Origin of the sequence: Paenibacillus sp. 1011MAR3C5, assembly GCF_003591485.1 — a bacterium.
Lineage (GTDB): Bacteria > Bacillota > Bacilli > Paenibacillales > Paenibacillaceae > Pristimantibacillus.
This window is the reverse complement of sequence record NZ_QZCF01000002.1, coordinates 1-57,671: the sequence shown is the minus strand read 5'-3', so window position 1 is coordinate 57,671 and position 57,671 is coordinate 1. Positions and strand designations below refer to the sequence as shown.

General features: G+C 52.2%; 56 protein-coding genes (1 of these 56 running past the window's edge). 7 read left to right on the top strand and 49 right to left on the bottom strand.

Annotated elements, in window-relative coordinates; translation table 11 throughout:
• The 5 genes from D3P07_RS05170 to D3P07_RS05150 all read right to left on the bottom strand — a co-directional run.
• Positions 1-308, bottom strand: the 5' portion of a protein-coding gene (locus D3P07_RS05170) for a hypothetical protein (RefSeq protein WP_119799047.1). The gene continues 517 nt to the left of window position 1, outside the view; 308 of the gene's 825 nt are visible here — the first part of the coding sequence; its start codon is at positions 306-308; its stop codon lies beyond the left edge, outside the window.
• Between the two features lie 357 nt (positions 309-665).
• Positions 666-1,313: a FusB/FusC family EF-G-binding protein gene (locus tag D3P07_RS05165; RefSeq protein WP_119799046.1), complete on the bottom strand. Its 648-nt coding sequence runs from the start codon at positions 1,311-1,313 to the stop codon at positions 666-668.
• A gap of 265 nt (positions 1,314-1,578) precedes the next feature.
• A complete protein-coding gene (locus tag D3P07_RS05160; RefSeq protein WP_119799045.1) occupies positions 1,579-2,490 on the bottom strand; it encodes an NAD(P)-dependent alcohol dehydrogenase in 912 nt (303 codons plus the stop codon).
• A gap of 115 nt (positions 2,491-2,605) precedes the next feature.
• Positions 2,606-5,317 carry a winged helix-turn-helix domain-containing protein gene (locus tag D3P07_RS05155; protein WP_310732527.1) on the bottom strand — a complete coding sequence of 904 codons (2,712 nt, stop codon included), beginning with the start codon at positions 5,315-5,317 and terminating at the stop codon, positions 2,606-2,608.
• A gap of 58 nt (positions 5,318-5,375) precedes the next feature.
• On the bottom strand, positions 5,376-5,939 hold the full coding sequence (locus D3P07_RS05150; protein ID WP_220482014.1) for a DUF6022 family protein: 564 nt from the start codon (positions 5,937-5,939) through the stop codon (positions 5,376-5,378).
• 318 nt (positions 5,940-6,257) lie between these two features.
• On the opposite strand from D3P07_RS05150, the gene D3P07_RS05145 reads away from it, so the two are divergent.
• Complete coding sequence (locus D3P07_RS05145) at positions 6,258-6,569, top strand: YbjQ family protein (protein ID WP_119799043.1); 312 nt, start codon at positions 6,258-6,260, stop codon at positions 6,567-6,569.
• Between the two features lie 158 nt (positions 6,570-6,727).
• On the opposite strand, the gene D3P07_RS05140 is transcribed toward D3P07_RS05145, so the two are convergent.
• The 6 genes from D3P07_RS05140 to D3P07_RS05115 all read right to left on the bottom strand — a co-directional run bounded on the left by D3P07_RS05140 (position 6,728) and on the right by D3P07_RS05115 (position 11,944).
• Positions 6,728-7,108, bottom strand: coding sequence for a VOC family protein (locus tag D3P07_RS05140; RefSeq protein ID WP_119799042.1), 381 nt, complete (start codon positions 7,106-7,108; stop codon positions 6,728-6,730).
• A 5-nt stretch (positions 7,109-7,113) separates the two neighbouring features.
• Positions 7,114-7,713 (bottom strand): SRPBCC family protein, encoded by a 600-nt coding sequence (locus tag D3P07_RS05135; protein ID WP_119799041.1) that lies wholly within the window; start codon positions 7,711-7,713, stop codon positions 7,114-7,116.
• Between the two features lie 73 nt (positions 7,714-7,786).
• Positions 7,787-8,761: a helix-turn-helix transcriptional regulator gene (locus tag D3P07_RS05130; RefSeq protein WP_119799040.1), complete on the bottom strand. Its 975-nt coding sequence runs from the start codon at positions 8,759-8,761 to the stop codon at positions 7,787-7,789.
• Positions 8,762-8,868: 107 nt separating this feature from the next.
• Positions 8,869-9,906, bottom strand: a complete 1,038-nt coding sequence (locus tag D3P07_RS05125) for a FecCD family ABC transporter permease (protein WP_259391368.1) — start codon at positions 9,904-9,906, stop codon at positions 8,869-8,871.
• Entirely contained in the window at positions 9,893-10,915 is a 1,023-nt protein-coding gene (locus D3P07_RS05120; protein WP_259391367.1) for a FecCD family ABC transporter permease, read from the bottom strand. The genes D3P07_RS05125 and D3P07_RS05120 overlap by 14 nt, the downstream gene beginning before the upstream one ends.
• A gap of 30 nt (positions 10,916-10,945) precedes the next feature.
• On the bottom strand, positions 10,946-11,944 hold the full coding sequence (locus D3P07_RS05115) for an ABC transporter substrate-binding protein (protein ID WP_397334532.1): 999 nt from the start codon (positions 11,942-11,944) through the stop codon (positions 10,946-10,948).
• 157 nt (positions 11,945-12,101) lie between these two features.
• On the opposite strand from D3P07_RS05115, the gene D3P07_RS05110 reads away from it, so the two are divergent.
• Positions 12,102-12,710 (top strand): TetR/AcrR family transcriptional regulator, encoded by a 609-nt coding sequence (locus D3P07_RS05110; RefSeq protein WP_119799039.1) that lies wholly within the window; start codon positions 12,102-12,104, stop codon positions 12,708-12,710.
• Positions 12,711-12,731: 21 nt separating this feature from the next.
• Here D3P07_RS05110 and D3P07_RS05105 read toward each other — a convergent pair whose 3' ends face one another.
• From D3P07_RS05105 to D3P07_RS05095, 3 genes are all read right to left on the bottom strand, one after another.
• Positions 12,732-13,547: an ABC transporter permease gene (locus D3P07_RS05105; RefSeq protein ID WP_119799038.1), complete on the bottom strand. Its 816-nt coding sequence runs from the start codon at positions 13,545-13,547 to the stop codon at positions 12,732-12,734.
• Positions 13,544-14,551, bottom strand: a complete 1,008-nt coding sequence (locus D3P07_RS05100; protein WP_119799037.1) for an ATP-binding cassette domain-containing protein — start codon at positions 14,549-14,551, stop codon at positions 13,544-13,546. Before D3P07_RS05100 ends, D3P07_RS05105 begins: the two co-directional genes overlap by 4 nt.
• Positions 14,552-14,695: 144 nt before the next feature.
• Entirely contained in the window at positions 14,696-15,868 is a 1,173-nt protein-coding gene (locus D3P07_RS05095) for an MFS transporter (protein WP_119799036.1), read from the bottom strand.
• Positions 15,869-15,983: 115 nt separating this feature from the next.
• Here D3P07_RS05095 and D3P07_RS05090 point away from each other — a divergent pair, with 115 nt between their 5' ends.
• Positions 15,984-16,868 (top strand): LysR family transcriptional regulator, encoded by an 885-nt coding sequence (locus tag D3P07_RS05090; protein WP_119799035.1) that lies wholly within the window; start codon positions 15,984-15,986, stop codon positions 16,866-16,868.
• 114 nt (positions 16,869-16,982) lie between these two features.
• On the opposite strand, the gene D3P07_RS05085 is transcribed toward D3P07_RS05090, so the two are convergent.
• The 3 genes from D3P07_RS05085 to D3P07_RS05075 are packed head-to-tail and all read right to left on the bottom strand — an operon-like array spanning position 16,983 to position 19,484.
• Positions 16,983-18,017 carry a stalk domain-containing protein gene (locus D3P07_RS05085; protein ID WP_182914185.1) on the bottom strand — a complete coding sequence of 345 codons (1,035 nt, stop codon included), beginning with the start codon at positions 18,015-18,017 and terminating at the stop codon, positions 16,983-16,985.
• A gap of 14 nt (positions 18,018-18,031) precedes the next feature.
• Positions 18,032-18,994 (bottom strand): hypothetical protein, encoded by a 963-nt coding sequence (locus D3P07_RS05080; protein ID WP_119799033.1) that lies wholly within the window; start codon positions 18,992-18,994, stop codon positions 18,032-18,034.
• Positions 18,987-19,484 (bottom strand): RNA polymerase sigma factor, encoded by a 498-nt coding sequence (locus D3P07_RS05075; RefSeq protein ID WP_119799032.1) that lies wholly within the window; start codon positions 19,482-19,484, stop codon positions 18,987-18,989. The genes D3P07_RS05080 and D3P07_RS05075 overlap by 8 nt, the downstream gene beginning before the upstream one ends.
• A 258-nt stretch (positions 19,485-19,742) precedes the next feature.
• Here D3P07_RS05075 and D3P07_RS05070 point away from each other — a divergent pair, with 258 nt between their 5' ends.
• Positions 19,743-21,197 carry an MFS transporter gene (locus D3P07_RS05070; protein WP_119799031.1) on the top strand — a complete coding sequence of 485 codons (1,455 nt, stop codon included), beginning with the start codon at positions 19,743-19,745 and terminating at the stop codon, positions 21,195-21,197.
• A gap of 71 nt (positions 21,198-21,268) precedes the next feature.
• Here D3P07_RS05070 and D3P07_RS05065 read toward each other — a convergent pair whose 3' ends face one another.
• The 4 genes from D3P07_RS05065 to D3P07_RS05045 all read right to left on the bottom strand — a co-directional run bounded on the left by D3P07_RS05065 (position 21,269) and on the right by D3P07_RS05045 (position 28,239).
• Positions 21,269-22,375: a BTAD domain-containing putative transcriptional regulator gene (locus D3P07_RS05065; RefSeq protein ID WP_119799030.1), complete on the bottom strand. Its 1,107-nt coding sequence runs from the start codon at positions 22,373-22,375 to the stop codon at positions 21,269-21,271.
• Complete coding sequence (locus tag D3P07_RS05060) at positions 22,350-25,565, bottom strand: ATP-binding protein (RefSeq protein ID WP_147384482.1); 3,216 nt, start codon at positions 25,563-25,565, stop codon at positions 22,350-22,352. Before D3P07_RS05060 ends, D3P07_RS05065 begins: the two co-directional genes overlap by 26 nt.
• A 499-nt stretch (positions 25,566-26,064) precedes the next feature.
• On the bottom strand, positions 26,065-27,327 hold the full coding sequence (tyrS, locus tag D3P07_RS05050) for a tyrosine--tRNA ligase (RefSeq protein WP_119799027.1): 1,263 nt from the start codon (positions 27,325-27,327) through the stop codon (positions 26,065-26,067).
• A 381-nt stretch (positions 27,328-27,708) separates the two neighbouring features.
• Entirely contained in the window at positions 27,709-28,239 is a 531-nt protein-coding gene (locus D3P07_RS05045; protein ID WP_119799026.1) for a DinB family protein, read from the bottom strand.
• A 138-nt stretch (positions 28,240-28,377) separates the two neighbouring features.
• Between D3P07_RS05045 and D3P07_RS05040 the strand changes: the two genes are divergently transcribed.
• Positions 28,378-28,815 (top strand): SRPBCC family protein, encoded by a 438-nt coding sequence (locus tag D3P07_RS05040; RefSeq protein ID WP_259391366.1) that lies wholly within the window; start codon positions 28,378-28,380, stop codon positions 28,813-28,815.
• 72 nt (positions 28,816-28,887) lie between these two features.
• Here D3P07_RS05040 and ahpF read toward each other — a convergent pair whose 3' ends face one another.
• Positions 28,888-30,417 (bottom strand): alkyl hydroperoxide reductase subunit F, encoded by a 1,530-nt coding sequence (ahpF, locus tag D3P07_RS05035; RefSeq protein WP_119799025.1) that lies wholly within the window; start codon positions 30,415-30,417, stop codon positions 28,888-28,890.
• A gap of 12 nt (positions 30,418-30,429) precedes the next feature.
• Complete coding sequence (gene ahpC / locus D3P07_RS05030; protein ID WP_119799024.1) at positions 30,430-30,993, bottom strand: alkyl hydroperoxide reductase subunit C; 564 nt, start codon at positions 30,991-30,993, stop codon at positions 30,430-30,432.
• A gap of 351 nt (positions 30,994-31,344) precedes the next feature.
• Here ahpC and D3P07_RS05025 point away from each other — a divergent pair, with 351 nt between their 5' ends.
• A complete protein-coding gene (locus D3P07_RS05025; protein WP_182914184.1) occupies positions 31,345-31,707 on the top strand; it encodes a c-type cytochrome in 363 nt (120 codons plus the stop codon).
• A gap of 51 nt (positions 31,708-31,758) precedes the next feature.
• Here the strand turns inward: D3P07_RS05025 and D3P07_RS05020 are convergent, their stop codons facing one another.
• The 9 genes from D3P07_RS05020 to D3P07_RS04980 form a co-directional block, all read right to left on the bottom strand.
• Positions 31,759-32,388: a response regulator gene (locus D3P07_RS05020; RefSeq protein ID WP_119799022.1), complete on the bottom strand. Its 630-nt coding sequence runs from the start codon at positions 32,386-32,388 to the stop codon at positions 31,759-31,761.
• The gene (locus tag D3P07_RS05015) at positions 32,378-33,232 is read right to left on the bottom strand and encodes a sensor histidine kinase (protein ID WP_119799021.1); all 855 of its coding nucleotides are present in this window, start codon (positions 33,230-33,232) and stop codon (positions 32,378-32,380) included. Before D3P07_RS05015 ends, D3P07_RS05020 begins: the two co-directional genes overlap by 11 nt.
• 11 nt (positions 33,233-33,243) lie before the next feature.
• Complete coding sequence (locus tag D3P07_RS05010; protein WP_259391365.1) at positions 33,244-33,765, bottom strand: redoxin domain-containing protein; 522 nt, start codon at positions 33,763-33,765, stop codon at positions 33,244-33,246.
• A gap of 3 nt (positions 33,766-33,768) precedes the next feature.
• Positions 33,769-34,509 (bottom strand): ABC transporter ATP-binding protein, encoded by a 741-nt coding sequence (locus tag D3P07_RS05005; protein ID WP_259391364.1) that lies wholly within the window; start codon positions 34,507-34,509, stop codon positions 33,769-33,771.
• Positions 34,502-35,323: an ABC transporter permease gene (locus D3P07_RS05000; RefSeq protein WP_259391363.1), complete on the bottom strand. Its 822-nt coding sequence runs from the start codon at positions 35,321-35,323 to the stop codon at positions 34,502-34,504. Before D3P07_RS05000 ends, D3P07_RS05005 begins: the two co-directional genes overlap by 8 nt.
• On the bottom strand, positions 35,320-35,838 hold the full coding sequence (locus tag D3P07_RS04995; protein ID WP_119799020.1) for a nitrous oxide reductase accessory protein NosL: 519 nt from the start codon (positions 35,836-35,838) through the stop codon (positions 35,320-35,322). Before D3P07_RS04995 ends, D3P07_RS05000 begins: the two co-directional genes overlap by 4 nt.
• Entirely contained in the window at positions 35,835-37,157 is a 1,323-nt protein-coding gene (locus D3P07_RS04990; protein WP_119799019.1) for a right-handed parallel beta-helix repeat-containing protein, read from the bottom strand. The genes D3P07_RS04995 and D3P07_RS04990 overlap by 4 nt, the downstream gene beginning before the upstream one ends.
• Positions 37,154-37,513 carry a putative periplasmic lipoprotein gene (locus tag D3P07_RS04985; protein WP_119799957.1) on the bottom strand — a complete coding sequence of 120 codons (360 nt, stop codon included), beginning with the start codon at positions 37,511-37,513 and terminating at the stop codon, positions 37,154-37,156. Before D3P07_RS04985 ends, D3P07_RS04990 begins: the two co-directional genes overlap by 4 nt.
• A 261-nt stretch (positions 37,514-37,774) precedes the next feature.
• Complete coding sequence (locus D3P07_RS04980) at positions 37,775-40,171, bottom strand: glycoside hydrolase family 9 protein (protein WP_119799018.1); 2,397 nt, start codon at positions 40,169-40,171, stop codon at positions 37,775-37,777.
• Between the two features lie 402 nt (positions 40,172-40,573).
• On the opposite strand from D3P07_RS04980, the gene D3P07_RS04975 reads away from it, so the two are divergent.
• Positions 40,574-40,906: a Rossmann-fold NAD(P)-binding domain-containing protein gene (locus tag D3P07_RS04975; RefSeq protein ID WP_147384481.1), complete on the top strand. Its 333-nt coding sequence runs from the start codon at positions 40,574-40,576 to the stop codon at positions 40,904-40,906.
• Between the two features lie 22 nt (positions 40,907-40,928).
• Here the strand turns inward: D3P07_RS04975 and D3P07_RS04970 are convergent, their stop codons facing one another.
• From D3P07_RS04970 to D3P07_RS04890, 17 genes are all read right to left on the bottom strand, one after another.
• The gene (locus D3P07_RS04970; protein ID WP_119799016.1) at positions 40,929-41,270 is read right to left on the bottom strand and encodes a DUF1801 domain-containing protein; all 342 of its coding nucleotides are present in this window, start codon (positions 41,268-41,270) and stop codon (positions 40,929-40,931) included.
• 17 nt (positions 41,271-41,287) lie between these two features.
• Positions 41,288-41,719: a YciI family protein gene (locus D3P07_RS04965; RefSeq protein WP_119799015.1), complete on the bottom strand. Its 432-nt coding sequence runs from the start codon at positions 41,717-41,719 to the stop codon at positions 41,288-41,290.
• The gene (locus D3P07_RS04960; RefSeq protein ID WP_119799014.1) at positions 41,719-43,005 is read right to left on the bottom strand and encodes an RNA polymerase sigma factor; all 1,287 of its coding nucleotides are present in this window, start codon (positions 43,003-43,005) and stop codon (positions 41,719-41,721) included. The genes D3P07_RS04965 and D3P07_RS04960 overlap by 1 nt, the downstream gene beginning before the upstream one ends.
• Positions 43,002-43,436, bottom strand: coding sequence for a YciI family protein (locus D3P07_RS04955; RefSeq protein ID WP_119799013.1), 435 nt, complete (start codon positions 43,434-43,436; stop codon positions 43,002-43,004). Before D3P07_RS04955 ends, D3P07_RS04960 begins: the two co-directional genes overlap by 4 nt.
• A gap of 191 nt (positions 43,437-43,627) precedes the next feature.
• Positions 43,628-44,434: an alpha/beta fold hydrolase gene (locus D3P07_RS04950; RefSeq protein ID WP_119799012.1), complete on the bottom strand. Its 807-nt coding sequence runs from the start codon at positions 44,432-44,434 to the stop codon at positions 43,628-43,630.
• Positions 44,435-44,616: 182 nt separating this feature from the next.
• Positions 44,617-45,816 (bottom strand): staphylopine family metallophore export MFS transporter CntE, encoded by a 1,200-nt coding sequence (gene cntE / locus D3P07_RS04945; protein ID WP_119799011.1) that lies wholly within the window; start codon positions 45,814-45,816, stop codon positions 44,617-44,619.
• Positions 45,817-45,868: 52 nt separating this feature from the next.
• Positions 45,869-46,594, bottom strand: coding sequence for an ABC transporter ATP-binding protein (locus tag D3P07_RS04940; protein ID WP_119799010.1), 726 nt, complete (start codon positions 46,592-46,594; stop codon positions 45,869-45,871).
• Complete coding sequence (gene cntD, locus D3P07_RS04935; protein ID WP_119799009.1) at positions 46,581-47,408, bottom strand: staphylopine uptake ABC transporter ATP-binding protein CntD; 828 nt, start codon at positions 47,406-47,408, stop codon at positions 46,581-46,583. The genes D3P07_RS04940 and cntD overlap by 14 nt, the downstream gene beginning before the upstream one ends.
• Position 47,409: 1 nt before the next feature.
• Positions 47,410-48,306, bottom strand: a complete 897-nt coding sequence (gene cntC, locus D3P07_RS04930) for a staphylopine uptake ABC transporter permease subunit CntC (protein ID WP_119799008.1) — start codon at positions 48,304-48,306, stop codon at positions 47,410-47,412.
• Positions 48,303-49,238, bottom strand: coding sequence for a nickel/cobalt ABC transporter permease (gene opp1B / locus D3P07_RS04925; protein WP_119799007.1), 936 nt, complete (start codon positions 49,236-49,238; stop codon positions 48,303-48,305). The genes cntC and opp1B overlap by 4 nt, the downstream gene beginning before the upstream one ends.
• An 18-nt stretch (positions 49,239-49,256) precedes the next feature.
• Positions 49,257-50,852: a staphylopine-dependent metal ABC transporter substrate-binding lipoprotein gene (cntA, locus tag D3P07_RS04920; protein ID WP_119799006.1), complete on the bottom strand. Its 1,596-nt coding sequence runs from the start codon at positions 50,850-50,852 to the stop codon at positions 49,257-49,259.
• A gap of 171 nt (positions 50,853-51,023) precedes the next feature.
• Entirely contained in the window at positions 51,024-51,425 is a 402-nt protein-coding gene (locus tag D3P07_RS04915) for a hypothetical protein (RefSeq protein ID WP_119799005.1), read from the bottom strand.
• A 34-nt stretch (positions 51,426-51,459) separates the two neighbouring features.
• Complete coding sequence (locus D3P07_RS04910; RefSeq protein WP_119799004.1) at positions 51,460-51,843, bottom strand: DUF1801 domain-containing protein; 384 nt, start codon at positions 51,841-51,843, stop codon at positions 51,460-51,462.
• A 52-nt stretch (positions 51,844-51,895) separates the two neighbouring features.
• Positions 51,896-54,817, bottom strand: a complete 2,922-nt coding sequence (uvrA, locus tag D3P07_RS04905) for an excinuclease ABC subunit UvrA (protein WP_119799003.1) — start codon at positions 54,815-54,817, stop codon at positions 51,896-51,898.
• Positions 54,814-55,770 (bottom strand): nucleotidyltransferase domain-containing protein, encoded by a 957-nt coding sequence (locus tag D3P07_RS04900; protein WP_119799002.1) that lies wholly within the window; start codon positions 55,768-55,770, stop codon positions 54,814-54,816. Before D3P07_RS04900 ends, uvrA begins: the two co-directional genes overlap by 4 nt.
• A gap of 177 nt (positions 55,771-55,947) precedes the next feature.
• Positions 55,948-56,445, bottom strand: a complete 498-nt coding sequence (locus D3P07_RS04895; RefSeq protein WP_119799001.1) for a P-loop NTPase family protein — start codon at positions 56,443-56,445, stop codon at positions 55,948-55,950.
• A 13-nt stretch (positions 56,446-56,458) separates the two neighbouring features.
• Positions 56,459-57,103 (bottom strand): formylglycine-generating enzyme family protein, encoded by a 645-nt coding sequence (locus D3P07_RS04890; RefSeq protein WP_119799956.1) that lies wholly within the window; start codon positions 57,101-57,103, stop codon positions 56,459-56,461.
• Between the last annotated feature and the right edge of the window lie 568 nt (positions 57,104-57,671).

Genomic DNA, 57,671 nt, shown 5'->3' with positions numbered 1-57,671 from the left:
TGTTCGGCAGCGATTTCCTCAAGTGTGCTTCCACTCGCCAGCTTCTCCTGAAGCGCATCCCGGTCAAGCTTCAGCAGAGCCAGCACATCCTCATTCACATAGGACACGCCAATTCCATAGCCGCCTCCGATCTTGCCGCCTCTAGCCTTCCCGAACTCCTTTGCCGTATCCGTTGTGTCGGCTTGGACGACTGCGCTCCCCGTTGTCGTGCCCGACTTCCCCGGAACCGCAGATGCCGCATAAGCGCTAAGCGGAATCATTGCCGCCAGTGCCGCCGCAATACCTAATGTTTTCACATACCTGTTCATGTTATCTTCCTCCCTAACGGTTGATAGAGCCTTGTCAGCTCCTGTTCCGTTCCCTGATCCTGCCAAGACCGGAACAATACCCATTATGAACAAGCCCGCTTAAGCGAACGTGAAGGGAATCTAAAAGGAAGCTTAGTCTCGCCTGAATGTTTCCTGAATGCGCTGGCGGCAAGTTATGTTGCTTGAGTGCATCCCTCATTCGTAACCACCATTTAGAAGAAAACAGTTTGACGGTTATTCCATAAAAAAGAGAGCTGTCCTTTAGTCATAAGACTGTTGGGACAACTCCTCTTGTACAAATGTGAAAATGGTCAGGCTTGCGTACGGATAATTGTGCTGTATAACGCTGCCATTAGACTAGCCAAGCACCAAATGAAAAAAGTTCTCCAGCGCGGTGACATCCTTAATATGATGATTGCAAGCCTCGCTGTCAGAACAGATATATTGGCCGAATGCTTTATAATAATCCGGTGACACGTTGGCCGGCTTCACTTTGGAGACGGCGCTGAACAACGCGAGTTCCTGATGCCGATTGCATAGGAAGCATACTCCCTTTCTCGCTGGCGTAAATCTGCCTTCGATGCCAGCGAACTTGCCGTCCAGCTCATAGACGAGAAACATTCGTCCCGTCGCGATATCGGTCCAGCCTGCGTAAGTGAGCAAACGACGGTCGATCGCCGCAAAATCCGGTGTCTTCAGCTTCTTCACCTTCGGGAATAATCGCGCGGCATCCTTGGGCGATATCAGCGGAAATGGCGCCAGATAAGGCTCCAGCGACAGCATGTAGCCGTCGATTTCCTCCGATGTCCGTAAATCCTCAAGCTTGCCCAGCAAATCCAGCTGCTCCTTCGACGCGTCAGGGAATGCTTCTGCAATTGCGGCGCATGCTCCGAGCCTGACCGACTCTGACACTCTCCGGTCAGATACGGAAGTAAGGGCATGCTGCACCAGTCCGGCTTGTTTCTTAATCAAATTATACTGATGGTTTCTAATAAAGGTATTCAAGGCTTTCAGCTCCTTATTTTTTGGATAGAGAAAAAATAAGTGCAAAGCCCTCTAAATTAGAAACGATAGATTCTCTTTCTAGGCGACCGTATGTGGTTCGCCCATGCAAAGTATCGCCCCTAATTCGTGGCTTTGCATGAGCCGTTTCGAGTCCCGGCAAATTGATTTGCCATATGTGCCACCCCCCATTACTGACCTATATTATACCGGATGGGGGTCGGCAACGCCATTGGCAAAACCGTTATAGCTATTTTTTCCCGCGCGGTTACCGAATAGCAACGACGACATTTCCCTTCTTCCTGCCGCTCTCCACATAGCGATGCGCATCCGCGATTTGCTCCATCGCATAACGGCGGTCAATGACCGGCTTTAACAAGCCGTTCTCCATAAGCTCCTTCAAGACATACATATCCTCGCGGCGCTCTACGGCTACGCCTTGTCCATCTACCGTCAAGTACCGGCCGCCAGGCGCAAGTGCTTTGATACAGGCGGATTTCGTGCTTTTTCCTACCGCATCAAAGACGATGTCGTAACGCTCTCTTCGTTCCCAGAAATTCTCCTTCGTATAATCGATCACATGATCCGCACCCAGCGAACTCACCAAATCGGCATTGGCAGAGCTGCATACCGCAGTCACTTCCGCCCCGCTATGCTTGGCAAGTTGAATAGCCGATGTTCCGACAGCGCCTGATGCGCCATAAATGAGAACCTTATGTCCCCGCTGCAGATTCCCTTTCCTGAAAAAATGCAAGGAGGTCGTGCCTCCGAAGGCAACGACAGCCGCTTCCTCATACGCTACTTGAGCCGGAATCGGCGCGACCAGACTGTTTTCGGGAAGGCAAGCATATTCGGCATAGCCGCCGAACCGCATGCCGGTCAATGCAAACACGCGGTCGCCTTTCTTGAACTGGGTGACAGCCTGGCCTACCGCCTCCACCTCCCCGGCCAGCTCGACACCGAGGATCGGCTGTCTCGGCTTGCGTATGCCAAGGAACAATCGCATTGGAATCCAGAAGACAAGCGGGCTATTGAAGCCCCGGACTCTGCAATCCCCAGTCGTAACAGTTGTCGCATAAACCCTGACCCTGATCTCGTTAGGTTTGGGAATCGGCTTGTCTACCTCTTTGATCTGCAGAACTTCAGGTGAACCATATTTAGGGCATACGATCGCTTTCATCTGTCCTTCCTCCTCATGACCATTTGCCCATAGTATAGCGTCCGGAGAGGAGGAGCTTATAGATACTAAAGTATGGTTCTGATTAAACCGTACAACCCTTATGTCCAAAAAAAGCCTATAGCAGTCCCAGTTCGCGTGCCCGCGCCACCGCTTCCGTCCTGCGGCTCACTTGCAGCTTATCGAAGAGGATCCGGTTATACCCCTTCACCGTGCTCAGCGCAAGAAATAGCCTGGAAGCAATTTCATTATTCGACAGTCCTTCGGCAATCAGCCTCAACACCTCCAGCTCCCGGCTGCTCAGCGCTTCCACTAGAGGCGGCCTGACGGAAGTTCTCGCTGCGTAGCGCTCTTGGGGAGCTTGCACATGCTGCGCAGGGGTATTGAACTGAACCAACAGATTGCCGATGCAGCTTTGCAACTGTCGGCTATGCATCTGTCCGCTGGTCATCGCTTCTCTCAGCAGCTGCTCCATAATCGAGCCTTCGTCCAGAAACAACCGGGTAAACCCTTCGCCTTCCGCTTCGGCAAGCACATCGAGTACTAGGCCGACCGCCTCCTCCCTGCTGCCGTGAGCATACAGCGCAACTGCATGAATTGTCCTTATCTGAAGCCGCTCGCCCGCCCAATTTCTTTCTTCCGCCTCTCCGCGGAGCACTGCCAGTATACGAAGCGCATGGGTGGCATCGCCATGCGCGAGATACACCCTAGCCAAGCTAACGGACGGCTCTTGCGGGTTGAGCAACTGAGCTGCGTGAGCATGCTGGTGTTGGCGGAGCAGCAAGGAAGTGCGTACTACAGCTAACCCCTGCATTTGATACGTAAACTGATGGTCCCTTGCATGTTGCTGTGCTAGAGTCCATAGAGCTGTCGCCCCTTCTACATCGTTTTGTGCAAGCCTTACACGAGCAAGGAGCAGCTTGCAAGCGACAATCCGATCGGAGTGCTGCAGGAGTGGAGCCAGCCGAATGGATTCCGCTGTATGCCGCTCAGCAGCCGCCAGGTCGTTCCACTCATAATAAATACCCGCTAAGCCCAGATGAGCCTCGCAAGCGACTGGCAGAGGCGGGACTCCCGCAAGCTCCAGCACGCGCCGGTACCAGTCCGCAGCCGCATGAAGCTGATTATCTGACTGGCAGATCGACCCAAGGCCAAGCATGGACAACAGTGTAATCATCTTATGGCCGATGGACTGACTGACCTCCAGCGTTTCCGAATACGCTTTGCCGGCCGCAACACGATCCCCCCGAAGCTGATGCGCATACCCAAGCGTCCAGGTAGTCGCTGTCCGAACTGCCCGATTGTCGGGATGCAAATGGTCGAGCGCCCTGCGGGACTCCGACATAATCGTCTCAGCATCGTGCCGGCTGACAGCGAGCGTTGCCCTGATCGATGCGGCATGTCCGATCACATCCGATATCTCCTCATCATGCGGCATGTTCTGCAGCACCTTCTCTGCAGCTTCCAGATGATGCACTGCCGCATCAAGTTGACCCGCCAGCAATTGCACAGAGGCATACATTACCCATAACGAAGGTCTCGCGTCTAAGTTTTGCTTCGGCAAGGAATCCAGCCACGCCAGCACTGGCGCAACTGCGCCGCGAAAGAAAAGAGGCATTCCACCCCCTTCGGCTAAGCCCGCTGCACGGTTCACATCACCGGCTTCAGTCGCATGCTGGAAGGCTTCAAGCTCTAAGCCATGCTCCTCATACCACTGGCTTGCACGCATATGCAAGACAGCCTCTCGCTTCTCGCCCTCTTCCGCTTGCAGCCGCTGCCTGAGCAAGCTTGCAAACAGATGATGGTAACGAAACCAGCGTCTCTCCGCATCCAGAGGCACGATGAATAGATTAGAACGCTCAAGCTGCTCCAGCATCGCTTGTCCGGAGACTCCGAAAGCCGGTTCTTCCTCCGTCTGCAGCAATACTTCGCACAGCGATCCGCACATCCGATCGAGAATGGAAGTTCGGAGCAGAAATGTACGAACGCTGTGGGATTGCTGCCTCAGCACTTCCTCAGCCAGATAATCGAGCACAAAGGGATGTCTTTCGTTAAAGGATTGAACCATCTGAGGGGGATTCTGCTGTCCCTTCATCGAAAGGGCAGCTAATTGCAAGCCTGCAATCCACCCTTCCGTCCGGGCTTCGAGCAGCTCCATGCCGTCCCTCTCCAGCTTCAAGCCCATAACGCGGCTCATGAACTCCAATGCTTCAGCGGGGAGAAACCGCAAATCCGCAGTGCGCACCTCCGTCAACTGATCTCCAGCGCGCAGCCGGGACAAGGGCAGCTCCGGCTCAGTACGCGTCGTGATAACGAGATGCAGACGGGGCGGCAGACGCTCCAGCAGAAAACCGACAGCCCCTAGGACATGCGGGGAATCGATAACATGAAAATCGTCCATCACGAGAACACATTGCTCCGAAAGCGTATCGTCCAATTCATTGAGAATTTGAGTGAGTATCCATTCAACGGGAGGAGACTGCGGGGCTTGCAGCACAGCAAGCACGCCCTCCCCCAGACCCGGCGCCACGCTTCGAAGAGCGGCGATCAGATAAGCGAGAAAGCGTGCGGGTTCATTGTCCCCCTCATCCAGAGACAGCCAGGCGGACTTTAAGCTGCTGCCAGCCAGCCATTCGCTGGCTAGTGTCGTTTTGCCATAGCCTGCGGGAGCACAGATCAGGGTCAGCCTCCGGTGATACCCTTTAGAGAGCAGCTCCGTCAGACGGGTACGGGGGACATAGCCTGGCCGAAGCGGTGGCGTATATAATTTTGTGGATAGAATAGGCATGTTCATGTAGCCAGTATAATAACGGCACGTCTTCTCCGTCAACCGGGAGATTTCGCTGCTCCGCCATCATCGTACAAGGGGACTTCCCGCTGCGATAGCGCTAATTTGTACCGCCCTGCTCTTCGTTCAGGCTTTGCAAATAAAGCTTATATTCTTCGGTAAATTCCAGAGCCTGTCCGAAGGAGACGGACCGCTCGGATAATACCCGGACGACTTCTTCTTTCCCCGTTGCAGACAAAGCCAATACTCCAGGCCTGCGGGGCAGACGGAACTGCGTATGATCATGGAATATCTGCAATACGATCGTCCCGAGGGGAACACCCTCCTTGTCATGGATCGTGCTCCACATCCAGCGTTGTTGATCCGACTCATCCACGTTGCCCCATTCGCGAGAGCTATCGAAGTCGCCCGGCAATCGAGGCGAAGGCCGCAGTCCGTTTTCCTTCATCTCCTTATGAACGGAATTGAGCAGCAGGTTCAGATACGTGCCATATGCGCTATCACCCGCCTCTTCGTATGCGCGCTGAAGCTTATCGGCATGGTTCTGCAGGGTTACCTGCCACTGAGATTCGATATGGGCATCGATGTACTGTGCGAGTGTGCCGATGACGCTTGCCGGGCGTCCGGCAAGCATGGTGCGAAGCGGAGATCCGTTATGATTCATCTTTCATCCATCCTTTTCCTTGAATTTCAAAGCTTCCCTTTCAGTTTACTTCATTGATGCAAACGCTAATGTTGATCTGAACAACTGGAAGGTTCTTCGATCATTTGCAAGCTGAAAGCGTCAAGTACTTTAAGGTTTTTATTGAAGCATTGTCCTTGCGGACAGGAGAACAGGCTTCGTCTCGATACCAGGCACTCCTTGCAACAGACCTGGAATCGGATATATAGTGGATCAGTTGGGTTCTAAATGTGGAACCGCCATTGTCAATCTCGCGTAATAACGGTAAGCACTTGACTTGAACTCCAGGAGGAATCATGTATGATCTTGACCACAACATCCACGATTGAAGGCATGCCCGTTAGACAATATGTTGGCATCGTTACCGGCGAAGTTATTATGGGGGCGAACGTATTCAGAGATTTTATGGCGTCCATTACCGACATTGTAGGCGGCCGCTCTGGAGCCTATGAGGGCAAGCTTCAAGAAGCAAGAGACGCAGCGTTCGCTGAGATGTGCCAGAAGGCTTCACGAATGGGCGCCAATGCTATTATCGGCGTCGACATCGATTATGAAGTGATTCGCGACGGCATGCTCATGGTGGCCGTCAGCGGAACTGCTGTCAGCGTGTAACGCCTTGCACGAGCCAGATCCCCTCCTCAATCCAGAGGCTTCAGATGCAAATCGATTGAATATGGAGGAGACTCCTGAATGACTAGCCAACGTACGTTTTTTAGAGAATAATGCAAGAAAGCCGTTCGGATCGTCCGAACGGCTTTTTGCAGCTTGCATTAATTCAATCGGTGCATCATCTCGTATTTGTTGCCGCAAGGGTCTTCGAAATACACGGCATAATAGGTCGGGCTAATCGGCAGCAGTCCCGGACCAGTTGTTATCGTTCCGCCCAGCCGTTTCACCGTCCCGGCAATCCGATCAACCTCTGCGCGGTCGGCAGCCCAAAATCCGACCAGGTTGTTGTTCGGCTTATAGTCAGCGTCTTCCGTTATGGCAAAATAAGGAACGCTTGGCAGCTCTCCCTCAGAGGCGAATACGTACCAGTCCCTGGAATGATAAGGGTGTACGAAGCCCAGCTCGGGCAGCAGCCCTTCATAGAATTCCCGCACCTGATCCCAGGCTGTTACTCTCAGATCAATATGGCTAAATCTATTCATCCTATTTATAGCCCCCTTATCCATTCATCTAGCCTTTCCTCCCAGAAACGCTTCATTAACTCCCTCATATAAACATCATCCAGCATCTCCTGATGGATGGAGATCGTCGTTTTATCCCCTTTCGCAGACAGTACATAAATTTGCAGACGAGAAGGGTTGTCCCATTCCGGGCGCTGCCAGGTCAGCCTCAGCTTGTGGTACGGCTTCACGACGGTCAGCTTGCCGAATATTCCTTCCTCGGATTGATAGACCTCTCCCTGCTCCAGCTTAAACGACGGCGCATCGCCGATCCACAGCTTTAAACCTTCCTGCGACACGAGATAATCCCATACCCGCTCCTTCGGCGCCGCTACCGTCTTTCTGACGCCAATCTGTACGCCTGCATCCTTCGTAACGCCGACCGGTGTCCGCCCCAGCACCTGCCCGTACATGACCGCGAGCCACTCGCTCCATTCTTCAGAAGCCTCGTATTGCTCGCTGATATGTGAAGCGATCCCTTCATGCGACCACTGAGGGTCCACGGACTGTTGAAGCCTGACAACCCACTCTTCCCATGTGCTTCCCGTCGCTTGCTTAACCTCTTGTCTAAAAATCGAGCCTGGCATCTTGCACCCTCCTGTCGATTGATATGCTTCATTATAAAACAGTAATACTGACAGAAACGGTCAGTGTTTACGGTCAGGATCGATAATAGTCCAGCAAATCTTCGGCAATATCGATCATATGTCCCTTCAGCTCTTCCGGCTCGACGACTCGAAGCTTCCCTCCGAAGGACAATAGATAATAAGCAATCTGAGTATATAGTGACCATTCATCTACCCGGAATCGCGCTTCACTTGACGTACGCTCGACAAGCGCATGGCCGAGCAGCCAATGACCGCATAGTTCATTAATGGCCTGAGGCGACCCCTGAATAAGCACGGAGATCATGGAGTTATCAGAGCCATCGCTCTCACCCGGCTCGGACAGCAGGCTCCCCAGCAAATACTGCCGCGCGGAGAAAGCAGCTGGCCTATCAAAGCGCTCCGGGGTATTCGCAATCCGGTCGATCCGATCTACCCGGAAGCTCCTAAGCGCTTCGCGCAGATGGCAATATCCGACGACATACCATTTGGCCCTCCAATGGACAAGCCCGTAAGGATCAATTCTTCGCTTAGTAGCATCGGAATCATATCCGCTCATGTAGGTGAGATCAAGGCTGGTTTGCCCGTCTATACCGGCTTCCAGCTCAGCAAGCATGGAGCTAAGCGCCGAAGCGACTGGCGGCTGGATCACTTCAATATGGGTCTCGCGCCGCTCCATCGACTCCAGCTGCTGCGGATTCGTGTACCGCTTCATTTTCGCTATAGCCCGATTGAGCGCTTCCTCAGACGGATAACCCGATTCTCTGGCGAACGCCGCCGCTTGCAGAAGCGCCTTCTGCTCCTCCCCGTCGAAGAATAACGGCTCCAGCTTCAAGGAATCGGGAATCGTATAGCCGCCGTCCCGACCGACCTCAGCAACGATGGGCACTCCTGATATGCATAGGGCATCGATGCAGCGATAGACCGTCCGGATATGAATCTCCAGCTCATCCGACAGCTGCTTTGCCGTCATTCTTCGCCGCGACTTGAGCAGCCATAATATGGCGAGCATATTGTCCGCTTTTGACATCTCTTCCCCCCTACAATCACACCAGTTTTTACTCCCATTTTACTACAAACGGCTGGCTTGTCCGTACAACAAAAAAAGAAACGGCCATGAGCCGTTTCTTGTATCGCTTATCCATGATGGCGATGCCTATACATCAAATAAATAAAGAAGGGAGCGCCTAATATTGCCGTAAAGATTCCCGCAGGAATATCCAGCGGCACAAATAAGGTCCGTCCGACGAGATCGGCCAGCAGGACGAACAACGCCCCAAGTAATGCAGAAGCCGCCACGATTGCTCCGTTATGATTGCCTACCAGCTTGCGGGCCATATGAGGCGCCATCAATCCGACGAAGCTGATTCCTCCCGCGATGCCTACCGCTGCGCTGGCAAGGATGACAGCTAGGATGATGAATAAGAATCTATTCCGTTCCACCCGCATTCCGACGCCAATGGCAATCCGGTCGCCCAGCTCCAGCACATTGAGGCTTCTGGACTGAACCCATGCGACAATGCCGCCGATGATGACCCAAGGCGCCAAGTACCACACATGGGTCCAGGACGTGCCGTAGACCGTTCCGGCCATCCAGCCGAGCGCCTGCGAGACGAGGTAAATCGGGCCTGCAAGTGTGAAATAAATCGTCAGCGCCCCCATTGCGGAGGAAACCGACACGCCAATCATCGCCATGCGAAGCGGCGAGCTCCCATTCCTCCAAGCCAGCGAATACGTAATGGCGGAAGCGATACAACCTCCCGCCATCGCAACAATAGGCATCCATACGACATTCACTTGGCCGTTCATAATTGTAATAAAAGCTACGACCGCTGCCGTCGCCCCTGAAGTCGTCCCGAGCAAATCGGGCGAGGCTAGCGGATTGCGGATCAAGGCCTGCAGAATAGTCCCCGAGATCGCCATCGCAGCGCCCACTAATACCGAAGCCGCAATGCGCGGCATTCGGAGCTGGAATACAATCAGCTCGTATTTCTGCTCGCCGAGCCCAATCAGCGTTCGCAGCACGTCCGAGACGGATACATGAAGACTGCCGAGTCCGATGCTCAATAGGATGACCAGGAGCAATAAGATCGTCAGCATAAGCAGCCTGATCATAACAATCGGCTTGCGATGCCGCTCCGTCATTCTGCGATAAGACTGTCTAAACCTGCCCAAGCGCCTTCCTCCTTACGAGCACCACTACAAAAGGGACGCCTAGTATGGCTGTCGTCACGCCTACCGGCACTTCCTTGGCATGAATCAAAAAGCGGGACAGGACATCCGCCAGCAGCAAAAAAGCGGCTCCCAGCACAGCACTGTATGGCAGCAGCCAGCGATGGTCATTGCCGATCAACCAGCGCGAGATATGAGGAATCATGATCCCGACAAAGCTGATTGGTCCTGCAAGCGCGACACTGCCTCCGGCGAGCAGCACGACAACGAACAAGGTGAGGACTTTCACCCAGACCATCCGTTGGCCGAGCCCTTTCGCCACATCATCGCCCATCGCCATCACGTTGAGTGATCGCGTCAAGAGCATAGCCATGACCAACGCAACCGCCATATACGGCAACAATTGAACCGTATGGCTCAGATTGCTGTTGGATACCGAGCCGGCCAGCCAGTACAGCGCGCCCTCCAACGTTTCATTGCTGATCAGCATAAATAATGAATTGATGGAAGAAGCGAAGGACGCCAGCGCCGATCCCGTCAATATCAGCTTAATCGGCGTCATGCCTCCTTTGCCCGCTGTCGCGATCAGGAAGATCAGGCAGGCGGATACGCCAGCTCCTACAAAGGCCACCCACATTAAATCCGCGAACGCAAAGACCGCTCCGTACCAATAGAGCATCGACACAATCGCAAGCGCTGCGCCCGCGTTGATGCCCAGAATAGAGGGCGAGGCAAGCGGATTGCGCGTCATCGCCTGCAGCATGACCCCGCTAACGGCAAGACTGCAGCCGATAAGAGCGGCAGTCAAGGCGCGAGGCACACGGGAAGTTCGGATAATAAGCTGCTCATCGCTTCCCGTGTACGAGGTATAAGCCTGAATGACGGTTTCCGGATCAAAATTCCTTAGCCCGAACAAGACACTGGCCGCTGCAGAGACGATCAGCAGCGCCAGCGCTCCGGCAAAGCCGGCAGCTTTTCCTTTGTCGGTCGACAAAAGAGAGGTCATGTTCATAATTCCCTTCTATACCGTTAACGCAAGATGCTAACGTTGAATATTTGCAAAATACTTCTCAATGTCGGCTACCAGCAGCTTCGCAGCAAGAATGCCGCCTGCGGAGTTCCAGATCGCTTCGTCCACCTGATAAATTTGTCCGTTCGCGTTCACCTTCATATTTTGGGCGATCGGATCGGCCAGCCATTCCTTAGCAGTATCGGCAGCAGCCGTCTCGCCGTCTCGGTCCGATGCGAAGTAGAACAAGGCGTCGCCATCGAGAACGCTAATTTGCTCCTTCGTAATTTCCTCAGCGAACTCCGCTTTATTCTGCGCTTCCGTTCTGGCAATACCCAGCTTGTCCAGCACCACGCCTGCAAAGTTCTGCTTGTAATACACTCTGGCTTTGCCTGCCTGGAAGCGAGCCAACGATACTTCCGCCTGAGCTTTATCGCCCAGCTTGGCTGCTGTATCACTCACCAGCTTCTCGAAATCTGCCAGCGCCTTCGCGCCTTCCTCATCCTTGTTCAGCGCACTGGCGAACAACGTGAAGTTTTCGATCATGCTGTCACCCAGATTTTCGGTAAATACAGTAGGCGCGATCGCGCTAAGCTGGCTGTAGATCTTCTCTTGTCTCACCTTCGTGCCCAGGATCAAGTCCGGCTCAAGGCTCGCGATCAGCTCCATGTTCGGCTGTGTCTCATCGCCGACAATCTCTACCCCTTCCATTTGATCCGCTATATGGTCATACCAAGGATCGCCGATCCAGGAATGAACGGCTCCTACAGGTTTAATGCCGAGTTCCACTAAAGTTTCTGTTCCTTGCGTCGTCAGCACAACCACTCTTGCCGGGGTGCCCTTAATATCCGTATTGCCCATCGCATGGGCGATTGTTCTGGTCTCTTCCACTTCAGGCGCTTTCGTAGGCTCAGCGGCGTTGCCGTTGTTTCCGGTATTTGCTTCCTTGTTGTTGCCGCATGCTGCAAGCATGGCCATAACGATAACTAACATAGTCGCTGTCATCATTTTCATCGTTGTATGTTTTTTCACTTTTCCCGCTCCCGTAACTCAATAATGAGTATCATTATCATTTGATGATGAAAAAAAAGGATACTTCTTTTTCAACCGATGCGCATACGGTTCAGTAAATGTTACAATAACAACACTAATATAGTTGCCTGCCCATTTCAATAGATCGGGCTCCGAAATGGACAAAACAAAGGAAGTGTTGCACATCAACGGCAATTTCATCGAAGGGCAGCAGCAATCGAAGGAATGGATCACGCTCTCTTTGCTCTATCTGATGGAGACGAAAGCCTATTCCGATATCAAAGTAACGGAAATCGCCAAAAAATCCGGTCTGGCAAGACAAACAATCTACCGCAATTATGAAGACAAAGACGATATTTTGTACGACTATCTGTGTCATCAATTCAACTTCTTTGACGATCGAATCAAAGAACGGCAGCTGGCTGAAGCAGACGTGCTGATCGCTTTTTTTGAGATGTGGAAGGAATTTCTCCCTGCTTCCCTGCTGTACAACATTCAATTGTCCGATCGCAAGATCAGGCAAATCATTTACCGGAGTCTGGAGTATTTTGTCCAGTATAAATATACGGCTTATTTTATAGCCCCGCAGGCGTCGATCGGCGAGATGCACTACTATGTCTTTCGTTCGCTATCATCCGCCTTGCACGGGATTCTCATTGAATGGAGCCTTCAGCACTATGAGCAATCGCCAGAACAAATCGGCAAGCTGACGTATCAGCTTACCGATTCCATTCGCCAATATTGTATCGAGCATACGATCCCATAGGGGACAGAATCCTGCTCGCCCCTATGTCCGCCGCATGTAAGCGCGAACCGTTATCGGGGCGAATACCGCTACAATAATCGCTGCGCCGATAAGAGAAATAGCGAGGTCCCAGCCCACTGTTCCGGTGTTGGTCAAATCCCGAACAGCTGTCACCAAATGCGAGATGGGATTGATATTTACAAACCATTGCAGCCAGTTCGGCATCGTCTCCACCGGCACGAAGGCGTTGGACAGGAACGTCAGCGGGAACAGAACAATCATCGAGATTCCCTGCACACTGGAGGCTGTTCGGGCAATAACACCAAAAAACGCGAATATCCAGCTGATCGCCCACGAGCAGAAGATGACAATGACCGCCGCAAGCGCCACATTCGCAAGTCCGCCCTCAGGATGATACCCCATCACATACCCCATCGCAAAGGTAAGCACCGTCGCAATCGTATATCTGACCGTGTCGGCCAGCAACGCTCCTGCAAGCGGGGCGATTCTCGCAATGGGCAACGACTTGAATCGGTCGAATACGCCCTTATCCATATCCTCGCGCAGTTGGACGCCGGTAACGATAGATGTCGTGATCACCGTCTGGACGAGAATCCCCGGAATAATCACAGGCAGATAGCTCTGCACATCGCCAGAGATGGCACCACCGAATATATAGGTGAACATTAAGGTGAAAATAATCGGCTGCAGCGTCACGTCGAACAATTGCTCCGGCGTGCGGCGAAGCTTAAGCAAGCCTCTATAGGCCATCGTAAGCGAATGGCGTATCGACTGCCCGATGCTGGTACGGTTCTTAAGCTGGCGACGCGCAGCCGGGTTTATTGTAGTTTGGCTCACAGGTTAGCCACCTCCGCTTTTTTGGTTTGATTTTGCGGTTGCGAGGCCGGCGGGTTCGGAGTGCCACTCCCCGTAATCGACAGGAACACTTCATCCAGCGTGGGCTTCTGCACGCTCATCTCGGCGAGCGGAATACCCGCCTCACGAAGCGCGATCAGCAGATCGGTCACTTGATCGGTGTTCGCCATCGGGGCCGTAATTTTGCCAGAATCGTACGCTGCGCTCGTCGGAACCTTCAATACCTGTTCAACCATGTGGCGCGCAGCTTCCATCTGTAGCGGTTGCAGCACGCTTAGATGCAGGGATGAAGTGCCGACCGACGCCTTCAGCTCATCCACTGTCCCTTCAGCCACAACACGGCCATGATCGATAACAGCTATCCGGTCCGCCAGTTGGTCGGCTTCGTCCAGGTACTGGGTAGTCAGCAGTACGGTCGAGCCCGTCTTCACAAGCTTCTGGATCGTCTCCCACATCTGGACGCGCGTGCGCGGATCGAGCCCTGTTGTCGGCTCATCCAGGAAGATGAGCGGCGGCTGGGCGATCAGGCTGGCCGCCAGATCAAGCCGGCGCCTCATACCGCCAGAGAAATTTTTTAGCGGACGCTTTGCCGCCTCCGTCAAGCTGAATTCCTCCAGCAGTGATTCTGCCTTTCTCTTCGATTCCGTGCGGCTAAGCCCGAGAAGCCGCGAGAATATAATCAGGTTCTCCATCGCGCTTAGTGATTCGTCGACCGAGGCGTATTGCCCTGTTACGCCGATAAGCTGTCTCACAATTTGAGATTCCTTTGTCACGTCATGTCCGAATATGCGAGCCGAACCCCCATCCGGCCTCAGCAAAGTCGCCAGCATGCGAATCGTTGTCGTTTTCCCCGCGCCGTTCGGGCCAAGCACGCCATAGATCGTGCCGGCGCGTACGTTCAAGTTCACCCCGTCCACCGCACGATGCTCTCCGAACACTTTCACAAGCCCTTGAGCCTCGACGGCCCATCCACTCCTATCCATCATTGCATTTCCTCCTCTGTATCTGATCTATTGCGATCTTAACGCCCTTATTTAAACGGAATTTAAACAAAGCGGAGAAACAATAAAAAAGGCCAGCCCGCGGCTGACCTTCCCTGTAAAGATGAATAAAGATAAACAAGCGATTGATTATGCGTTTACACCCCGGCCTTCCGCCACTCGGACGCTGTCCGGGCTTTTGGACAAGAGCAATTGAACGACAATCATGGCCATGATGACAAACAGCATGGCGACAAGAGCAAGCGTGAAATTGCCGCTGTGATCATACAGTCCGCCAATTAAGAGCGGTCCCATTGCTCCGATCAGATAACCGCCGCACTGAGACATAGCCGACCATGCTCCCGCTTCCTGTGGTGTAGTCGTCTCGACGATAGGCAGCATAAGCGCCAGCGGGAACAGTCCGCCTGCTCCAATGCCCAAAAAAATGGCGGCTGGCAGCATCGGCATATGAAGCAGAAGCATAATAATGCCGATTAGCTCGGAAACACTGCATGTGACGAGGAAAAATCCGCGCTTGCCGTATTTGGCCACCAGACTCGGAAGCGTCATCGACACCGGAATTTGGATTACGGTGAACACGGTGAGCAGCATAGCCGCGCTTGCCTTACTGTAGCCGAAGCTCTGGGCAATAGGCGAGATCCATGCCGTGAGCGAGTAGAACATGCTTGCCATCAAGCCAAAAAACAAGGTTAGCAGAATGGCGCGCTTATTGTTAAGCGGCAGCCGGGAACGTACTGCGCTTGCAGCTTGATCCTTCTTCCCAATGAGCGGAAGCCAGACAAGCAACGCAAGGATGCCCAGAATAGCCCAGATGGCCAATGTATAGGATAAGCTTTGATCATGGCGGTTATAGATCGGAATCGCCAATGCAGACGCTGCGCTCGCACCTACAGTCAATGACACGGAATAGACGCTGACAATACCCGGTTTGGTGGGGAAATATTTCTTAATAAAACCGGACAGCAGCGGGCCAGCGAGGCTAATGCCGATGCCACCTGCAATAGCCGTAATGACAAGCACGCCGACTGAGCTGATCATGCCCCGAAACGCTGTAGCACCTGTAATGAGAACCAGTGCAATAAAAATGGTGCGCTCCAGTCCCCACCGATCCCGCAGAGCCGTTGCTGCGGGAGCGAAGATGCCCATGCACAATACCGGAAGTGTCGTGAGCAGACTGGCGGTCAATGCATTCATGCCGAGGCCCGATTGCATCGTGCCGAGCAGAGGCGCGACCGATGAAATAATCGGTCTTAAGTTAAGCGCGGCGATAAAAATCGCCAGCAGCCAAAATAGTTTCTTCATATGTGGTCACTCCCTCTATATCTGTGTACACAAAGTATAGAGACTCCACATCCATTGATCAATCCTATAATTTCTATTATTATAATAGTAAAATACTATCAATTAAGGAGAAGCTATGGACACTCGGCACATCCAATATTTTATGGCCGTTTACGAGCATCTTCACTTTACGAAGGCGGCAGAATCGCTGGGCATTTCTCAGCCCACCTTAAGTCAGCAGATTCGTGTGCTGGAGGCAGAGCTCGGCATGCCGCTATTCGATCGTATCGGCAAGCAGGTCGTGGCGACCGAAGCCGGCAAGCTTCTGCACGTTCACGGCGGACGCATGCTTCTGGCGGAACAGGATGCCAAGATCGCAATACGCGAGCTGATGTCTTCCGCGCGAGGCACGGTGCGGCTAGGCGTATTGCCGTCGGATTTAGATTTCCAACTGGTACCGCTCTTTATCCACTTCAATTCCGAATATCCCGATGTTCAGCTGCAAGCCTTCTCGACCATCCACATTCTAGAGGAAGTGCTGAGCAACCGGGTAGACATTGGCATCGCGCTGAGAAGCCCAAGAGACTCCCGGCTGGTACAGATTCCGCTTCGATCGGAGCCTTACCATCTGCTCGTTCATTCCTCAAGCGAGCTTGCCGGCAGAGCTTCCATTAAGCTGCGCGAATTGGAGCATCTATCGCTTGTGATGTATCCGCAAGGATTCATCGGCCGCGATATTGTCGAGAAAGTATGCCGCGAGCAAGGCGGCTTCCGACTATCGACCGTAATGGAAACCAGTACGGCCATCTCGCTTCTGCAGTTGGTGCGAGCGGGAGTCGGCGCTACCATTCAACCCGGAAGCTTGCTCAAGCAGGCATCCATGAGGGCGGACATTGTCGCCATACCGATATCGGATCATGCGCCGATGCGCCATCTGGAGCTCATCTACGGCTCGGAGCGCTATATTAGCGGTGCCCATAGTCAGTTAGCCAAGTGGTTAATCGACTTCTTCAGCAAATAATGCTGGAAGAAACACGCTGACGTAGCGGCATAACAAAGAAGCTGTCCTGGAAGCCCGACGGGGCTCCAAGACAGCTTCTTGCTTTCACGCTATAGGTTCAACACGAGGGCAAAACTACTCCGCCAGCTTCGCGCCGCTAAGCAGCAGCAGGTCGTCCGCCGTCATAAACGTCACGCCGTTTTTCAACGCCGCAGCTTCGATCAGCGTATGCGTATCTTCTCCTTTGGCTACCTCAGTAGCGCGGGCAGCAAAGCTATATTGCTCCTGATCGCCTCTAAGCACCTTGATGCTGCTCGTCTCCGCATTCCATTCGATCGTATAGCCGAGCGCCTCGACCACTTGGCGGAATGGCAGCATCAGACGGCCGTTAGCCACATATGGCTGCTCGCCTTCCGCAAGTTCAAGCGCTTCGCCATTCACGAGCAAGTTCTCCAGACCCGCTTGCACATAGCCGTTATAGGAGTATGGGAATACCATCATTTTGGTTGATTCCGCAGCTTCCTCAACCGCTTCGCCTTGTACGATCTGCTTCCATACCAGCAGCTTCGTGCCCGGCTTCAGATTATGCTTGGTTACGATGTTTTTCGTCAGATAAGGGAACAGCTCTGTGTCATCCGTTACCGTATACGTCGCATCCCGGTTCGTATGCACGATAACGTTGCCGTTCTCCTCTTGCTTCACGCTGTCGATCTCTTCATAAGTCGGTACGGCAAAGTCAGCCGGAATCGACGTGAGCAGAACCTCCGCCTTCGTCATCGGCGGCAGGCTCATCGTCATAGCCGGTCCAACGTAAGCGTAAATGATCTCGTTCTCGCGAATATCCTTCACCGATTTCGGCAGGCCGCTCACTGCGTCCAGGATCAGCGTATCCTCGCTGACGTTCAGGATGATTTGCTCAAACTGCGCATTCTCATTATTGTTCTCCAGCATGATGCGGCCGTCTTCCATAAGCGTAGCCGTACCGTAGACCACCATCGAATCCAGCCACTTCTGCTGCATGATCTCATATGCCGGTGCGCTGATCGGCACAATAGGCGCGCTGATCGGTACGATCTGCTGCGGCGCTTCGCTTGCAAATGCCGAAGCTCCTCCTGTCAAGCAAGCTACTGCTGTCAATGCACAAATGGTATGTTTCACGTATCTCTTCATCGTCATTCTCCCTTTCATGTTGGGCTATGGAATAAATCGGCGTAAGCTTCCCTGAACGCTTCCGGCAAAATATAGCGATTGTCGCCAAGAGAGGCCATTCCCAGTTCCGGTATAACAAAGATGTCAATCGCCGTGCCGTCCTTCAAGCGAAGCTTTGCCAGATAGGATTTTCCTTCGGACTGGGCTTTGGCCCATTGTTCATCAGCTTCTCTATCTCTATTAACCGCCGCTTCGCTTTGGCTAAACATCTCAATCCACTTCCGAACGTCCTTCTTCCGGTCAAGCGTATGCAGCTGAACGCTGCCGATGTGATTCATGATGTCGACTTCTTGGGTCAGTCGTGCCAGCTCCGCTGCTTCCGCATATTCAACGGCCGGGATGATGCTGTTATCCGTTCTGCCGGACAACTGGGCAATATAATAGCGGCCCTCATGCTCCACAGCCAGCCGAAAAGCAGGGTCATATCCCGGAAGCCGATAGATCGAGCCTCCAAGCAGATAGGTCGTCGCATAATCCAGCCCGGCATACCCGTCCTTGCCGCCGTTCTCCATATCGGACTTCAGATCGTACTGCAATAATCCAAGCTTCTCCTCCACCCCTGGCATCCGATCCGCCAGATCGTATGGAGCCCCGTCATTCAGAAACGTATAACGATGCCCGTTATAGTTCATCATCTTCAGCGGACCGAGTGATACCGACAGCGGCATATGACGCGGAGTAACGGTAAATGGCGATGGCTGGACTTGCTGAAGCGCTGTAAGCGACGGAATAGCCGGGTCAGCCTTGAAGAAGACCGGGAAGAAAAGCGCCAGCGACAGTACCGCGCAGCCTATGGCAGGAATGGCGATTTTGACGCTACGCCTCAAAGGAGGCTTCCGTCGCGCCTTCTGGCCCAGGATACGGCTTAGCATTCGCTTCTTCTGCAGCTTAGTCGGGCCTAGCCTCGACATGCGGGCGATTAATTCCTTCTCATTCATATCGCTCACCACCTATCGACAGCTTCAGTAGTTTCCTGCCCGTATGTAGCCGCGTGCGAATGGTCGGTTCTTTTATAGAGAGCATATCTGCTATTTCCTTCGTGCTGTATCCCTCATAATAATGCAAGTAGATCGGCAAACGGTATTTCTCAGGAAGGGATAGCACTTCATCTAACAGATCGTCGTGCCTGATTTCCTCGGATAACTGCTTCTGATCGCTTTCTTCCAGTGTGACGCGCAGCCGTCTCCACCAATGTTTAAGCATATTTTTGCAATGATTGCGGGCAGTCACAATAAGCCAAGCCTTCTCATGCTCGGTGTCTTGGAATGTCTGGTCGGATCTCATTAGCTTTAAGAAGACGGTCTGTGTTGCTTCCTCCGCATCAACCACATTTTTTAACATCATGAAACAGACCTTGTATATCGTATCTGCATGACAATTGTAGATTTGAGTGATATCCTTGCCCGTACGCTGCAAGGCATCCTCCATGCTGCTGTCCCCCCTTTACTATTAACACAATTGAGATGGGCAAAATGTTCGATCGATTTTAAAAAAAATTCAGGAGTTGCATTTGTCCATTGTAAAACAACCAGAACGGCCATGCAGTGGTATGATTTGGCTGGTCCTGTCCGCCATGCTGTCAATTCTACCGATTTGTTCATCTTTCCATGCAAACCTTCTGTCATAAAGTGATAGAATAGAGTCAGCAATAAATAAATACACATCATGAAATAGGAGCCTACTGAAGTGAAAGCACACCCAATACGTCTATTGCGCATTACCGGACTATTCGACGGACTGTCGCTACTAGTCTTGCTTGGCATCGCTATGCCGCTCAAATATATATGGGGATTCGAGAAAGTCGTCACCCTTGTTGGCAGCATTCACGGGGGGATATTCAGCCTCTACGCGCTGGCGATCCTCTACGCCGCTCTGAGGGTCAGATGGAATCTGTTGTGGTCAGCCGCAGCCTTGCTTGTTGCATTTGTTCCTTTCGGCAACTTTGTACTGGACTGGCAGCTAAAGAAGGCGCAGGCGAAATATTCGGTTAAGCCGTTCAATTACGCTCTGCTCGTATACAGCATCGTCTTCTTTTCCTTCTTCGATTTATTTGCGCAGCTCCCGGTCATGAGCACCTTCGCCGCTTCCATCGGCGCCAGCTCGTTTATCGTCGGATTTGTCATTGGCCTCTATTCACTATCCAATACGCTTGGCAATATACTCTCCGGCATCATGACCGACAAGATCGGACCATTCAAGCTATTGATGGCCGGCCTCGTCTTGTCGAGCGGCGCCTTGCTGCTGTATCACTTTGTTGAGCAGCCAGCCTGGCTAATCGTCGTTCGCATTATTCACGGCTTTGTTGCGGGCTTGATTGTACCAGCCGCCTTCACGTTCTCCGCGAACACAACAGTGCAGAATGAGCAAGGGAAGAAGGTTGCTTTTACAGGCACGTTCGTGGGACTTGCCGCGATTATCGGTCCTGCCTTCAGCGGCATTATGGCGAGCAAGACATCCGTTCCGTTCGTATTCACATGCGTCGCGGTGTTGGGACTGGCTCTTGCCGTCTTGTCGGCCATCTTCCTCAGCAAGTACAAGATCGTGAAGAAAGATAAGGACGAGTCCGCCGCAGCTGGCTCGTTCCTTAATATGGCTGTGATGAAGGCATACGGAGGCGCCTTCTTTCTGATGTTCTCGCAGGGCGTCATTGCTTACTTGCTGCCGCTCCACGTCCAGTCGCTAGGCTATGATTCCAGATTGAGCGGCACCTTGATGAGCGCCTTCGGCATCATTGCAGTTCTCATCTTCGTCCTCCCGACGAACCGCATATTCGACCGTGTCGCTCCTTCCATTACGATGGCGCTTGGCATCGGGCTAATGGGTTTAAGCCAGCTGCTGATCAGCCAATCCGACACAACCTGGGCGCTCTACTCCGTTCTTGGATTATACGGGGTCGGCTTCGCCTTCCTGTTCCCGTCAATCAACACGATGCTCATTCGGGCGACGCCAGCCGAACTGCGGGGCAAGGCATATGGCTACTTCTACGCCTTCTTCTCGCTTGGCGTGGTTGCCGGATCCTCGCTGCTGGGCTGGCTGCCCTTCGACGAAAGCCAGGGCTTCCTCTTCACCGGTGCGGTGCTGCTGCTATTCGCCGCTATCGTCCTCGTTAGCAGACGCAAAGAGCGTGTGCTGAGCCAATAGGTGCCCACTGCAAAAAGACTCCAAAACCGCTGCGTTAGCGACTTTGGAGTCTTTTTTTTATCCAGGAGCGATCATCGGGTTGCGATACGGATCGCCTCTTCAATACGGGGATCAGGCTGCGTTCCCAGTTCCTGCTGGAGCAGCTGCTCCAAATCATGATAATAGCGAATCGCCTCGTTCATTCTTCCGATCGCGATATACAGTCTGACTGCCTCAAGGCTAATATCCTCCCGCAGCGGATCAAGCTTCAGAATGGCCTCAAAATAATGCAAAGCCGGTTTCCGCTCCTCGCGCTCCAGATGAATTTTCCCCGCCAACTCCAATAATTGAATGAACTCGCGTTCAAGCTGCCTGCCGTAAGCGTCGGCCCACTCGTATCCTTTGCCGTTCAAGAATGGCCCTGTATACAACTCCTCCGCCTGCTCGATCAACCGGAGCACACTTGCCTCTTGGCTCTGCCTGATTTGCTTGACCAGACGGTTAAACCTGTATAAGTCGCATGTCATATGCTTCTCTTCAATCCAGATTTCTTTGCGATAGGTTTTTATCAGATTGTCCAGCCGGGCTTCGCTAATGGCCTTGCGTATATAATACAAGGTCGAATTGAGATTTTTATGAGCTTTCTCCGGCTCAAGCCCGCTCCACAACGTATCGATAATTTCTTCGCGGCTCACTTTCCCTCTATAAATGAGAAAGGCAAGCAGTTCTTCTGTTTTGGGGCTTCTTAGCTTTAGCAATATTCGCTCTTCATCCTGGCGGAACAATCGTAAGCCGTCGAATACACGGACCGCAAAGAGCGGTTCGGGGAACGCCGCGACAGGCCTGCTCTGGATACGATCCAGCGTACGCGCTACACGCTCAGCGGTTACTGGCTTCATCACATAATCAAGTGCGTTCAACTCAAAGGCTTGAACGGCATATTCATCGTAGCCGGTCACAAATACGATATGCATGGCCGGATGAAGCTCCCTCAGTTTTTCGGATAAGGACATGCCGTCAATCTCAGGCATCGATATATCCAAAAAGGCGATATCCAGCGGATGCTCTCCGGCGAATTCGCAAGCATCCAGCGGGCTCAGAAATGTACCGTTCACATCAACCGTTCCGCTCTCCGATAATATTCGGTTTAACCGTTTTACCGACAACGGCTCGTCATCTACAATAATCGCTCTCAGCATGCCTCATCTCTCCGATCTGCCTCCGCAGCTGAGCCGGAATTTGGAACGCAACCGTCGTTCCGGCTCCTTCCCGGCTGCTGATTTCAATGCGCTGTCCATATATTAACTTGATGCGCCTGTCGATGTTCCACAATCCGACGCCTCTACGTTCTCCGTCCGCCCTTAGTGTCTCCTCAAGCTTTTGCTCACTCATCCCGCATCCGTCGTCCTCTACTTGGAACCTGACTGTTCCGTTCACTTCGGTAATCGTAATCACAACCTTGCCTCCCGCCAGATTGGACATTAGCCCATGACGTATCGCGTTCTCCACCAAAGGCTGTAGGATCAGCGGCGGAATGAGAATCATCGTATGGGCATTCACCTCATAGACCACCTGCAGCCTGTCGCCGAATCGAGCCTGCTCGATATGAACATAAGCCTCAACCAGCTTCAGCTCGCTATCCAGCGTCGTTAATGAATCTAAATGCTTAAAGTCGAAGCTGCTTCGCAAATATTGCGAGAGATGAAGCGTCAGCTGCTCCGCCCGCTCAGGCTCGTCCACGCATAGCTCAGCAATAGCATTCAAGGCGTTGTATAGAAAATGAGGTTTGATCTGGGAGCGCAGGAAGGCCATTTCCGCATCCTTGGCATTTATCATCGACGCCTTCAATCGGGTCAAGCTTCTCACGCGCGCCATCAGTTCCTCCGCTTCGAATGGTTTGCCGACAAAATCATTGGCGCCGTTATCCATCGACACCTTCATTTCACTTACCCTGTTCTTCGCCGTAAGCATTAAGACCGGCAGCTCGAAGATGGAGAATCGTTCCCTGATTCGCTGAAGCACCTCGTATCCCGTCATATCCGGCATGGAGATATCGAGCAGCACCAGGAAGAAGTCCCGCTTCGAGATTTCCTGAAGCGCCATTCCCCCTCGATTCACAACTACGAAGGAGTAACCTTCCAGCTTCAAGAGATTAATCATAGATTGCAGATTAGCGAAATCATCGTCAACCACGAGAATGGTCTCGTCAATTTCCCCTTTCACATAAAGCGGATAATCCGGCTGGCGGATCGCTGTAATCGCTACTGCAGCCCTTGCCTCCGACTGGCTTCTGACCGATCTGGCAGCGGCCAGAGGCAAGGTGAACGTGAACACAGAACCTTGCCCCGGAGCCGATTCGACCCCAATCGTCCCGTCATGCAATTCGACCAGCTTCTTCGTAATGCTTAATCCAAGACCCGTTCCCGCTTCAGGAGAAGGCGCCGTATCGATGGCTTGCTCGAATGCCTGGAAGATTCTGCTCTGCATATGCTCGGCAATGCCAATCCCGGAGTCGCGCACCTGAATCTCAGCCTTGTTTCCGTTGACGGCTGCGCTAATTTCTACATAGCCCTGATTCGTGAATTTAATGGCGTTGCCGATCAGGTTATGAAGAATTTGCTGAAGCCGGTTGCCGTCCGCATAGACAAGCGCCATCTCATGATCCACCCGATTGAGAAGCGCAATCGTTTTGCCGGCAAGCAGAAAGGAGTGAATGCGGATGACCGAATCTACAGCCGCCCCCAGATCAAGGGGGCTTCGGTACAGCACGATATCCCCATGCTTCAGCTTGGAATAATCAAGCAGCTCGTTAACCATCAAGGTTAATCTGCGGCCACTGCCCATTACGATAGCGAGATTGCGGGCTTGTCCCTCGTTCATTGGCCCCTCCGCCCCTTTGAGCAGCGTATCGGTAATGCTCACAATTGCATTCAGCGGCGTCTTCAGCTCATGAGAGGTATCGGACAGGAAGTCATCCTTGATTTTATCCAGCTGTACCAATTGATTTTTCATCGCGTTGATTGTGTGATAAGCCTCGAAGAAACGAAGGACAATGAGACCGATTATGATGAGATTAAAAAATACGACATAGAACTGGCCAAGCCACAGACCCTCCTTCCAGGAAACGGCTTGCAATATAATGTCCAATGAATAGAGATTAATCGTCAATATCGCGATGTACCACAGCAACGACTTGAGCCGTTCTCTTGGTTCGCTTCTGATGTACAGTCCCGCCACCTTGACCAGCATCCAGATCAGCATAAATTCATAGATGATGACGATATAGATCTGAATTGTCGTATATGAATGGATAGGCAAAATCACAATCAAGACGATAAAACAGCCCAAAACAGCCGTAATCACTTGTGTAAGCTTCAAGGAAGCGATGCTTTTCTGCAGTTGATAGAAGATGCCAGCCAGTATGATAAAGCATGCGGTAGATATAATATCCTTCCATTTGTACAGCACCTGAAACGGCATGTCCGGCAAAAATTGCAGGAGCGACCTCTCGCCGATCAAGCCATGGTAGATGGCGAACAACAAGCAAATAAATGCAAAGGCCAGCAGGGAATAATCCCGTCGTTGGAAGATAAACGCAGCGAAAAAGCAAATGAGATAGATGAGCGCAAGCGTGCCTAATATGGCAACAATGCTGAACTCCCGCATAAGCGTCTTCTCTTCATGCCCGACCATTGCCGTCTGTTCGCCGAAGTAAATCGAGAGCGGAATGCCTCCATTAATATAATCATAGTTGGAGATGTGAACGATAATTTCAATTTCTCCTTGCTCTGCTGCAAATAGACCAAACTTCGGTACGTTGCCCGGCTTATAATCCGCTTGCTTGCTTGCCGTGGCACCGTCTTCCAACAGACGCTGCCCGTTCACATAGATTTCGCTTGAGAACCGGATGTTCGTCTTCTTAAGCGCATAGATTCCGGCTTCAGGCACATTCCGCAGCACAGCCCGATAGGTAGCAGAGCCATATGCAGGCAGCGGGCTGCCTTGATAGTCAGTACCGTTCCATGTGGACGGCACACTCATATAGAGGCGATCCGCCGTCAGCTCCGATTCGGCTGACTGGAAGTCCGCTGCCGTCAGCAGACGATTCCAATAAAACTCCCAATCGCCATCCAGTTTGATTCTGCCGTTGTCTTCATAGTTCCAGCCGGTTAAATCCATTATGCCTTCACGAACCTTCGGGCCGTCAGCCCGATTGACGTTATCCATATATATCGATAGTGGAATTAATGAAATAGATACAATACCAATGAAGCAAATCATTACTATTCTTCTCAACACCGCAGTTGCCCCTTTCGATGCCAGCTTCACCAGGTCTCGGCTTACGGCCAGTGCAGGTATGGAGCAGTTCAGCTGTGTACTTGCTTTCACTGCCACTATCGTAATTATATTAATCTAGGAATAGGAGTAAAGAAGTTTTTGCATGGCGCGAATGGCGCCTGTCATTTTTCAAGCGTCAATTGACAAAATCAGCCCGATCACATCTGGTGATCGAGCTGACCTTGCTCCATAGCAATTTACAGGAGCTCGGAGTTCCTCAGCAGCCTCTGAATTATAACCGCAACTTCAGCGCGAGTCATATCTTCTCGGCTTGAAGCTTCCATTTTCTCTTCCATTCACGATCATGCGGGAGCCCATATTGTTAATGGCAGCTTTCGCCTACTGGGCCGTCACATCCGCAGAACTCGACCGGATGCCAGACCCATGTTATTTATCAACAAAATCATATCAATTGCCAATAAACAAAAAATAAACAGGCAATCGCGTGTCCTTCCAAGCAAGCTGCTAATAGTGTTACAACCCGGCGATGTGGCCGCAAAAAAAAAGAAGCTGCCCTTCACAATGGAAGGACAGCTTCTCGTTATATGGTCTATTGAGATAATTTGACCAGGCTATAGTTCTTTTTGCCTTTGCGGATAATGATGAACCGGCCGCCAATCGCTTGGCTTGCGGTTATTTCCAGCTCCAAGTCGCTTACTTTCTCTCCGTTCATGGAGATAGCGCCTTTCGTAATATCCTCGCGCGCTTGACGTCTGGAAGGCTCGATTCCCAGATCAACCAGCCACTCGACGATATTTTTGGATTCCAGCGAGGCCTCGTATGTCGGCATATCCTTGAAGCCTTGCTCAATTTCGTCAGCCGTAAGCGACTTGATGTCACCGCTGAACAACGCAGCTGTGATCCGCTTAGCTTGTTCAAGCAATTCCTCGCCGTGAACGAATCTCGTCATTTCCTCAGCCAGCGTCTTTTGCGCTTCGCGCTTGTGAGGCTCCGATTCTACCTTTGCCGCCAGCGTATCGATCTCATCTTTGGACAGGAATGTGAAGTACTTCAAGTATTTCACGACATCCCGGTCGTCGGTGTTAGTCCAAAACTGGTAGAATTCGAACGGCGTCGTCTTGTTCGGGTCCAGCCAGATCGCTCCGCCCGCCGTTTTGCCGAATTTCGTGCCGTCTGCCTTCAGCATCAGCGGAATGGTGAGGCCGAACGCTTTCGCCTCAGAGCCTTCTTTTCTGCGAATGAGATCAAGACCGCTCGTAATGTTGCCCCACTGATCGGAGCCGCCAATCTGGAGCTGAACATCTTCATGCTGGTACAGGTGAAGATAGTCAATCGACTGCAAAATCTGGTAAGAGAATTCCGTAAAGGAAATGCCGCTGTCCAGCCTGCTCGATACCACATCTTTAGCCAGCATCGAATTAATGCTGAAGTTTTTACCATAATCGCGCAGGAACTCAATGATATTGATTTTGTGCGTCCAATCGTAGTTGTTCACCATGCGAATCTGATTATCGCCGTCAGTGATGAACAGTTTTTTCAACTGTGCGGACAGCGCTTCAACATTCTCCTGAACTTGCTCCAGCGTCTGCAGGGAGCGCTCCGTCTGGCGTCCGCTTGGATCGCCGATGGTGCCTGTTGCTCCGCCGATCAGGATAACCGGACGATGGCCGGCTAGCTGGAATCTTTTGAGCACCATGAATGGAATCAAGTGGCCAATATGCATGCTGTCTCCAGTCGGGTCAACGCCGCAATATAAGGATACAGCCTTTTCATTCGTCAATTCGCGGAGCCCTTCTGCATCCGTCTGCTGATTAATGGCGTCGCGCCATTCGAGTTCGTCGATAATATTCACAGCCATACACTCCTTCAATAATGATTTATCCTATTACGAAGCATGAATCCGCGTGGAAAAACAAAAAATCGCCCCTTGTCTATTGTAGACATAGGGACGATTGAATAACCGTGTTACCACCCAGATTGCACCAATGGGACAGTGCGCCTAGCGCACGCCATGGATACCGCTCTTGGCGAGTTATCGTTCACCATTCCGCTCGGCATTACCCGAGATACTCCAGAGTGTAATTCGCATGGCTTCCTGTGTACCGGGTTCCATCACCCCCCGGCTTTCTAGAACAGGGAAGAAGCTGCTACTGGGCTCTTTCAACGTATATCGCATATAAGATTAAGAGTTAGTATAGTGAAATCATGTTGCGATGTCAACTGCCGATCCTAACTAATGTGATTCAGAATTTTCCTTATACCACTTTCTGAGCAAATGAATGTGAGCCTGATGATAACGGCTATGGTCAGCCATATGCCATAGTCCCCAGCGAATTGTGGCTCGCTTCTCATTCTTATGGCCAAACGTAACGACTGTATCCAGATCGGCATCTCCTAGTTCCGTGCAGGCTTCTTTCACGATGTTCAGCACTTCTGCGTAATGAGACATCAATGTGTTCAAGGGTATCCCCTTCACCATTGGAAGCCTGTTTTGTTCATCAATCATAGGTCCATGCTGTTCTTTTAAAGAAGGGGGAAGCGGTTGTCCTTGAATCCGATACGCCCAGTTCAAATCAATATACATGATGTGCTTAATTAATTGTGCCGTACTATTAAAGCTATGATCTGGTCCCCTGTAGTCTACTTCTTCTTGTGACATGCCAGAGGTGATCCATTGCAGACGTTCGCTATTTTCCCGTACAGCGGAGTATAACATCCCCACAACTGGCGACATAGTTGTCTCACCTTGTAAATCGAAGAGCATACATAAATCCCCTCCCTACAGCGATCTCACAAATTATAGCATTCCATTCAATCCAAAGAAATGCAAAGAATAGCAATATGGAAGAAACGCAACACTGCTAAAACTGGTATGCTGTAGCTAAGCAAGTTTAAGAAGGGAATGATTAAGCTGGCTGATATCGAGCATTTGCAGATCGTAAAAGCCTCTGCTGCAGACGTATATTTCGCCCTGACGACCGCGAGAGGATTGTCTGAGGTGTGGACAAATGAATTAACTGTACATGAACAAGTCGGAGCCGTTAACGAATTTCAATTCGGAACAGACGACCTGACCAAAATGCAAATCGTGGAGTTGAACCCCGGAGAGCGGATAGAGTGGCTGTGCATCGAATCCGATCAGGAATGGGTCGGGACTTCCATTACGTTCGAGCTTGAAGAAAAGAAAGGCAAAACGCATATTACTTTCCGTCATATGGACTGGAAGGAAGTAACCGGCTTCTACCGTTTCTGCAACTATAATTGGGCAATGTTTCTCTATAGCCTGAAGCTGTATTGCGAGGAAGGCCAAGGGATGCCTTATCAAAGGCGCAAGTTTTAACGCAAGGTAAATCTCATAAAAAAAAAGCCGTCCGGCTGTCAATCAGACAGTCGGACGGCTCTATGATGACCGTTAATTGCGAATCAGATAATCAAATGCGCCCAGGGCGGCATTAGCGCCGGAACCCATGGAAATAATAATCTGCTTGTAAGGGCTGTTCGTACAGTCGCCGGCAGCGAATACGCCCGGCAGGCTTGTCGCGCCGTGATTGTTCACGACGATCTCGCCCATGCGAGTGCGCTCAAGCGCATCGCCCAGCCAATCCGTATTCGGCACAAGGCCGATCTGTACGAATACGCCTTGCAGTTCAACATGCTTCTCCGCGCCTGTGTCACGCTCGATATACGTCACACCGTTCAACCTGTCGGTTCCGGTGAACTCCTTCGTCTGAACGTTTTTCAGGACCGTTACGTTAGGCAAGCTGTACAGACGATCCTGCAGCACGCCGTCCGCCTTCAGCTCCGAATTGAATTCCAGAACTGTCACATGACTGACGATACCAGCCAGATCAATTGCAGCTTCGATACCGGAGTTGCCGCCGCCGATAACCGCAACATGCTTGCCTGCGAACAGCGGACCGTCGCAGTGCGGGCAATAAGCCACGCCTTTGTTCTTGAACTCTTCCTCACCCGGCACGCCGACATTGCGCCAGCGAGCGCCTGTGGACAGGATAACGGTTTTGCTCTTCAGAACAGCCCCGTTTTCGAGTTCAAGCTCAATGTAGTCGCGCTTCTCCAGACGTTTGGCACGCTGCAGCTTCATCACGTCTACATTGTATTCCTTCACATGCTCTTCAAGGCTTGCCGCAAGCTTCGGACCTTCGGTGTACTTCACGCTAATGAAGTTCTCGATGCCGACAGTATCCATCACTTGACCGCCGAAGCGCTCAGCCACGATACCGGTACGGATGCCTTTACGTGCGGCATAGATCGCCGCGCTTGCGCCGGCAGGGCCGCCGCCGACAACAAGCACGTCGAAAGGCTCCTTGTTATCGAACTCGGATGCATCGGGAGCTTCCACAATTTTAGCCAGAATCTCCTCGATGGACATACGTCCGCTTCCGAAAAACTCGCCGTTCAGAAATACGGAAGGAACAGCCATGACATCTCTGCTTTCCGCTTCTTCCTTAAATACCGCGCCGTCAATCATCGTATGCGAGATGCCCGAATTAAGGATGCTCATCAGGTTAAGCGCCTGAACAACGTCCGGACAGTTATGACAACTGAGGCTAATGAACGATTCAAACTTATATTCGCCCTTTATGCCTTTGATTTGATCAATCACGCTTTGGTCGACCTTCGGGGCTCTGCCGCTTACTTGCAGCAAAGCCAGCACGAAGGAAGTGAATTCATGTCCGAGCGGGATACCGGCAAATACGACACCTGTATCTTCACCGACACGGTTTACGCTGAAGCTTGGCGTTCTGGCCAGCTCAACCTTCTCGACCGTAATTCTGGATGTCATGCCGACGAGTTCATCCATTAGCTCCAGCATGTCCTTGGACACGGGATCGGATGCTGCGCTGACCTTGATCAGCACATCGCCTTCCATTAGCTGAAGGTATTGGTTTAATTGTGCCTTAATATCTCCGTCTAATACCATAGGAACAGCTCCTTAGATTTTGCCTACCAGATCAAGGCTAGGTTTCAGCGTCGAACCGCCTTCTTGCCATTTTGCAGGGCATACTTCACCCGGGTTGTTGCGTACGTATTGAGCCGCTTTGATTTTGCTAACCAGCGTGCTTGCGTCACGGCCGATGCCGCCAGCATTGATCTCAACCGTTTGGATAACGCCGTCTGGATCGATGATGAATGTACCGCGGTCAGCCAGACCGTCAGCTTCGATCAGAACGTCGAAGTTGCGGGAGATCGTATGCGATGGGTCGCCGATCATGATGTATGTGATTTTGCCGATTGTCTCGGAGCTGTCATGCCAAGCTTTATGAGTGAAGTGAGTATCTGTCGATACGGAGTACACTTCAACGCCAAGAGACTTCAGTGTCTCGTATTGATCTTGCAGGTCGCCCAGCTCAGTCGGACATACGAATGTAAAGTCAGCAGGGTAGAAGCATACTACGCTCCATTTGCCTTTGAAGTTAGCTTCGGATACATCGATGAATTGACCATTGTGATATGCGGATGCTTTAAACGGTAGTACTTCTGTTCCAATAAGAGACATGTTATTTCCTCCTGAGAATGGTTTATTGTTTGTAATGATTATAAACTAATATTAATTACTAGCGGACAACTTGTCAAGTGTTTTGCAGTCTTCGACATAAAATGTTGATTTGACATTTTCGATCGTTTTTATTCCTATCCGCCAAAAATCTATCCTTACCAAAACTATCTACTATTATACACAATGATGAGAATGATTGCCTATGATGCCATCGTTCCTTACGACTTCGTTCATCTTATTGACATAATTGGATACGAATTCGTCGTCCATAGCCTCCCCATAACCCTTTTGAGCTATAGAAAGGTTCTCTTCTCACTTGCTAAGATAATGAAAAAGGCAAGGAGGATGAACATGTCAAAATGGATCATGGCCGGATTAACCGGAATTGCCGGATTGTTGGCCGTCCTGCTGCTTGCTACGCAATTGCCCGAAAAAACACAAGAAGGAAATAACGGCTCAGCTTTCACCGTTCAAGACAGACCTGTTGACGCTGAGGCCGCTCAGCAAATGTACCAAAGCATGTGCATGTCTTGTCATGGCACGGAGCTGCAAGGACAAATCGGACCTGCTCTTGCGCATGTTGGCGCCAAGATGAGCAAGGAGCAATTGTACACAATGATCGCAAGCGGACGCAGGGGTATGCCCGCATTCGAAGGGCGGCTGTCCGAGGATGAAATCATAACCATGACAACCTGGCTGGCATCTCTTCAATAAATAAAAGGCTGTCCTTCCGCGGACAGCCTTGTTTCTGTGTAGTCATGATGGCTACCGCCTTCCCATCCAGCCTTGCTCATAAGCATACCTTGCAAGCTGAACTCTGTTTTCCAGATGCAGCTTTTGCAGAATGTTTTTGAGATGATTTTTGACCGTATGCTCCGAAATATCCAGTTGAACCGAAATGTCTTTATTGCTCAGACCTTTGGCCACCAGACTCAATATTTCCTGTTCCCGGCTTGTTAGAGGACTGACATAATACTCGTCGACGCCCACAGGCGACATCTCCTTCAATATTCTAAAGGCAAGCTCACGAGTCATAGGCGCCTCATCAACAGCAATAGCCTTCAAATATTCATGCCAGGCCTGAGGGTTCAAGTTTTTCAACAGATAACCCTGCGCCCCTTTCTTTAAGGCGTCGAACAAATGGGCGATATCGTCCGACACCGTCACCATGACGACCTTCAAATAAGGGTAACGCTCCTTCAGCTGCTTGGTCGCTTCAAGCCCGCCCATCCCCGGCATCTGGATATCCATTAGGATCAAATCCGGCATCCATCTTTCACTCAGGTCAAGCGCTTCCTCTCCGCTGCTGCCCTCTGCCACGATCTCAAAGGCGGGATCGCTCTCCAGAATGATCCGTATGCCTTCTCTTGCTACTGCACTGTCATCAATGACCATCACTTGGAACTTTCTTATGGCCGCCTCCCCCTCTCTGAATCACAACCGCCGTCTCCCCCGGGCAGCTGCGAATATTCAGCTGCCAAGCCATCGCTCTGGCACGATCCCGCATCATTTTCAGTCCATATCGACCGGATCTCTCCTCATCCTTCGGCAGAAACCCTTTGCCGTCGTCCGTTATCCGGCAGCACCAGCCTGTATCTGTAGGAATGGCCTTTATCTGAACATGCGCGGCTTTCGCATGCTTATGAATGTTAAGCAGCGCCTCCCGGATAATAGCCAGCAGCTCCACCTTTTCTTTGGGGGTTAGCGCCTGCTCCGGAATGGACCAAGCGGTGTCGAACTGCAATTCCGTCTCGCGGCGCAGCTCATTCATAAGGCTGTCCACGGACTGCAGCCACGGAATGGCGTTCATGCTGGCAGCATGCCGCAAATTGGCTATAGCCTGCCTTACGTAATCGTTGGTCCGATGCACGCTTTCTTTCAGCTTTTGCCAGGAGGGGTTTTCGGTCAGCTTCAACGTTTCCAAGCCGTCCATCTGCGCATTCAAGAAAAACAGGGATTGTGCGATGCCGTCATGCAGCTCTCGCGCAAGCTTCTCCCTCTCCTCCAGCGCAGCTTGAACGGCCTTGGCACGGTTCAGCTCCTCCTGGCTCTGCTCGATCATGCGAAACAATTGAGTCAAAAACAACAACGAAACAAGCAGTACGATAACAGGCGCAAGCCAGTTGCCCAGCTCCATCGAAATATAAGGCAGCAGAAATTCATGGCGTACGTACTCCCAGATGCCTATGGTCAAGGTGGGAATGGTCAGAATAAGCCATTTGATTCCTTTGTATGTCATGTCCAATTCTCCTATCCTTCCTTTAACCGATTCATCAGCCCCATAATATCCGCCATATCCGTCAGCTCGCCTTGGTGTCTCTCCAGTACGGTCCCATCCGGTGCGATAAGCACCGTTAGCGGCAATCCGATGATTTTATAAGCAGACTTAAGCTTCATCTCCGGGTCCAGCGCAATGGGGAACTGGAGCTCATACCGCTCGACAAACTTCTGAGCCGCTGCCGCATCTTCCCCGACATTGACAGCCAGCATCTGAACGCCAGACAGCTTATAAGCCTCGTTCAACAGAGGCAGCTCATTCACGCACGGGTTGCACCAAGACGCCCAGAAATTGATCATTATGCCTTGGCCCTTATAATCCGACAATGCTACCTTCTTGCCCTCCAGATTAACCAATTGGAACGCTGGCGCCTCATGACCCGGCAAGGCAACTCCAGGGGAATCTGATCTTACGGCAATCCACGCATACACCGCTCCTGCAGCTAATATCAATAACACAACATACTGAATCCATGCCTTGCGAAAAACGTTCAATCCCTACACCCCGCTTCCATGCGCAGAAGATAGGCCGAATAATTGCCCGAATGCTTCATGCAGGCCAGCATCGCCATACGCGGCGCGAATATCCTCCCTGCGTCCATCCAGTACGATATGTCCGTCTCGCAAAAACACAATCCGGTCCGCCAGCGCCTCGGCAATCTGCAGCTGATGCGTCGAGAACAAGATCGTTTGACCGCGGGCTGACGCCTCCCGCACCAATCCGACGAATGACTCCATCCAGTATGGGTCAAGCCCGTTCGTCGGTTCATCCATCATCATAAGCGGAGGTTCAGCCAGCATGGCTTGGGCGAATAATACGCGCTGGCGCATCCCCTTGGAGAAAGAGGCGACCGGCTTGCTCCCCGTATCCGACAGTCCGACCAAGTCCAGCGCATCCGCCGCGCTTTTCTTGCCCAGTCCACGCAGCTTGGCCCAGAAAATCATCGTATCCATCGCAGTCAGCCCCGGTGTGAAGCGGTAATCATCCGGCATAAAGCCAATCTGGCGGGCATACCGCCGTCTGTCGTCCCCCCAGCGCAGTCCATTGACCGCTATTGTACCCGAGGTAGGACGCATAATCCCCGCCAGCATGCGCAGCAGCGTGCTCTTGCCCGCGCCATTGCCGCCGCACAAGGCGACCGATTCGCCTCGTGAGATGCTTAGATGAAGCTCTTCTATGACGGTTTTGCCCTTAAAGGACTTGTGCACCTTGTCCATATGAACAAAAGTCTCAAACACGCCCTCTCCTCCTTTCCCACACCACATACGCAGCCGCCAGCGTCATGCCGATCCAGGCAACTGCGCCCGCCGCGAATACCGGCATCCCCCAGGAAGAGCCGATCCAGGCCATCCAGTCGTAATACTCGGGACCGAGGGTAGAGCCTCCCCCCAGCTTCACAACGGTGAACAAGCGGGTCAATTCCGCCGGATTCAAAAAAGTCAGGGCGACGACGGACGGTTTGATCCACATATACGGCATCATGCCCAGCGCCGCAATAAGGAGAGACGGCCAAGCGATGATGGCGAAAAACCAGACGCCCACCGATATAGTGAGCGCCTGCCACCGATTGCGCGCTAACGTGCCGACCATCATGGAGATGCCGAGAAAAAACAACGACAGCATAACCGAAAAAAAGAGCAGACGGACATACGTGAACGTGTCCCACCCTCCGCCCAACAGCCAACCAGCGACGCCGGAGATGCCAAAGCCCATCGCGACAACGGCCAGCATAACCGCAGCAAGCCCGATATACTTGCCGATCAGGAATGCTCCCGTCCCTAGCGGATAGGTCGACAATAGCTCCCAGTTGCCTTCCTCCTTCTCGCCCGTTAAGGAGAACGAACCAAGCATAAGCGCCATTAATGGCAGCAGATAGAGCGCCAAATTCAGCATCGTGCCGCTCATGCCGGAATAGCCTTTCACATATCCTTGCGAGTGAATCAATAGCAGGCTAAGCATAAATAGTGCAAAAAGGGCCGTAAAGGAATAGGCCCATGGATTGCGAAAACCGATTTTCATTTCTCTAGCTGCTACATATGCCGTCTCCGTCACGACGCATGTCCTCCGTCCTCATGACCATGCATATCTCCCATATCCATCATCTCGCGGTTAACCTCCCACGAATGACTGGACAATTCTTCGGCTGTCATCAGCGTACCCTCACCTTGCTCGGCGATGTAGGCTTCCGCATCCGCTTTCTTCTCAAAGGATACGATCCCATATGCCATCGGCGTTTTGTAGTTGGCGTCGTAAGCGTAATAAGCTTTTTCATAACGGAGCCATTGCTTGCTGTTATAATCGCGAACAAACTCTGCTCCGATCGTATCGGTTCCGTTTTCCGTCTTCCATTGATTCAGGCAGCCGATATCGTCAAACTTCAGTGATTGCCCGTCCTTCGTAACGATTTGCGTAGCATATTGGTCGTCCTTTATAGCCATCTTGCAGATGGCGCATACATCCGTTTCTTCATTAATCGCCTGCGGCTCGTACTTCTCCCCGCCGCAAGCGGCAAGCAGCATAAGCATCGCTGCCAAGCCTACCAATAAAAACCCCATTCTCTTTTTCATTCTTTTTCTCTCCTCATCCTATAAAATAGTGCACACGAACCAAGCAGCAGCACAAATCCGATCATGCCGGGAGCTGATCGGCTGGAGTTTTGCTCACCCAGTTTCATATCAAAGGGCGGAGCCATAAGCGGCTCTCCATCATAGGACCAGTTGGCCCGATCTGTCTGAAAGAGCTCCTCCAGGAACACCATGCCTGGCGATTGAAAAAACAGCTGAAACGGCGCTCGTTTTTGCGTCAGGCTCTGGAAAAAGGGATTGATCGCATAGGTCAGATCGCTATAACCGTCTCCGTCCGCATCAACGCCCCGGAAGCTGTCCCAATAATTTCCGCTCAAATCATTGTCATGGCTGTCGCGCGCTTGCGCGTCCGAGACGTTGCCCAGAAACAAATGATTAGAGAAAGAATTTCCGGAAGAGCTGATTAATTGCAGGCCGATAAAGTTGTAAGACACCAGGTTCTGCTCCAGCCGATTGCCCGTGGATTGCTCTACATAAAAACCTACCCGGTTGCCCTCCACGATGTTGCCCGCGAACACAGAATCATGAGCATCATAGAGCAATATGCCCTGTGAATTCACATTTTCGCTTTGCTTGGAAAAGCGGTTGTCGCGAACCTCAACCCGGCGGGCCGTCATTACCATTGCACCCGTTACATTCAGCTTGCCTTCATTGCGTTCTATCACGGTTCCCTCGGTATACATGCAGTGAACGCCGTAACGGGAGCGCTCGATCAGGTTGCCAGATACAACGGCATCATCGCTGTTCTCCATATAAATTCCATCATGCACATCCGATATGCGGTTATCAGTCAAGCTCCAGCGATGGGCATTGTACAGATCAATACCGTTGCCCTTGCTGGCCGTGCGCACCCCATCTACAGCCCATTCAATTGTCGTGCGGGCAATCTCCCCGTCATCCGCATCACGCACGGCGATGCCGTCTGCTCCCGTTCGGATGTACAACCCATCAAGCCGGGTGCCGCTCCCTGCAACCCATATAGTCGGCTCTTCCTTAAGCACTTCATCCTCAATGCGCAGGCCCTCGACCCTCACTCCGCTAGCCTCGATACGCAGTGCAGATTGCTCGGTGTCATTGCGCAAAATAACTTCGCCTTCCCTTGCGGCCTTCACAGTAAGCGGCTTATCAATCGTTACAGCCCCTTTGTATACCCCCGGCTCGAGCTCAATCGTCTCGCCGGGACTAGCCGCGTCCACGATAGATTGCAAGCTCACGGCTTCGGCATGAACAGACCCGGGAAGCAACCACAGCGGGACGGCTGCCAGGATCAGAATGCTCCACCTCAAGAGAGATGGGATCATTTGACCTCCACCCATACCTTCTCCGTCAAATGAATGTCATCTACATAAAGATGAATATATACCGTCTGAATGCCCTTCTCAGGGAAGGTGAACGAACCCGTAAATGCGCCTCCGCCTTCATTGACCGCATCTACTAGAACAGGCTTCGCTTCCGTTCGGAAGTCAAAGGTGACGTTCGCATCATCCGATACCGTCATACCCGTGAACGTGGCGCGAAGCGCTGCCGGGCTGCCCGCTGTGATCACCTCCGGCGTCGTCGTCAGCTTGGCTTCAACATTTTCCAGATCGACAGGCTGCTCGCTTGAGCAACCGACGAGAGCCAGGACAAAGACGAAAAAGACTATAATTTGCTTCATGTTCATGCTCCACATACCATCACCACCTTGGCCTCTCTGTTGCAACAATCCGATTGTAGCAATAAGGCCTCTCTGTTTCCTATGACTCTTTCGAGTCATTCTTGGCTGGAAGTTCGACAGTATTGTGACTCCTTGCATTGATGCTAAGCTTGCGCATCCAATTCCCCTATATCGAAAAAAGCCCCTGACGGAATGGAATAACCGCCCGCCGGGGCTTACATGATGATATATACTTTTTTAATAGAGCAGTTTAAGCCGCTCCTACTTTTGCTTGTCATAGGCGTAGAGATCCGCCACCAGCGTCATCCACTTGCCCGCCAGTCCGACCCACACTTCCTTGTAGGTCGCGCTGTTCATCTGCGGCCAATACGGGACATCCTCGTTCTCGAAGGTTTGAATGCCTACCGGAATTTCGCCGACCATCTCGCCGCTCAAGACGGTATATTGCTGGGCAAAGTTATAGCCTTCTCCGTACATAAGAGATTGGTTGAACGGGTTTTTGCCCACGATCCAGTGCAGCTGCTCCTCCGCGATCTGGATGAGCTTCTGATCATTCAATAGAATACCCGCCAGCGCCGCAGCCTTGCCTGTAGATAATACAATCGCATTGTTGCCCTTGAAGGAGAACCAGACAGGGAATCGCTTCAAGTAATACTCATCATTCAAGCGAACGGCCTGCTGAAGCTGCTCGCCATATTGCTCCTTGGCTTGGTCGCCCACAAGCAAGTGCTGGACGTCGAAGCTCGCCTGATCCTTATGCTCGTCGATATGATAGATGCCGCTTGCAATCATCGGATATGGCGCCGTATAGGCTGTCAGGAACTTGATATAGGAGCCGTAATGCTCCACTGCGCCCATCCAGCTTGCAAGCTTCTCATGATCCGGCTGCGAGCCGATAATTTCGCTCAAGGCCATTAAATAAAGATGCTCTCTTGCCTGGTGGTTGAAGTGCATCACCACTTTTTTCTCCGGATTGCGATAGAAGAAGCCCGACACAACCTCACCCGCATCGGTACGGATGCCTTCCGTCTCTTGGGATGCCATGACATCGTCCAGGTAACGCTCGGCCTTGCGGGCATACTCCTCTTCGCCAGTCAAGCTGAACAGCAAGGAAGCCGCCCATGAAGCGGTAGCCAGGAACAAGCTCTCCGAGGTCATATAGGTATGCTCCCAGAAGATCGGAAGACGGGAGAAGCCGTCCTTCTCGAATTCTTCGACGGCATAGCGGAAGTCCTGTACGGCGACCTGTGCCAGCTTGTCCTTCAGAATATGGCCTTCCTCCATCAGCATGGAGATTTTCGCTTCAATACCGGCACAGAAAAAGTTCTCATACGGATTGTTGTGGACACGGGCATACATATCGTCCATGTTCCCGATTATACCGTCCGACCATATTCGAATACCCGCACTTGTGGCGCGATAGCCGTCGCCGAACCGGGTCTTCAGCAGGAAGTCAACGCCCCACTCCCCTTCTTCTACTAATCGCAGATAGAGCGGCAGGTTATGATCCTTCACCTGCTCCGCCATCTCATACAGCGACAACGCCACCTCAGCCGTCTGCACCAGCTGCTGGGAGACGTCTCCGGCATCATGCCAGCCGCCATTGAAGATGATCATGCCTCCGTTATGCCTCGCCGTAATATCCTCATGACAAGATCCGTGAATGCCATGAATCGGGCAGCCGCAGCGCTCGCAATAGATGAAGTTGAGCGACTTCCAGATGGAATCCTCCCAACGATCCACGCTGTTGCCGATTCGGAACTGCTTCGAGATCAGGTCGCCAATCCGAATGATATAGGTTCCCTCTTCCGCAAGCGGAGTAAAGTCGGCAATGGAGAAGGAGCCGATCGTTGTCTCTGTCCCCTGTACCTGACCGCTAAACTTCTCCTCACCCGTCTCCAGCAGCATGACGCTGAACGAAGCCTCGCGCTTGCCTGCAATGAGAACGGTCTTGGCATGCTCAGGATGATACCCGTTATGCGAGAAGATGACATCTTTATGGCGCGGCTGCCAGCCCTTGGAGATGTTCGGATACTCTACCCTTTCCAGATAGACGTTTTTGATCAAATAGTTAACGGTATCCCCGGTTGCCCGATCTTTGCCGTACATATCGTATTTGAAGCTCAGCTCGGTAATTTCATCCCTCGGCAGATCGGGAATTTCCATCGAGCACTGATTCCACTCTTTATTTTTCAAATTGATCACGTTAAAGCCTTCGCGGTCATACATATCGGGAATTTTAATCTTGCCGTCATTGCGAATAGCTACCTTGATATGAGGATTCGCCATGCCGCTGCAATCCGGGTAGATCTCGAAGGAGATGCGATTGTAGCTCTCCCAGTTCTCATGCTCAAAGGAGCGGTATGCCGCTACTGATCCATATGTGCTGTAGTCGCCATCGCTAGGGGAGCCTTCCGGCCAATGATCCATCAGGTTCGGAGAGGTCAGCTCCAGCATACCGCCTTCTATCAGGCGGGATTCACCGTCGCCTCTATGCTTCCACTGGTCCTCGCCATGCTTCGAGTCCAAGATAACGACACGATCCAGCACCTTCTTCTTCAGGCTGTCCGCTTCAAGCGATGCCCTCTCATCAATCTTGAGCGGCTTATGAATGATATTCGATAATGCGATTTCCTTCTCCAGCTGTTTGGATGCCACTTTCCATTCCCCCTGACACTTGGATGTCAACTTGGTAACGTTACCAAATTTAAATGTTAGAACAGATGCCTAATTAATTGGAGCATAACAAACGCTTGTGGTTGTGTCAATGAAAACAGCATATCGGCCCGTAACATCTGGTTTCTTTCATGATTATTGGAAAAAACCGCCCTTGATGACGTAATTACAGTACCTCCGTGTATATTTTCGTTTGTATACACAATCACGCAGAATAATTTCATTTAGGCGGACATTTGGTACTGTTACCAAATTAAAAATAATGACTCTCTCGTTCTACTATACCGCTTACTTTGACCTTGAAGACCAACGTTTATTCCCCTAAATCCAGCATTGACAGCGCTATATACCGATTTCGTTGAAATTCTTGATCTGCAATCGGCAATGGCAAAAGGCGAGCTGCGGGTCCAACCCGGAGATTGGCGCTTTAACACCGTCACTCACCTTGACCTCGCAGCTGCAATTGCCACGACGCTGGCCAGTCCCGGCCACGAACATCACACGTATGAGTTGACCGCGCCGAAAGCGTGGACCTTCGAGGAACTGGCCGGCGCTCTGTCCGAGCTTGGAGGCAAGCCAGTCTCTGTGGTACAAGACGCTGAGCTTCAGCATTGGATGTTCGGCTTTCTCCGCAGCACCCACACATCCTCCACGACTGGAGATTTGGAGCGGCTGATGGATCGTCCTGCAACAACGCTGAAGGAAAGCATCCGGTAATTTGCCTTGCCTTCGTAAACGGTTAGATGGACGAGGATGCTTGCGCAAGCCATGCAGAGAGCTGATTCGCTTCAATGGCATCCCCTTTGCGGAACTTTCGCGTCTTGCGCTCAGCAGGGCCGTCCCATTCTCCTTCAGGAAGCTCAAGTCCGGTTGCATGGAAGATGGTAAAGCTGACAGCATCCTTGGAGGTGGAAATTACGGCGGCGTACTTTCCGTTTTTCAGAAAATGCGGCTTCTTATACTGCAGACGCTCCTGCGCGTCCGGTATCGCTTGATAGACAACGCTGCGCAGCTCGATGCTCAGTTCTTGCTGCCATGCTTCCTTCAGTCCGTCGATAAAATCCTTGATCTCTTGATTCATAAATACTCTCTCCTTCGTTATGGATGCAATAGACTTAACTGATCTTGCAGATCGGCCTTCATAGCCTGAGTTCTCGCATCTAGCACGTAATCCGTTCTGGATGCCAGCCTTCGAACCTCAATCACATGCTCGCCTTGCTCCGGGGGGAGCGGCATGCGAAGCGCCCACTTCAACGCCTCTTCCTCCGTGTCCACGTCAATGACCGTATAACCGGCAATCCATTCTTGCTCCGGCAAAAAAGGGCCTGATTGCATAGCAGGCGCTCCGCCGCCCGGCGGGAATACAACTCTTATTCCGCTTGAGCTTGGCAGCAGCTCTTCCGCAGACAGGAAAACGCCTGCATCCTGCAGGTTCTTCAAGAAGGCGTCTTTCGCTCCGGAATGTTCCCTGCCGTCCCGTATCCCCGCCTCAAAATAACCCGTTGCTTTTACCATGACCATAAAACGCATCAATCAACACCGCCTCTACTCCGTGCTTGGCATTTCTGCTTGCATTCGGCTGCACGCTCCGACAGCAGCATCCGCTCCCGCTCGTTCCTCGTCATGCCCGCTGCGCGCTCAAACTCCACAATGGCTTCCTCATATCGTTCCAGCTTCATCAGCAGATCGCCGCGCACGCTTGGCAGCAAATGATACCCATATAGCAGGGGCTCGTTATGCAGCGCATCGACAATCTGAAGTCCGAATGCAGGACCAAAAGCCATGGACACGGCAACCGCACGGTTCAACTCCACAATCGGCGAATACGAGATTCGCGACAGCGCTTCATACAGAGCCGCTATCCGGATCCAATTCGTATCCTCCACCGACACAGCCTCTGCATGGCAGGCGGCAATCGCCGCCTGGAGCGAGTATGGCCCTAGCGTCCTGCCATGCCTCCGGCTGCGCTCCAGCGCCGCAAGCCCGCGGCGGATAAGCAGACGATCCCACAGGGAGCGATTCTGATCCTTGAGAAGAACAGGCTCTCCACCTGCGCCTACTCTTGTTTTCAAGCGAGAGGACTGGATCTCCATAAGAGCGACCAGCCCGTGCACCTCCGGCTCATCCTGGGCGATCTCGGCAAGAACGCGTCCCAGCCTTAACGCTTCCTGGCATAGAAGAGGACGTATCCAGTTCTCTCCCGAAGTAGCGGAATACCCTTCGTTGAACATGAGATAGATGACTTCCAGCACAGCGGAGAGCCGCTCCTTCAGCTCCTCGCCCTCTGGCGCCTCGAACGGAACCCGCTTGGCGTTCAGCGTCCGCTTGGCTCGTACAATACGCTGGGCAATGGTCGCCTCGGCCACAAGGCAAGACCGGGCGATCTCATCCGTCGTAAGCCCGCAGAGCAATCGCAGCGTCAGCGCTACGCGAGCCTCCGGCGACAATACCGGATGGCAGGTGAGGAAGATCAGACGCAGGAGATCATCGCCGATCTCCCCGTCTATCGCCCCGTCAATATCCGCCTCGGTGTACAAGCTGGCATGGCGGGCAAGCTCCTCGTACTTCCGCTCGCCGACCTTGTTCCTCCGCAGCAGATCGATGGCGCGCCGCTTGGCTGTCGTCATCAGCCAGGCGCCCGGATTATCCGGGATGCCGCTCTCCGGCCACCGTTCCAGCGCAATAACCAGAGCGTCCTGCGCCAAGTCCTCCGCCAGTCCGACATCGCGCACCATGCGGGTAAGGCTTGCAATCAGCTTTGGCGATTCCATGCGCCAGATCGCATCAATGGTGCGATGGGCTGATGCGCGGCTCACGCGTTCCTCTGCTGCTCCACTTGCTTCCGAAGCGCCGCTTCCTTCGCCAATGTCTCAGGGTCCTCCATCAAGTCCTCGACATCGAATACCTGTCTAAGCTCAATCTCGCCTTGTCCGAATCCATGCGGGTCCGGCATGCGCAGCGCCCACTCGATTGCTTCTTCCCGCGACTTGACCTCGATGAGCGTGTACCCCGCAATTAATTCCTTCGCTTCGGTAAAAGGACCGTCGGTCACCTTCGGCTTCCCGCCCGGTTCCGGGTAGGAGATCCGAATGCCGTTCGAGCTTGGCTGCAAGCCGTCTGCCGCAAGCAGCACTCCCGCCTTAACCAATTCCTCGTTGTACTTCTGCATAGCATCAATGAGCTCCTGGCTAGGCATTGCTCCGGCTTCTGAATCCGCAGTCGCTTTTACAATCATCATAAATCTCATATCTATTCCTCCCAAAATGTTGATCAGCATCGCTATCCAGTCCTTAGACCGTTATTTCTGGATGCTTCTATCTACACAACGAATCATGATTGATTAAATCGACAGATTCGGAATTTTTTTTATACCAACTATGTTACTATTTTTGACAACCGTTGTATGCATCCTTCTAAACCGAATGACCGTCACGTTACTTATGCTAGAAAAAAGGCCTCCAGCTCTGAAGCGATCATGGCTGCGTTCAACTTTTTCGTATGGCCGAGCCCTTTCTTGCTGACAAGTCTCGCATTTGGGAGAACGGCGGCCGTCGCTTGAGCGCCCCGGCGCAGAGAAGCCGGGCTTTCCGTACCCTCCAGCACCAGCGCAGGCATCGCAACCCCTTGCCACATCGCAGGAGACAGCGGCTTGCCCTCCATATGCCCGTCCAGCAATGCCGCATCGTACGGCAGCGTGTGGGCCAGCCCCGTTAGCGTGGACCATACGCCCGGCATCAAGCGCATCAGACGGACGACGAACACAGGCGCTCCCATCCCTTTGGTCATAAAGTAGCGGACCGCCTCCGCCCGCTTCCCAGCGGCAACCAGCTCCGTCACCTGTCTTGCAAACCCCTCAGGAACGATCCTGTCGGCCTTATCTACGACAAACGGCGGCTCGTGCAACACCAGCTTCTTCATCTGCACGCCTCTAGCAGCGGCCTGCATACATAGAACGGCGCCCGAGGACAATCCCCACACATAGGCCGATCCGCCTGCCGCTTGAATCATAGCCTCCAAATCTTCGATTTCTCTCTCTATCTCGTAAGGCTTCGCATCTCCGCTATCGCCGCGGCCTCTGCGATCATAGTTATATACAGTGAATCGTCCTGACAGCAGGGCTGCAAGCTTGGCCACATCCGCGAATTTGCGATAGCCGAATGCTCCCGATATCAATATGAGCGCAGGGCCCTTTCCTGTCTGGTCATAAGCGATCTTCGTTCCGTCCTTCGATATTGCGTAATGCATGCGCATTCCTCCTGAATATAAACTGGCTTCTATGTACACGACGAATGAATAACGAATAAATCGACACGATGATTTTATTTCATAAGAAAAAAGTTTGCAATCGTACAATTCGAATAAAAATAGCCCGCTATTCAAAGAATAGCAGGCTCGTCCATTCTATTAATTTAGTTGTACCCGCAGCGTTAATGTTCCTTCATCTTCAAAGGCTTAACGTTCCGGTCGAAAGCAACAACCGCCATCCCCGCGCTTAGAATCGCGCACATCATATACATGAAAGAATAAGAGAACCAGTCCGATACCGTACCCATTACGATAGCGCCCAGCGATACGCCCATATCAGCCGTCGCGATAAACAAACCCATCAGAACATTGCGGTTCTCCTTGGGCAAGACGAAGCTGAGATAGGTGGTTAGGGCCGGATATAGCAATGCTTGGGCGATGCCCATACTTATCGCCCCGGCATAAAAGGGCACCGCGCCTGACGATGCCGCCAGACTCACACTAAGCGAAGCCACGGCAACCAGCAGCATAGCCGTAATCATGAAAGTAGAATGCCACTTGCCGTCAGAAGGGATTTTTTTGCCGAATAGCAAGCGAACCGCCACGACTGCCGCCGCCTGAATCATCAGAAAGACCGCTGCGCTGCCATCTTGGACATGAACCGCATACAAGGGCACGAAAGCGGTCACCGCTCCGAATACCACAGAAGCGCTTAACATCAGCGAGCTGCTCTTGAACAAAGACGGATTCGTCACAAGCTGGCTAAACGAGGTCCACATGCTAAGCCCTTGCTTCCGCTGCTCACAATCGCCAGCCGCCCGATCCCACTGATGCTCCATACGTACCGAGTAGCCTGCCGCTCCTGTCAATACCGCAATCCCTATCATCACTGCCGCGAGTACGCTCATCTGCCCCGTCTGCCAGATGCCGATCGCCAGCAGAGGCCCGATGATTCCCGGCAAATAAGAGCATAACGAATACATGGATATGCCTTGCGACCGATCCTTGTCAGGTAAGGCGTCAATGAGGCCCAATTGCAGCGCCATTGAGAAAAAAGCTGTACATACCCCTTGCAGCACCCGCGCAACAAAATATCCGCCAAGCCCGGTAAAGGCATATAGCACAAGCGCCACACCATTCAGAAGCAGAATCGCACGCAGCACCTTCACCGGCCCGTGAAATTGGATCAGATAACCTGCCCATGGGCGCAAAAACATCGTCGTGAACAGATAAGCGCCCATAATGATGCCGATTGTCAGGTTGGATGCGCCTGCCGCTTCACCCTTTAGAGGAATGATCACGTTCATAATCGAATTGGCGCTAAAATAAAACAGCGTCAACACATAGAGCCGGAGAAACGGCCAGGACAATGCGCCCTTCACAGCCTTCCCTCCTTCCTCCAGGCACTAGCCTGCAAGCCGCTCCATCGCCTCGTCATAACAAGACCTTGCGCAGCAGCTCTTGCGCGTAGAGAGATTTGACATGCTGTAGATCGGCGGCATCGACCATCTCCTCGATTCGGCCATGCCGGATAATCATAATCCTGTCGCACAAATACGCCGCCGCCTGGATATCGTGAGTGATGAAGATGTAGCCCGTTCCATGCTTCTCTCTCCAGCCCTTTAGCAATTCAAGTACTTGCATCTGCACGGACCCGTCCAACGAGCTGATTGCTTCATCCAGCAAGATGCAAGGCGATCCCGTTGCAACAGCTCTGGCGATGCATACCCGCTGCGCCTCTCCGCCAGATAGCTCATGGGGATACTTCGGCAGATAGGAAGCATCCAGTCCCACCTGCAGCAGCCGCTCTTCGAGCTCATCGTCTGATGCACGGGGCAGCACTTCAAGCATCGCCCGACGGACATGGAAAAACGGATTAATCGATGACGTATAGTCCTGGAATACAGCACTTAGGCCGACTCTTCCCGACCTCCGGCCAGCAACCGGCTTGCCGCCGAATGAGATGATGCCGCTATCCGGCTTCTCAATACCAAGCAAGAGACGCCCCAGCGTCGATTTTCCGCTGCCGCTTTCGCCGATAATGCCGAGACATTCACCTTTCCTCCACTCGAAGCTGATGTCGGTTAACACTTGATGGCGTGAATGACCGAACCAGCCATCTTTGCGGTACGACTTATATACACCCTCAACGTTCAGCAAATCCAGCGCCTCCCATCAGCTTCATGTAATGGTGATGAAGCGGCAGCTTGGAGGCAGCCAGCTGCCGAGTATACGGATGCTCCGCACGGGTGAACAGCTCGCTTGGCGTTCCCTGCTCCACAATTTCCCCGTCCTTCATCACAATGACCTGATCCGCAATGCGCTTCACTGCGCCCAGATCATGGGATACGAACAGCATGCTGCTGCCTGTAAGAACGCGCAGCTGTACGAATTGCTCCATCACCTCGAATTGCGTAACAGCATCCAGCGCCGTAGTCGGCTCGTCGGCAATGATCACATCGGGCTTAAGCGCAAGGGCGAGTGCAATCATCAGCCTTTGCAGCATGCCCCCGGACAGCTCATGCGAATATCGACCCAAGACAACCACAGGATCATTCAGCCCAACGCTCATCAGTGCTTCATGCAGCAGTTCTTCAATCTCCATGCTGCTCCAATCGCCATGTACCGACATTGTATCCCGCAAGTGAGCGCCTACCGGCCGGGAAGGATCGAAAGCGCGCATGCCGTTCTGCATAATCATGCACAGCCGCTTGCCTCTGACGGTGCGCATCTCCTTCTCCGAGAGCCCTGCCAGAGAGATTCCATTCAGGAGGATACTTCCCGACTGGCTTAGCCCGCCTTGCAGAAGCCGAAGAATAGCCTTGCACGTAAGCGACTTGCCGCTGCCGCTCTCCCCGACAATGCCGAGGCATTCTCCCTTCGCCAGACGAAAGGAGCTGTCCGGCACAAGCACCTTGCCGGTGCGGCTCTCCCATATTCTCAAATGCTTCACTTCCAGCACATTCCCTGCCATGCTACACCGCCTCCTTCCGGGCTGCTTTGGCAAGCAAGGCTGCTCCGAAGCCTGCTTTCTTCTGTCGCCCGGCATGCATTAATTTGGGATCCAGCAGCGTCTGCAGCGAATCGGACAAGAAGTTCACTGCCGATACGACAACCATAATCGCAAGGCCTGGCGCCAGCATCAGCTCCGGTCTGGAGAACATGACCGTTCTGGCTTCATTCAGCATCATCCCCCACTCCGCATGCGGCGCCTCAATACCGAGGCCAAGAAACGACAAACCGGAGACTTGCAAGATCATCGAGCCGAACGAGCTGCTGGAGATGACGGCGATATCCGGAAGCGCAACCGGCAGAATATGCTTCGCCATAATCTTGAGGTGGCTCGTACGGAGCGTCTTGGCGAACTGGACATAGGAGGCTTCCGCAACCTGCATAACAGCAGTACGGATCACCCGGGCGAACCATGCCCATTTCATGAGCACAAAAGCTATAAGAATATGGGTTAACCCCGCTCCCAGCATACCCACAACAGCAAGTGTCATCACATACCCCGGGAACGATAGCATACAATCGCAAATTCTCATCAGGACAGCGTCGACCCTCCCTCGAAAGTAACCGGCGGCAAAACCGGCAATCGCCCCGATGCCTACAGATGCGGCCAAAGCCGCAAGCACGCCCAGCACGCTCGGACGTATGCCATAGATGAGACGGGATAACACACAGCGTCCAAGATGATCGTTGCCGAGCCAATATTGCCACGACATCCCTGCGAAACGCAGATCCATATGGACCTCATTCGGCGGATGAGGCGCGATAAGCGGGGCGCACAGGCCGAGCAATAAGGTCGCCGAGATGACAGCAAACGATACAGCCGACCATTTGTCCCTCATAATATGTACAAGCACCTTCATCTTAGTTCCTTCCTCATCTTAGGATTTAACAGGGCATTCATGACGTCTGAAGCCGTATTGAACAGGACAAAAGCGACCGCCAGGATTAAGACATAGGCTTGGATCATCGGGAAATCCCGGCTCAGGATCGATTTGACCGTAAGCGTGCCGAGTCCAGGCCATGCAAAGACGTTCTCCACCACAACCGTACTTCCCAATATAACGGGAATGGCCATTCCGAACACCGATATGGCGACCTGCATGGAATTCCGCAAGATGCTCATCGTTACTTTGCTCTCCGGCAAGCCGCAGGCCCTCCCGTATAAGACGTAATCCTCATTCATATTGCTTAGCATGGAGCTTCGGATCATGCGGAAATAAATGCCTGCATACCCTGCTACGATAACCATAACCGGCAAAATGTAGCTGTTGAGCCCGTTCATCCCGCTGGTCGGCAGCAGATCCAGCCGGACGGCGAGGAGCCAGACGAGCAACGCGGCAAGCCAGTAAGCCGGCATCGAGGATAACAGAAACGACACGCTCCGTACGGAGATATCCAGCCATCTGCCGCTCCGCAAAGCGCAGATGATCCCAAGTCCAATCGACATCAGCATAATCAATACCGAAGAAACCAATGTCAGCTTGACTGTATGGAGAAAAGCGGGCCCTAGCAGCGACCAGACTGGCATTCCCGTAACAAAGGAATGGCCAAAATCAAGCTGAAGGCTAGCAAGCAGCCAATCGGCATATTGGATGAGCAAAGGGCGGTCCATGCCGAGCTTCGCTCTCGTCTCGGCGATGAGTTCTTCCGTCAGAACCGGAACTCCTTGCGCATGGAGCACAACCTCGGCAGGGTCCATAGGAGACAGATGGTTCAGCACAAAAGTCAAAAAGGATATGACCAGCAACAGCGGCAGCGTCATGGCAATTCGCTTAACGATATAATGGCTCATCAGTTTGTCACCCCGGCACTATTCAAAAAACATGCTTTCGAACGGCAGTTCAAATTGCGTTTGCTTGAAGGATACGCCCTTCAGCGAAGCGGGGGCGATAACCGTCACGCTGCCATTCGTAAGCGGGATGAACACCGCCTCGTCATGCACGATCGTTAAGATATCGGCATAAAGTTCCTTTCGTGTATCTTCGTTTGTTGAAATCATCACTTCGTCTATCTTCCGGTACAGCTCCTCCGCCTGTGGAATGCCGCTTGTTGTATGCCGATACGACGACTCTGAGGCAAATGCGGCAATCGTACTTTGGGGATCATAGGCAAGGCCCCAGGTTTGATTGAACAGCAATTCGTAATCACCAGCGGATCTCCGCTTCGCAATGGAGGTGGAATCCTCGCCGACCAGCTCCAGCTTGATGCCACTCTTGAGCGTCTCGCTTTGAAGCAGCTCCGCTTGCGTCTTCTGCGAGGAGGAGTTGACGTCATAATACAGCTTCATCGTTAGCGGAAGTCCGTTCTTTGCCCGAATGTCACTGCCGTCTTCCTTCAGCCACCCGGCCTGCTCCAGCAGCCTAGCTGCCTCGGCCGGATCAAAAGCTCTCTTTTGCAGCTCTACATCGGCATAATGGACGTTAGAGGAGAACAACGTGTCCGCCGCCGACTCTGTTCCGCTGAAGATAGTTCGGCTAATCGTCTCGCGATCGACAGTATGCCAGAGAGCCTCCCGAACCGCCTTCTCGCTGACCGGACTATCCGATCTGCTGCTATTGGCAACAATCATCTTGGTGTTCATGGCTTCGCTGCGGACGATCTGATAGTCTCCGGTTTGCGTCAGCCGCTCCATGGCCTCCACATCGATGCTATCGGCGCCTCTATCATCGGTGAAGACAAAGTTGACTTCTCCCTTCTGAAGAGCCAGCAAAGTCGTCTCGCCCGAAGGCAGCACCTTGGCTGTAATGGCCTTGACTTGCGGCGCCCCGCCCCAATACCGGTCGTTCGCAAGGAAATGGGCGTACTGATCCGTCAGATGCTCAGCCAGTCGATAAGGTCCTGTGCCGTTGTAGCCCGATACGCCATCTTTCGTCTCACCGTTCACAAAGTCATTTGGGGATAGGAATACATAAGGGCGAGTCATAGACAGCTCTAGCAGAGCGGGGTAATACGGTTCATCCAAAGTCAGACGGACCGTATGCTCATCGATGACATCGATGGCGGATAGCTTCGTGGACAGCTTGATCCAAGTATGCTTGCCGGCATTGCGCTGTACGGCTTCGATATTTTGCTTCACGGCTTCAGCGTTAAACGGCGCTCCGTCATGGAACGTTACGTTTTTTCTCAAATGAAAGGTATAGACTGTTCCATCGTCGGATATGTCCCATGATTCTGCAAGCAGGGGCTTAATTCCATCCTTCGTGTGCTCCACCAGCGATTCGTAGACCATCCCTTGTGCGGCCATCGATCCCGAATAGAGATGGGGATTCATATCATTGATATCCTTCGCCGTAGCGTATATGATCTCGCTTGCCCCCTCCGCGCCGGACTTGTTGCTGCTGCATCCAGCCAGCAATGCTATGACCAAAAAAGCAGCCAATAGACCAAGCTTTTGTCGTTTCTTCATTGTTGCACTCTCTCCCTAATAGTAATTATTACGATCATTTTTCATTTTGATTGTAATGATTACTATTATCAATGTCAATAAGAATTTTCATTCCGTCTACATATCATCCGCTTCATCGGATAAACGAACACAAAAAAAAACGACCCCCGAACGGGATCGATTTTTGCTGCTCTACGCCTTAATGTTGACATCAGTCGCGATCCACTTGCCGCCCTTCCAGCGAATGCGCAGATGAACCTCCTCATTGAAGCCAAGCGAACCGTCATTGTAATAATTGCTCACCTTTACACTCGCTACACCAAAAAGATGGATGGGGAAACCGATGATGCCGTAATCATGGTGCTCCGGTTGATAGGAGCCGCTATAGTTGGTCATCCCTCTTGGCACTGGATGCAGCTGCTGATAGACTTCCTCCGTCATATAGTTGGCATATTGCCGTTGCTGATCTGATGACTTCATCCCCATCTCGATGATCTCTTTGCTTCGTTCGCCTATTTGCCAACCGACTACCCCATATAGAATTGCGAATGCTAGAATAACGCCAACGATGATTAATATTAATTTCCTATTCATTCAAATACCCTTCTTTCGGCATCCAAATCTATAACTACGCATCCAGCCACTTGTGAATGACTTCGACTAGCTGCATTTCCTTGGCACGTATATTCTCCATATTGTGCAGCGTGATCAGCGGCCCGCCTGCTGCTCTATCCTTTCCTTTCGCTCCGGTATGGAAGACCAGCAGCAGGCAATCCTGCTTGCGCAGGTTGAATGTAATCCGGTCCTCACCTTCATCATGAAAACTTGGCGCGTTCCATTTGATATGCTCCCCTATTCCCGGACGCGCGCCCTTTATAATGCTGCGAACCGCCTCAATCTCTGGCTTCAGAGGATGCTCCAGCTCTCTCATATAGACTTCCACTTGCTCCGTACCGGATAACTTCGCTTTGCTCCCGCTGGATGAAGCCGCTTCCTTCCGTTTGGCTGGCATGAATCAAACCTCCCTGCTTGCGCATGAATCTATCCATTTATTGTTCAACTGTCTAGTGTGTGAGCTGGCCGTCCTTCACATCGCTCTCTCTCTGATGCGGCTCTAACGAGCGGGCCAGAAACTTCCCGGTAAGCGATCGCTCCACCCGCGCTACCTCCTCAGGCGTGCCCGTTGCCACTACCTGGCCTCCATTGCTCCCGCCGTCAGGACCCATATCGATCACATAATCTGCAACCTTGATCAAATCCAGATGATGCTCAATGACCAGAACCGAATGTCCGGCATCGACAAGCTGCTGGAGGCAATCAATCAGCTTCTGGATGTCGCTAAGATGAAGACCTGTTGTCGGCTCGTCCAGCACGTACAGATTATGGCTGCCCCGCTTCAGCTTGCCCAGCTCATAGGCCAGCTTGATCCGCTGCGCTTCGCCGCCGGAGAGCGTTGTCGAGGATTGCCCCAGCCTCAAGTAGCCAAGACCAAGCTGATGAAGCACCTTCAGCTTATGCTGAAGATAAGTCTGTCCCTCGAAAAAGCCCACCGCTTCTTCAATGCTCATAGCGAGCACATCGGCGATATGCTTGTCCTTAAGCTTAATCTCCAGCACCTCATCCGTGAACCTTGTCCCTTTGCACACTGGACAGATCGCCTCGACATCCGGCATGAACATCAATTGTGTCACAACGATGCCTTCCCCTTGGCAATTCTCGCAGCGTCCGCCATTCTTCTGGTTGAAGCTGAAATCGTTTTTAGTCAGCCTGCTGCCAGCCGCCTCGGCCTCCTCTGCGTACAGCTCACGTATCCGGTCGAACAATCCGACATAGGTCGCCGGGTTGGAGCGAGTGCTCCGTCCGATTGGAGATTGATCAATCGTAATAATGCCTGTCAGATGCTCATGCCCCATTAGCGAGTCATGCTCGCCCGGCTTGATTCGGGCGTCGTGGAAGATGGAGAATAGCTGCTTGCACATCACTTCGTTCACTAACGTGCTTTTGCCTGAGCCCGACACGCCTGTGATGCAGGCAAGAACGCCAAGCGGAATATCCACGTCCACATGCTGCAGATTATTCGCTCGCGCTCCACGAATCTGAATCGCTTTCCCGGTCAATGGCCGCCGCTCAGAAGGAATCCCAATCATCCTTGCGCCGGACAGGTATGCGCCTGTGACCGATTCCGGCGATGCCGCAAGCTGCTCCGCCAAGCCTGCCGCAATCAACTGTCCGCCGCTGATTCCCGGTCCCGGCCCAATCTCGATGATATGATCGGCGCTAAGGATCGTATCCATATCGTGCTCCACAACGATAATGGTATTGCCCAGATCGCGAAGCTTCTTCAGCGTGTTGATCATGCGGTCGCTGTCTCTCGCATGGAGTCCGATGCTGGGCTCGTCGAGCACATACAGCATCCCCATCAGGCCTGAGCTGATCTGGGTAGACAGACGAATACGCTGCGCCTCACCGCCCGATATCGTATCGGATCGCCGGCCGAGGCTAAGATAATGAAGCCCGATATCCAGCAGCAAGTCCAGACGCGTCAGAATCTCCTTCGTAATCTGTTCGCCGACACGGGCCTTCGTATCGCTAAAGGTCAAATGCTCAAGGAAATGCTTCAGCTCGCTCAGCGGCATCACGCTCATCTCATGAATATCGGCGCCGCCGATGCGGACGCAAAGCCGCTGGGGCTTTAGCTTCTTCCCCTCGCAATCTGGACAGGTATGCTCAATCATCATTTTTTTATAGAAATCCGCTTCTCCCTGACTGCCTTGCCGCTTCAAGAACAGCTTGTACCACCAGTTGATGATATGTACGAATCCGGCAAAAGTCATCATCTTGCCGTCATGCCGGAATTGTGTCTTGCTTGAGCTCTCGTCGGCGATAAACGGAAACTTCTCTCCTTTCGTCCCATAAAACAACTTGTCCTGCACAGGTGCTGGCATGTCCTTCAGGGGCACATTCAGATCAAAGCCGTAATGCTTCGCCATGCACTTCACCAGCGACCAGATCCAGGTGCCTTTGCTAGACTTACTGAGCAACTTGGGTTCGATTGCGCCAGCCAGAATGCTTTTATTCTTATCCCGTACCAGAAACCGGGCTTCCGCTCTCATGAACGTGCCAAGGCCGCCGCAGGTTCGGCATGCGCTGTCGTTATCATTAAAGGAGAAATAATGGGGCTGAAGCTCGCCCATCGTCAGATGATGCTCCGGGCAGGCGAATTGGTCGTAGAACTTCTCCGCATCGAATGTCGTGCCATCCGGAACCGCAATAATCTCGAAACGGATGAAGCCCTCGCCGACCAGGCTCAGGCTGTTCTCAATCGTCTTGGTCAGCACCTTATAAATATCTGGGTTGACGATCACCTTATCGACCACAATTTCAATCCGGTAGTCGGCTTCTTCCTCCAGCTCGACATGATCGGTCAGATTGGTGCGCTCGCCGTCAATGAGGAGCGTCCGAAATCCTTTGGCACGGATCTCATCAAAGGTCGTCTCATACGTCTCTCCATACAGCTTGTATAACGGCGCCAGCACCTCCAGCTCTGTCCCTTCAGGCAGCTTCTGAATATGCTCAATCATCTGCAAGGAGGATCGGATCGGAATGGGATGATCGCATAGCGGACAGCTCGCTTCGCCTGCCGAGGCGAACAGCAGCCGCAAGAAATCATAGATATCCGTCATCGTCCCGACTGTAGAGCGCGGATTGAGAATGCCCTTCTTCTGCTCGATGGCAATGACCGGGGAGAGTCCGAATACAAAGTCAACCTCCGGCTTCTTCACCTGGCTCATCCGGCTCTTGGCGTATGTAGACAGCGAATCCAGAAACCGCCGCTGACCCTCGCCATAGATCACATCGAAGGCGAGCGATGATTTGCCCGAGCCGCTAACGCCGGTAATGACCGTTAGCTTGTCCCTCGGGATATTGACGTCGATATTTTTCAAATTGTTTTGCCTGGCTCCGCGCACCTCAATGAATGTTTTCATCCGTTCATCCACATCTCCATTTCATCGTTATCGTACGCATAAGCAGGCTCAAGCAGCGGCACTCTGCTCTTCGGCGTAGCCTTCGTCTCGGATTCCCACTTTGTAATCAAGCCTTGCTCGGCAAGCAAGTCACAAGCAGATGCCATAGGGCCCGCCTCTACCGGGATAAGCATGCGGAATTTCATAAACAGATTCGTAACGGTGCGGATATCCGCCTCTTCCTTCAAGTAGGAAATGATAGGCTGGAACATCGCTTCCGCCCGCTGCTTCAAATAGCCATCAACAAGTCGCAATGTGGCCTCTACCTTGCTCCGATTCACCTCTGCGCCTACCATTTCCGTATAGACCACATTGAAAAAGTCCGGGTTGAAGCGGAGCGCCTGCTGAACGACCTCGCGCATGGGAACTTCCCCCTGAAAGACTACTTCGATCTGGGCCAGCACATCCGCCATCTTGATTACCCATGCGGCGCTGTAGATCATATCGTCCTTGACGTACAGCCATTTCTCCGCTTTGGCAAGCATTCCCAAGGCATGGCAGCCTAGCAGAACAAGATGAAGCTCGCGATCCCGCTTGCCGACATGGCGGATTTGCTCCATATATTCGGTGATCGACTCATCCTTCGTGAACAGCAGCGTGCTTCGCACCAGCATGGAGTGACTGAAGGCGCTTTGCATTGAGCTCTCCATCCAACGCTTGAACTCGTTGCGTGTCTGAATGCTGGCGTTGATTGGAATATCATTTTCGACAAAGCAGGTATAGCCAGTCCCCAGCTTCTGATCATGGACGATCAGCTTGAGATCGATATCCGACTTCTCCCACACCTGATCGTAGGACATGCTGCCGAGCAGAATCGCGGCGATCACCTGGTCATCGCCTTTAATCTTCTCTACAAATCTCTCCAGCGCCTCGCGAAAGACCGCCGTCATCGAGCTTGCATGACTTACTTCCATTCATCCCACTCCTTCTTGGCTGCTATCAAAATGATCCTCTCTACTACAGATGCCATTCACGGCGAAAATTTATCATATTTGTTAACGATTTCATATAATTAGTTAAATAGTACCATCCCGGTTTGGTAAAAAGAAGACAATATCTGCTTCACTCCTTAATAAAAAGGAGCTGCTGATCTATCGCTTCAGCAGCTCCTGCAAATTGTTATTGTGGGACAGCTTGATCATTTTAGATTGATAGCTATGCAGCTTGGCTTCAAATCTCTCTCTATCCCTCTCAAAGTCCCGAGTCCACACATACATCATATACAACATCTTCAAATCGGGATGATAGTGACAAGCCTCGATGCCAAGCTTCTGCTTTAAGAAGCGGGTAAATATTCTGACTCTCCGTCTCCATAACGGCGGATCAAGAAAGATTATTGTGTCAGCCATCTCATACAGGCATTGGTAGGAATCCCTATCAGTCCCCTCAAATATCCAGGTTTCATTGCGATTAATCTCTTCAATCACCACAAGCTGCTCATCCGCTGTACGTTTGATTCGTCCTTCCGGCGTTTGATGATATACCACACAATCCAGCTCATACCAGGGTATACTTATCGTTTGCGACAATTGCTTGGCTAACGTCGTTTTGCCGCTGGCAACGATTCCAATAATGAGGATTTTTTTCATAGGATCGCCTTCATTATAGTAAGGACCTCGCAACACGAAATCCAAGATCATCGATACGGAACGTCGGATGGCTGCGGCGGCGGCATGTCGCTCCGCAGCCTCTGGCTTCCTCCGCCCAGCTCCCGCCACGGAATACTCTATAGGATCCGTAGACGTTCACATCATAGAGATCCCAGCACCACTCCCATACGTTGCCCAGCATATCATGGAGTCCCCATGCGTTAGGCTGCTTGCTGCCTGCCTCCTGCACCTTGCCCCCCGCATTGTCCCGGTACCAAGCGATCGCATCAAGCTCGCCGTATCGGTACCCGGTTGTCCCGGCTTTGCATGCATACTGCCACTCTGCTTCCGTCGGGAGTCGATAGCCATTGGCTTCCAGGTTACAATCGACATGCTCGCCGCCATTTGTAATATAGTATTCTTGCAGACCCGACTCCCGGGAAAACAAATTGCAAAAAAGGATGGCCTCCTCCCATGACACTTCCACTACCGGGGCTCTAAGACGGACATCCGATCCAATAGGCCGTTGCACAACAGCGCAATACAACTCATTCGTAACCGGAACCGGTGCGAGCATAAAGGAATTCACCTGCTCCATCCATTGCGTCTTTTTCCGATCGTCCCTTAAGGCGACCTCTCCTGCTGCAATCTTTATCATCGGATAATGAGCATAACTATCCTTTGCAACTGACAACGTTATTTCTCCCCTTCAACCCGACGTGTCTCCATACTCTCATGCAACTCTATTACACGAGTCTCCTTCTATCAATCCATAAAGAATACACAAAATTTACTTATGTTGTCAAAAAAACAGCCTCTGGGGCTGCCGATTCATTGTTTAATTTAAGATTTGGAACGCAGTCTGCGTCTCTTCCGGTTCCCAATTTTGATCCATACTTCCCGATCACCGTCCCTGAACAGGCGGATACCTACATATCTTAGGGGCGTCCAGATTTCGCTGAAATAATAATGCGGCATGATAATCATTCCTTTACTCCAAAGGTCCAACCACTTTTCTTAACCTTATGCAGCAAGTCCAATTGTCATGTTATTTCAAGGAAATTGTCTTAAGTCAGTATAATAAAAAGCCAACCAGCAGTGATATGCTCCCCTTTAGGTAGACAGGTGAAATAATAAAACCTGTTTATCAAGGGGAGTTTTTTTTCATGTCCAAAATAAATGAGTACTGCGTGGAAGAGAAATTAGCCATTTTGAAGGAGCATGAA

Coding starts and splice junctions, on each gene's coding strand:
- D3P07_RS05160 (WP_119799045.1), bottom strand. CDS start 2,490: ATGAAAGCGATCGTATGCCCTAAATATGGTTCACCTGAAGTTCTGCAG.
- D3P07_RS05150 (WP_220482014.1), bottom strand. CDS start 5,939: ATGAATCATAACGGATCTCCGCTTCGCACCATGCTTGCCGGACGCCCG.
- D3P07_RS05145 (WP_119799043.1), top strand. CDS start 6,258: ATGATCTTGACCACAACATCCACGATTGAAGGCATGCCCGTTAGACAA.
- D3P07_RS05140 (WP_119799042.1), bottom strand. CDS start 7,108: ATGAATAGATTTAGCCATATTGATCTGAGAGTAACAGCCTGGGATCAG.
- D3P07_RS05135 (WP_119799041.1), bottom strand. CDS start 7,713: ATGCCAGGCTCGATTTTTAGACAAGAGGTTAAGCAAGCGACGGGAAGC.
- D3P07_RS05130 (WP_119799040.1), bottom strand. CDS start 8,761: ATGTCAAAAGCGGACAATATGCTCGCCATATTATGGCTGCTCAAGTCG.
- D3P07_RS05120 (WP_259391367.1), bottom strand. CDS start 10,915: ATGAACATGACCTCTCTTTTGTCGACCGACAAAGGAAAAGCTGCCGGC.
- D3P07_RS05110 (WP_119799039.1), top strand. CDS start 12,102: ATGGACAAAACAAAGGAAGTGTTGCACATCAACGGCAATTTCATCGAA.
- D3P07_RS05100 (WP_119799037.1), bottom strand. CDS start 14,551: ATGATGGATAGGAGTGGATGGGCCGTCGAGGCTCAAGGGCTTGTGAAA.
- D3P07_RS05095 (WP_119799036.1), bottom strand. CDS start 15,868: ATGAAGAAACTATTTTGGCTGCTGGCGATTTTTATCGCCGCGCTTAAC.
- D3P07_RS05090 (WP_119799035.1), top strand. CDS start 15,984: ATGGACACTCGGCACATCCAATATTTTATGGCCGTTTACGAGCATCTT.
- D3P07_RS05085 (WP_182914185.1), bottom strand. CDS start 18,017: ATGAAGAGATACGTGAAACATACCATTTGTGCATTGACAGCAGTAGCT.
- D3P07_RS05080 (WP_119799033.1), bottom strand. CDS start 18,994: ATGAATGAGAAGGAATTAATCGCCCGCATGTCGAGGCTAGGCCCGACT.
- D3P07_RS05075 (WP_119799032.1), bottom strand. CDS start 19,484: ATGGAGGATGCCTTGCAGCGTACGGGCAAGGATATCACTCAAATCTAC.
- D3P07_RS05065 (WP_119799030.1), bottom strand. CDS start 22,375: ATGCTGAGAGCGATTATTGTAGATGACGAGCCGTTGTCGGTAAAACGG.
- D3P07_RS05045 (WP_119799026.1), bottom strand. CDS start 28,239: ATGCTCTTCGATTTACAAGGTGAGACAACTATGTCGCCAGTTGTGGGG.
- D3P07_RS05040 (WP_259391366.1), top strand. CDS start 28,378: ATGATTAAGCTGGCTGATATCGAGCATTTGCAGATCGTAAAAGCCTCT.
- ahpF (WP_119799025.1), bottom strand. CDS start 30,417: ATGGTATTAGACGGAGATATTAAGGCACAATTAAACCAATACCTTCAG.
- ahpC (WP_119799024.1), bottom strand. CDS start 30,993: ATGTCTCTTATTGGAACAGAAGTACTACCGTTTAAAGCATCCGCATAT.
- D3P07_RS05025 (WP_182914184.1), top strand. CDS start 31,345: ATGTCAAAATGGATCATGGCCGGATTAACCGGAATTGCCGGATTGTTG.
- D3P07_RS05020 (WP_119799022.1), bottom strand. CDS start 32,388: ATGGTCATTGATGACAGTGCAGTAGCAAGAGAAGGCATACGGATCATT.
- D3P07_RS05015 (WP_119799021.1), bottom strand. CDS start 33,232: ATGACATACAAAGGAATCAAATGGCTTATTCTGACCATTCCCACCTTG.
- D3P07_RS04995 (WP_119799020.1), bottom strand. CDS start 35,838: ATGAAAAAGAGAATGGGGTTTTTATTGGTAGGCTTGGCAGCGATGCTT.
- D3P07_RS04990 (WP_119799019.1), bottom strand. CDS start 37,157: ATGATCCCATCTCTCTTGAGGTGGAGCATTCTGATCCTGGCAGCCGTC.
- D3P07_RS04985 (WP_119799957.1), bottom strand. CDS start 37,513: ATGAAGCAAATTATAGTCTTTTTCGTCTTTGTCCTGGCTCTCGTCGGT.
- D3P07_RS04975 (WP_147384481.1), top strand. CDS start 40,574: ATGGCAAAAGGCGAGCTGCGGGTCCAACCCGGAGATTGGCGCTTTAAC.
- D3P07_RS04970 (WP_119799016.1), bottom strand. CDS start 41,270: ATGAATCAAGAGATCAAGGATTTTATCGACGGACTGAAGGAAGCATGG.
- D3P07_RS04965 (WP_119799015.1), bottom strand. CDS start 41,719: ATGCGTTTTATGGTCATGGTAAAAGCAACGGGTTATTTTGAGGCGGGG.
- D3P07_RS04955 (WP_119799013.1), bottom strand. CDS start 43,436: ATGAGATTTATGATGATTGTAAAAGCGACTGCGGATTCAGAAGCCGGA.
- D3P07_RS04950 (WP_119799012.1), bottom strand. CDS start 44,434: ATGCATTACGCAATATCGAAGGACGGAACGAAGATCGCTTATGACCAG.
- cntD (WP_119799009.1), bottom strand. CDS start 47,408: ATGGCAGGGAATGTGCTGGAAGTGAAGCATTTGAGAATATGGGAGAGC.
- cntC (WP_119799008.1), bottom strand. CDS start 48,306: ATGAAGGTGCTTGTACATATTATGAGGGACAAATGGTCGGCTGTATCG.
- opp1B (WP_119799007.1), bottom strand. CDS start 49,238: ATGAGCCATTATATCGTTAAGCGAATTGCCATGACGCTGCCGCTGTTG.
- cntA (WP_119799006.1), bottom strand. CDS start 50,852: ATGAAGAAACGACAAAAGCTTGGTCTATTGGCTGCTTTTTTGGTCATA.
- D3P07_RS04915 (WP_119799005.1), bottom strand. CDS start 51,425: ATGAATAGGAAATTAATATTAATCATCGTTGGCGTTATTCTAGCATTC.
- D3P07_RS04910 (WP_119799004.1), bottom strand. CDS start 51,843: ATGCCAGCCAAACGGAAGGAAGCGGCTTCATCCAGCGGGAGCAAAGCG.
- uvrA (WP_119799003.1), bottom strand. CDS start 54,817: ATGAAAACATTCATTGAGGTGCGCGGAGCCAGGCAAAACAATTTGAAA.
- D3P07_RS04900 (WP_119799002.1), bottom strand. CDS start 55,770: ATGGAAGTAAGTCATGCAAGCTCGATGACGGCGGTCTTTCGCGAGGCG.
- D3P07_RS04895 (WP_119799001.1), bottom strand. CDS start 56,445: ATGAAAAAAATCCTCATTATTGGAATCGTTGCCAGCGGCAAAACGACG.
- D3P07_RS04890 (WP_119799956.1), bottom strand. CDS start 57,103: ATGATAAAGATTGCAGCAGGAGAGGTCGCCTTAAGGGACGATCGGAAA.